This window comes from Arenibacter algicola, from assembly GCF_000733925.1.
Taxonomy (GTDB): Bacteria; Bacteroidota; Bacteroidia; order Flavobacteriales; family Flavobacteriaceae; genus Arenibacter; species Arenibacter algicola.
In genome coordinates, this window is the sequence record NZ_JPOO01000001.1 from 230686 (window position 1) to 288356 (window position 57671).

General features: G+C 39.6%; 44 protein-coding genes (2 of these 44 only partly in view). 20 read left to right on the forward strand and 24 right to left on the reverse strand.

The features are described 5' to 3' along the window. The 4 genes from U735_RS0100975 to U735_RS0100995 form a co-directional block, all read left to right on the forward strand. On the forward strand, positions 1–842 hold the 3' portion of the coding sequence (locus tag U735_RS0100975; RefSeq protein WP_031442038.1) for an IS1595 family transposase. 112 nt of this gene lie to the left of the window's left edge; the window shows 842 of its 954 coding nt (coding positions 113–954); the start codon falls outside the window, past its left edge; the stop codon is at positions 840–842. 70 nt (positions 843–912) lie between these two features. Continuing rightward, positions 913–1404 carry a Panacea domain-containing protein gene (locus U735_RS24340; RefSeq protein ID WP_034247939.1) on the forward strand — a complete coding sequence of 164 codons (492 nt, stop codon included), beginning with the start codon at positions 913–915 and terminating at the stop codon, positions 1402–1404. A gap of 367 nt (positions 1405–1771) precedes the next feature. Continuing rightward, positions 1772–1909, forward strand: a complete 138-nt coding sequence (locus tag U735_RS25430) for a hypothetical protein (protein ID WP_157364989.1) — start codon at positions 1772–1774, stop codon at positions 1907–1909. A gap of 369 nt (positions 1910–2278) precedes the next feature. Beyond that, complete coding sequence (locus U735_RS0100995) at positions 2279–2611, forward strand: single-stranded DNA-binding protein (protein ID WP_031442041.1); 333 nt, start codon at positions 2279–2281, stop codon at positions 2609–2611. A gap of 2097 nt (positions 2612–4708) precedes the next feature. Here U735_RS0100995 and U735_RS0101010 read toward each other — a convergent pair. The 6 genes from U735_RS0101010 to U735_RS0101035 form a co-directional block, all read right to left on the reverse strand. Further along, positions 4709–5224, reverse strand: a complete 516-nt coding sequence (locus U735_RS0101010) for a ferritin (protein ID WP_031442043.1) — start codon at positions 5222–5224, stop codon at positions 4709–4711. 70 nt (positions 5225–5294) lie between these two features. Then, positions 5295–7418, reverse strand: a complete 2124-nt coding sequence (locus U735_RS0101015) for a Tex family protein (RefSeq protein ID WP_031442044.1) — start codon at positions 7416–7418, stop codon at positions 5295–5297. 442 nt (positions 7419–7860) lie between these two features. Next, positions 7861–7962, reverse strand: coding sequence for a GIY-YIG nuclease family protein (locus U735_RS26105; RefSeq protein WP_316932995.1), 102 nt, complete (start codon positions 7960–7962; stop codon positions 7861–7863). A gap of 201 nt (positions 7963–8163) precedes the next feature. Beyond that, positions 8164–10248 (reverse strand): methionine--tRNA ligase, encoded by a 2085-nt coding sequence (metG, locus tag U735_RS0101025; protein WP_031442045.1) that lies wholly within the window; start codon positions 10246–10248, stop codon positions 8164–8166. Positions 10249–10383: 135 nt separating this feature from the next. Beyond that, on the reverse strand, positions 10384–12099 hold the full coding sequence (locus U735_RS0101030; RefSeq protein WP_031442046.1) for a DUF1501 domain-containing protein: 1716 nt from the start codon (positions 12097–12099) through the stop codon (positions 10384–10386). Between the two features lie 11 nt (positions 12100–12110). After that, complete coding sequence (locus tag U735_RS0101035; protein WP_031442047.1) at positions 12111–13619, reverse strand: DUF1800 domain-containing protein; 1509 nt, start codon at positions 13617–13619, stop codon at positions 12111–12113. Positions 13620–13810: 191 nt separating this feature from the next. Here U735_RS0101035 and U735_RS0101040 point away from each other — a divergent pair, with 191 nt between their 5' ends. Together U735_RS0101040 and U735_RS0101045 are read left to right on the forward strand one after the other, a co-directional pair. Continuing rightward, positions 13811–14170: a YraN family protein gene (locus U735_RS0101040; protein WP_031442048.1), complete on the forward strand. Its 360-nt coding sequence runs from the start codon at positions 13811–13813 to the stop codon at positions 14168–14170. Positions 14171–14221: 51 nt separating this feature from the next. Beyond that, entirely contained in the window at positions 14222–14881 is a 660-nt protein-coding gene (locus U735_RS0101045) for an aspartate kinase (RefSeq protein ID WP_031442049.1), read from the forward strand. A gap of 105 nt (positions 14882–14986) precedes the next feature. Here U735_RS0101045 and U735_RS0101050 read toward each other — a convergent pair whose 3' ends face one another. Both U735_RS0101050 and mfd read right to left on the reverse strand, forming a co-directional pair. Then, on the reverse strand, positions 14987–16318 hold the full coding sequence (locus tag U735_RS0101050; protein WP_031442050.1) for a thioredoxin-like domain-containing protein: 1332 nt from the start codon (positions 16316–16318) through the stop codon (positions 14987–14989). Beyond that, a complete protein-coding gene (mfd, locus tag U735_RS0101055; RefSeq protein WP_371514376.1) occupies positions 16319–19717 on the reverse strand; it encodes a transcription-repair coupling factor in 3399 nt (1132 codons plus the stop codon). It abuts the gene before it with no gap. 325 nt (positions 19718–20042) lie between these two features. Between mfd and U735_RS0101060 the strand changes: the two genes are divergently transcribed. The 4 genes from U735_RS0101060 (at position 20043) to U735_RS0101075 (ending at position 23743) form a co-directional block, all read left to right on the forward strand. Next, on the forward strand, positions 20043–20351 hold the full coding sequence (locus U735_RS0101060) for a hypothetical protein (protein ID WP_031442052.1): 309 nt from the start codon (positions 20043–20045) through the stop codon (positions 20349–20351). Next, positions 20341–21105 (forward strand): SDR family NAD(P)-dependent oxidoreductase, encoded by a 765-nt coding sequence (locus U735_RS0101065; protein ID WP_031442053.1) that lies wholly within the window; start codon positions 20341–20343, stop codon positions 21103–21105. Before U735_RS0101060 ends, U735_RS0101065 begins: the two co-directional genes overlap by 11 nt. 58 nt (positions 21106–21163) lie before the next feature. Next, positions 21164–22045, forward strand: coding sequence for an SMP-30/gluconolactonase/LRE family protein (locus tag U735_RS0101070; protein WP_031442054.1), 882 nt, complete (start codon positions 21164–21166; stop codon positions 22043–22045). Between the two features lie 72 nt (positions 22046–22117). Further along, positions 22118–23743: a sodium:solute symporter gene (locus tag U735_RS0101075; RefSeq protein ID WP_031442055.1), complete on the forward strand. Its 1626-nt coding sequence runs from the start codon at positions 22118–22120 to the stop codon at positions 23741–23743. A gap of 31 nt (positions 23744–23774) precedes the next feature. Here the strand turns inward: U735_RS0101075 and U735_RS0101080 are convergent, their stop codons facing one another. Further along, a complete protein-coding gene (locus U735_RS0101080) occupies positions 23775–24659 on the reverse strand; it encodes a dienelactone hydrolase family protein (protein WP_031442056.1) in 885 nt (294 codons plus the stop codon). A 620-nt stretch (positions 24660–25279) separates the two neighbouring features. On the opposite strand from U735_RS0101080, the gene U735_RS24840 reads away from it, so the two are divergent. Both U735_RS24840 and U735_RS0101095 read left to right on the forward strand, forming a co-directional pair. Then, positions 25280–27001, forward strand: a complete 1722-nt coding sequence (locus U735_RS24840; protein WP_051891810.1) for a sensor histidine kinase — start codon at positions 25280–25282, stop codon at positions 26999–27001. Beyond that, a complete protein-coding gene (locus U735_RS0101095) occupies positions 26994–27419 on the forward strand; it encodes a response regulator (protein ID WP_051891811.1) in 426 nt (141 codons plus the stop codon). The genes U735_RS24840 and U735_RS0101095 overlap by 8 nt, the downstream gene beginning before the upstream one ends. A gap of 131 nt (positions 27420–27550) precedes the next feature. Here the strand turns inward: U735_RS0101095 and U735_RS0101100 are convergent, their stop codons facing one another. The 3 genes from U735_RS0101100 to U735_RS0101110 are packed head-to-tail and all read right to left on the reverse strand — an operon-like array spanning position 27551 to position 34344. After that, a complete protein-coding gene (locus U735_RS0101100; RefSeq protein WP_031442059.1) occupies positions 27551–28441 on the reverse strand; it encodes a transglutaminase family protein in 891 nt (296 codons plus the stop codon). Between the two features lies 1 nt (position 28442). Then, positions 28443–31004, reverse strand: coding sequence for a circularly permuted type 2 ATP-grasp protein (locus tag U735_RS0101105; protein ID WP_031442060.1), 2562 nt, complete (start codon positions 31002–31004; stop codon positions 28443–28445). 13 nt (positions 31005–31017) lie between these two features. Further along, entirely contained in the window at positions 31018–34344 is a 3327-nt protein-coding gene (locus U735_RS0101110) for a transglutaminase family protein (RefSeq protein WP_031442061.1), read from the reverse strand. 590 nt (positions 34345–34934) lie between these two features. Here U735_RS0101110 and U735_RS0101115 point away from each other — a divergent pair. Together U735_RS0101115 and bla are read left to right on the forward strand one after the other, a co-directional pair. Next, complete coding sequence (locus tag U735_RS0101115) at positions 34935–35888, forward strand: extracellular catalytic domain type 1 short-chain-length polyhydroxyalkanoate depolymerase (protein ID WP_146032817.1); 954 nt, start codon at positions 34935–34937, stop codon at positions 35886–35888. Positions 35889–36055: 167 nt separating this feature from the next. Beyond that, positions 36056–36862 (forward strand): subclass B1 metallo-beta-lactamase, encoded by an 807-nt coding sequence (gene bla, locus U735_RS0101120; RefSeq protein WP_083260674.1) that lies wholly within the window; start codon positions 36056–36058, stop codon positions 36860–36862. A gap of 4 nt (positions 36863–36866) precedes the next feature. On the opposite strand, the gene U735_RS0101125 is transcribed toward bla, so the two are convergent. Beyond that, on the reverse strand, positions 36867–37175 hold the full coding sequence (locus tag U735_RS0101125) for a winged helix-turn-helix transcriptional regulator (protein ID WP_031442064.1): 309 nt from the start codon (positions 37173–37175) through the stop codon (positions 36867–36869). Positions 37176–37295: 120 nt separating this feature from the next. Here U735_RS0101125 and U735_RS0101130 point away from each other — a divergent pair, with 120 nt between their 5' ends. Beyond that, positions 37296–37808 (forward strand): VOC family protein, encoded by a 513-nt coding sequence (locus U735_RS0101130; protein WP_031442065.1) that lies wholly within the window; start codon positions 37296–37298, stop codon positions 37806–37808. A gap of 292 nt (positions 37809–38100) precedes the next feature. Here the strand turns inward: U735_RS0101130 and U735_RS0101135 are convergent, their stop codons facing one another. Next, complete coding sequence (locus U735_RS0101135) at positions 38101–39225, reverse strand: LytTR family transcriptional regulator (protein ID WP_031442066.1); 1125 nt, start codon at positions 39223–39225, stop codon at positions 38101–38103. Between the two features lie 132 nt (positions 39226–39357). Here U735_RS0101135 and U735_RS25160 point away from each other — a divergent pair, with 132 nt between their 5' ends. From U735_RS25160 to U735_RS0101160, 5 genes are all read left to right on the forward strand, one after another. Then, positions 39358–40947, forward strand: a complete 1590-nt coding sequence (locus tag U735_RS25160) for a hypothetical protein (protein ID WP_084681052.1) — start codon at positions 39358–39360, stop codon at positions 40945–40947. A 140-nt stretch (positions 40948–41087) separates the two neighbouring features. Next, positions 41088–41441, forward strand: coding sequence for a c-type cytochrome (locus U735_RS0101145; RefSeq protein ID WP_031442068.1), 354 nt, complete (start codon positions 41088–41090; stop codon positions 41439–41441). An 11-nt stretch (positions 41442–41452) separates the two neighbouring features. Further along, on the forward strand, positions 41453–41875 hold the full coding sequence (locus U735_RS0101150; RefSeq protein WP_031442069.1) for an OB-fold protein: 423 nt from the start codon (positions 41453–41455) through the stop codon (positions 41873–41875). 4 nt (positions 41876–41879) lie between these two features. After that, positions 41880–42425: a YceI family protein gene (locus tag U735_RS0101155; RefSeq protein WP_031442070.1), complete on the forward strand. Its 546-nt coding sequence runs from the start codon at positions 41880–41882 to the stop codon at positions 42423–42425. 76 nt (positions 42426–42501) lie between these two features. Beyond that, on the forward strand, positions 42502–43386 hold the full coding sequence (locus tag U735_RS0101160) for a DUF5777 family beta-barrel protein (protein WP_031442071.1): 885 nt from the start codon (positions 42502–42504) through the stop codon (positions 43384–43386). A gap of 120 nt (positions 43387–43506) precedes the next feature. Here the strand turns inward: U735_RS0101160 and U735_RS0101165 are convergent, their stop codons facing one another. From U735_RS0101165 to U735_RS0101210, 10 genes are all read right to left on the reverse strand, one after another. Beyond that, entirely contained in the window at positions 43507–43893 is a 387-nt protein-coding gene (locus tag U735_RS0101165) for a hypothetical protein (protein WP_031442072.1), read from the reverse strand. Between the two features lie 395 nt (positions 43894–44288). Next, positions 44289–45356: a PepSY-associated TM helix domain-containing protein gene (locus U735_RS0101170; RefSeq protein ID WP_157364990.1), complete on the reverse strand. Its 1068-nt coding sequence runs from the start codon at positions 45354–45356 to the stop codon at positions 44289–44291. A 59-nt stretch (positions 45357–45415) separates the two neighbouring features. After that, positions 45416–47800, reverse strand: coding sequence for a TonB-dependent receptor (locus tag U735_RS0101175; protein ID WP_031442074.1), 2385 nt, complete (start codon positions 47798–47800; stop codon positions 45416–45418). Between the two features lie 1594 nt (positions 47801–49394). After that, the gene (locus U735_RS0101180; protein WP_031442075.1) at positions 49395–50315 is read right to left on the reverse strand and encodes an endonuclease/exonuclease/phosphatase family protein; all 921 of its coding nucleotides are present in this window, start codon (positions 50313–50315) and stop codon (positions 49395–49397) included. Positions 50316–50317: 2 nt separating this feature from the next. After that, positions 50318–51163: a 5'-nucleotidase, lipoprotein e(P4) family gene (locus tag U735_RS0101185; RefSeq protein WP_084681054.1), complete on the reverse strand. Its 846-nt coding sequence runs from the start codon at positions 51161–51163 to the stop codon at positions 50318–50320. A 68-nt stretch (positions 51164–51231) separates the two neighbouring features. Further along, complete coding sequence (locus U735_RS0101190) at positions 51232–52155, reverse strand: metallophosphoesterase family protein (RefSeq protein WP_232233141.1); 924 nt, start codon at positions 52153–52155, stop codon at positions 51232–51234. Positions 52156–52170: 15 nt separating this feature from the next. Continuing rightward, positions 52171–53397: an alkaline phosphatase family protein gene (locus tag U735_RS0101195; protein ID WP_232233142.1), complete on the reverse strand. Its 1227-nt coding sequence runs from the start codon at positions 53395–53397 to the stop codon at positions 52171–52173. A gap of 190 nt (positions 53398–53587) precedes the next feature. After that, positions 53588–54436, reverse strand: a complete 849-nt coding sequence (locus U735_RS0101200; RefSeq protein ID WP_157364991.1) for a DUF1735 domain-containing protein — start codon at positions 54434–54436, stop codon at positions 53588–53590. Between the two features lie 35 nt (positions 54437–54471). Then, positions 54472–56244 carry a RagB/SusD family nutrient uptake outer membrane protein gene (locus U735_RS0101205; protein WP_031442080.1) on the reverse strand — a complete coding sequence of 591 codons (1773 nt, stop codon included), beginning with the start codon at positions 56242–56244 and terminating at the stop codon, positions 54472–54474. Between the two features lie 24 nt (positions 56245–56268). Beyond that, positions 56269–57671, reverse strand: the final stretch of a protein-coding gene (locus U735_RS0101210; RefSeq protein ID WP_031442081.1) for a SusC/RagA family TonB-linked outer membrane protein. 1843 nt of this gene lie beyond the right edge of the window; 1403 of the gene's 3246 nt are visible here — the last part of the coding sequence; its start codon lies off the right edge, out of view; its stop codon occupies positions 56269–56271.

Sequence of the window (57671 nt, forward strand, 5' to 3'; positions counted from 1 at the left end):
GAAGTCTTAAACCGTACAAGACCACTAGAGGTTGGAAATGTAGCGATAGGGATTGTTACAAGAAGTTTACCGTAAGGGTAGGGACTATCTTTGAGAACTCAAAAATTCCTTTTCGTATTTGGTTCGCTGCAATCTGGTTGTGTACCGAACACAAAAAAGGTATCAGTTCCGTACAATTAGGAATTGATCTAGGGATTACCCAAAAATCGGCATGGTTCGTATTACACCGTATTAGAGAAATGTTGAAGGATAAAGCCCCACAAATGTTAGGGGACGATAAAATGGTAGAAACCGATGCAACTTACATAGGAGGTAAGGAAAGTAATAAGCACCTTAATAAAAGACGTTCGCAAGATGATAAATCGTTGACCAATGAAGGAAAGCCATATAGGGCTAAAAAGACCATTATTGGAATCATTGAGCGTAACGGTAAGGTGGCTTTAAAGTATGTATCGGGTGAAACCACTCAAAATATGGTAGAATTCGTTAAAACTCATGTACCGCAAGATTCAACTATCTATTCAGATGAAGCAGCAGCGTACAAGCAGTTGAAAAGAACCTATAGGCACGATAACGTTAAACACGCTTTAAATATTTATGTAGAGGGTAAAGTTCACACTAATACCATAGAAAACTTTTGGAGCATTTTAAAGCGTGGTATTTATGGCGTGTATCATCAAGTAAGTGATAAGCATGTTAGCCGTTATTTGGATGAATATGCTGCAAGATGGAATAATCGTAGCCTAACTTCTAATGAACGATTCGAGCAGTTCTTAGAGGGGAGTGAGAGTGTTTTGAGTTATAGAAAATTAACAAAAAATTATTTGGAAAATATCCGTTAACTAGGATATTTTCCATAAATTACATAATAAAAAATATTGATATATTTGTATCATTAAATAAAAAATTCATATGTATAATCCGATAACTATTGCTAATTATTTTATATACAAGTCGATAGATGAAGGAATGCCAATTACGCCGATGAAGGTTTTAAAATTGGTATATATTGCTCATGGGTGGCATTTAGGATTAAGAAAAGAACCTTTGTTGACTGAGCAAACTGAAGCATGGAAGTATGGACCTGTTGTAGAATCAGTATATAGGGCATTTAAGATTTTTGGCAAAGGAGATATAGATGGTTTAAAATTCTTTTCTAGGTCAGATAAAACAGAATTTGACGAACTTTTATCAAATCAAGATGATAAATTATTTCTTGATAAAATATGGGATACATATAAGCCATTTTCAGGAACACAATTATCTAATTTGACTCATATGGAAAATACACCGTGGTATATAACTTGGCATGAAAATGGAGGAAGTCTAATGCATGGGGCTATTATTCCTAATAACCTTATTAAAATTCACTACGAAGAAAAGGCCGTTAAAAATAATGCGTAATTTGATATTTTAGATATTGGCCGCAAATAAAGACATTAATAATAGCGAAGACTTAAACTCAATAGGTGAGCCTATTGCTGTTGGAAGTCTTGATAGCACTATTAACGAAAACAAAATTTACGAAGAAAGAACAAAGGGTTCTAAAAACAAACATAGACATATTGTGTTTTTGTGCGCACTTTACTTCATAACTATTTCGGGGATGATTATTTTAGGCGTTAGGCTGTATCATTACATTGCTTCTGATTGTTACCAATGGCTGTCAACTGAACAGATACAGTCACTTGACAAGTTGCTTTTTACAGGCACTATGGGAACCGTTTTAGGTAGGTTCGGAAATAAGTTAATAGAGTAATAAAAATTCATAATGTCGGATCAGAAGAAAGATAAAAAATCCAAAAAAGAACGCTCTAATAACTACGAAGAAAAATTAGTTATCAAGGGCACTTTGGACGATGTGCTGAAAGTATCAGTACCAAAGCCAAAGCAAAAAAAGAAAGAGTAGCCCATCCAGTCCAAAACGACCAGGAGGCTAACGTTCCTATACTTACAAGTATGTACTTTTATTCCGGCAAGATGCCCATGCTCTGTATCGCTGAACTAGTGGCGGTGTAACCATGAAGTACTTATCTTGAATTTTAAAAATGCACGTTCCAAGTGCGAAACTCCACTTTATTTTCTTGTCCCATAATGTATATAGATGCCGTAATATGGGCATATATAATCATGTACAAACGACTACAAACGATAACAAACGAAATTAAATACTTTTCAACCGAATAACATTTGCCTGGGTAGCTAAGTTTGTCCCATCAAAAATCATTAACTGTTTAACCTTTCCCGGAGTGGATTCGGGATTTAAAAATTATGTATTATGAACGCACTTAGAAACAGAGTACAGTTGATTGGGAACTTGGGTAACGATCCAGAAATTATTAATCTAGACGGGGGTGGCAAATTGGCAAAATTCGCCATTGCTACCAATGAGACCTACAAAAATGCCAAGGGGGAAAAAGTAACGGATACCCAATGGCACAATGTTGTGGCCTGGGGAAAGACCGCTGAAATTGTGGAAAACTATCTCAACAAGGGTAAGGAAGTTGCCGTAGAAGGAAAATTGACCACACGGTCTTATGAAACCAAGGAAGGCGAAAAAAGGTACATCACCGAAATTCGCTGTAACGAACTCCTGATGTTGGGGAAATAGGCTGGTCAATTATATTAGGAAGTCTATACCGGATATAGGCATGAAGCAAGAAGTAATCTGTTGGGTCTTTTTTGGGGCCTATTGGGTTACTTCTTTTGCTTTTCTGGAGGGAATTTCCTAGCGATTACTTTTTTCGCGCTTAATTAGTATAAAGTTGCTAGTTAACAATGGTCATTTCGATCGACCGAAGGAAGGAGAAATCACACAAGTAACTGGAATCAAATATCATAGTGGATGTAATATCAAATCCCTCGGAAACTGCCGGACAGGCTTATCCATGGTAAGGAGCCCTTTCTAAGGTCATTGCTTGTCTATTTTGGTCTTAGCCTATGCGTCATCGGTACCTTAAGGGAAAAATTCCAGCTCAAATTTACATTTGCCATATTCTAACAAATTCCCTCCCCTTGGGGGAGGGTTAGGGAGGGGTCCAAGGTAAGGAGCCCTTGCTAAGGTCATTGCTTGTCTATTTTGGTTTTAGCCTATGTCGTCATCGGTACCTTAAAAGATAAATTCCATAAGCTGCCCAATGATTAATCAAATTTATAAGGATGTAACTTTCTGTTTCTGGCTAAAAGCTTAGGGAACTGGAATTTTAAAAGTTATTTGTGCGACTTCTCGTCGTCCTGAAAAAGGACTCTGTCGAAGTGACAAAAAGTCCTCCCCCTAGCCCCCTCCAAAGGAGGGGGGAAAATTCCAGCTCAAATTTATATTTGCCATATTCTAACAAATTCCCTCCCCTTGGGGGAGGGTTAGGGAGGGGTCCCTGGTAAGGAGCCCTTGCTAAGGTCATTGCCTGTCTATTTTGGTTTTAGCCTATGCGTCATCGGTACCTTAAGGGACAAATTCCATAAGCTCCCCAATAATTAATCAAATTTATAAGGATGTAACTTTCTGTTTCTGGCTAAAAGCTTAGGGAACTGGAATTTTAAAAGTTATTTGTGCGACTTCTCAATCGCCCCAAAAAGGGCTCATGTCGAAGTGACAAAAAGTCCTCCCCCTAGCCCCCTCCAAAGGAGGGGGGAAAATTCCAGCTCAAATTTATATTTGCCATATTCTAACAAATTCCCTCCCCTTGGGGGGAGGGTTAGGGAGGGGTCCATGGTAAGGAGCCCTTTCTAAGGTCATTGCTTGTCTATTTTGGTCTTAGCCTATGCGTCATCGGTACCTTAAGGGAAAAATTCCAGCTCAAATTTATATTTGCCATATTCTAACAAATTCCCTCCCCTTGGGGGAGGGTTAGGGAGGGGTCCAAGGGAAGGAGCCCTTGCTAATGTCATTGCTTGCCTATTTTGGTTTTCGCCTACGTCGTCATCGGTACCTTAAGGGACAGATTCCATAAGCTCCCCAATAATTAATCAAATTTATAAGGATGTAACTTTCTGTTTCTGGCTAAAAGCTTAGGGAACTGGAATTTTAAAAGTTATTTGTGCGACTTCTCAATCGCCCCAAAAAGGGCTCATGTCGAAGTGACTGCTAAAGTCATTTCGACCTAAAAGGAGCAAGTTAGGTTCACGAATACCTGACATGAGCTAAATCACACAAGTTGCTCTAATTTTGATGGGCAACACTTCAAAAAGGAAGATTTTGGATTAGTGGATAGTTCGCTATTCTACATTTGTAAGACCATATAGTACCTATCAGAAGAAAATTAAATGCGGAATTTTGGCTAAGAAACATGAATTAAAGTTTAAGCCACTTTCTTCATTAGATCAAAACAAGGACAACGATTGCATCTTTTGGATTCCGACTTTTTGTACTTATCACAGCATTTGGTTTTACATCCGTGCGGAACCATTACTTTTAAAGCCGCTTTTTGCTCCTTTTTTAAAGCTTTTTTTAGCTTTTTTTCAACCTTTTTGTCCTGTTTCTTTTTTTTGCCCACTGGAAATTAGAATAATAACTGGGCAAAAGTATTTATTTTAATTAAATCTAAATAAGATTAAATGTTAAATTATTCGAGGGTTAGCATTTTTAAAGCTGTCGCAGTATGGTAAGTGCATAAAAGAATGAACCCCACCTTATGGCGGGGATTCAGGTTCAATAACTCTTTAGCTGTGCGGGTCCCTTAAAGGGTGCATGCACTTTATTTTAAGCCCATTATTGAGGCGTGATGGCAGCGCTGTTGGCGGTAATTTGCTGTATGTCACGATCAAACAAATACAGCCCGCCTTTGTCATTGCCAATGAGGTTTATCTTGTCCAAAATATTACGGGCCAAGGCTTCTTCTTCGATTTGTTCGGCTACATACCATTGAAGAAAATTATGGGTTGAATAATCCTTTTCCTGTAGGGTTACATGTACCAATTCGTTGATACTATCCGATACAAAAATTTCATGCTCCAATAACTCGTGGAACATTTTCTGAAAACTGCCAAAGTCGGTTTTTGGTGCGTTTAGTGCAGATACATAAGCATGCCCGCCCCTTTCATTGATGTATTTTACCAACTTGAGCATATGTAAACGCTCCTCATCGGATTGGTTGTACATAAATTGTGCAATACCTTCCAATCCTTTGCCTTCGGCCCAAGAGGCCATGGATAAATATACCTGTGAAGATTCCGCCTCTATGCGGACCTGTTCGTTCAATGCTTTTTCTAGTTTTTCGGACAACATATGTTTTAAATTTTACCTAAAGTTACAAATAAAAGACTCTTTTTGCCAGCTCTTAACTTAAGATTTGGAGTTATTTGTGCAAAGCCAATTGGATTCGTTTTCTGGGAATGTCCACTTCTAGTACCTTAACAATAATTTGTTGGTGCAGGCTAACATGTTCGTTCACATCTTTTACAAAACTATCGGACAGGTTGGAGATATGGATTAGTCCACTTTCCTTGATGCCTACATCTACAAAACAACCAAAATTGGTAATATTGTTCACTATTCCTGGCAGTAATTGCCCTTCTCTTAGATCGGAAATGGTCCTGATGTTCTGATTAAAGGTAAATACCTTTGCCTTTTCCCTAACATCCAGACCGGGTTTCTCCAATTCCTTTACAATATCCTGTAGCGTTGGCAATCCCACATTTTCGGTACAGTATTTTTTTAGATCGATTTTTTTTAGAACTTCCTTGTTTCCTATTATTTCGGAAAGGGGAACTCCCTGGTCTTTCACCATCTTTTGCACCAAGGAATAGCTCTCAGGGTGTACTGCGGAATCATCCAAAGGATTTTTTGCCTGCTTGATGCGTAAAAATGCCGCTCCCTGTTCAAAGGCCTTTTCTCCCAAACGTGGTACTTTTTTTATTTCGCTCCTGCTGGTAAAGGCACCATTTTCGTTCCTATAGGCAACAATATTTTCAGCCAGTTTGGGGCCAATTCCGGAAACATAGCTGAGTAAGGGTACGCTGGCCGTATTGATGTTAACGCCTACTGTATTTACACAACTTTCCACCACCGTGTCCAAGGAGTTTTTTAATAGATTCTGGTCTACATCATGCTGATATTGTCCTACCCCGATGGATTTGGCATCTATTTTAACCAATTCTGCCAGGGGATCTGCCAAGCGTCTCCCGATTGATACGGCACCCCTAACGGTAACATCGTAATTGGGAAATTCTTCCCTGGCAATTTTGGAGGCCGAATAAATTGAGGCCCCGGCCTCACTGACCACAAACACCTCAATATTGTTTTTGAATTGAATCCGCTTTATTAATTGCTCCGTTTCCCTAGAGGCGGTACCATTACCTATGGCTATCGCTTCAATCTTATAGGCGTCCGCCAAGGAACTAATTTTCTTTATAGCCCCTGTACTGTCGTTTTGAGGTGCATGGGGGTAAATGGTCTCGTTGTGCTCCAAATCGCCCTGAGCGCTTAGGCAAACAACTTTACAACCCGTTCTAAAGCCGGGATCTATGGCCAAAATCCTTTTTTCCCCCAAAGGTGACCCCAATAAGAGTTGTTTCAGGTTTTTTGAAAATACCTGAATGGCAGACTCATCCGCTTTTTCCTTGGCAGATTTTAGAATTTCATTGGAAAGGGAGGGGAATAGCAATCTCTTATAGGCATCCTGTATGGCCAATTGAAGATGGGGAACTGTGCTATTGTTACTTTTAATGATCCTATACTCCATATTGGAGATGGCTTTCTCATCGTCAATTTCAATTTTAACACGAATAAAGCCTTCATTTTCGGCTCGCAGGATGGCCAGTAGTCGATGTGATGGACACCGATTAAGCGGTTCGCTCCATTCAAAATAGTCCCTAAATTTTTGGGCTTTTTCATCGTCCTTTTTGGTTGCAACAACTTTGGTTGAAATAAGGGCGAATTTTTCCAATTGGGTCCTGATCTGATTTCGAACATCACTGCGTTCATTGATCCATTCCGAAATTATATGTCGGGCTCCTTCCAGGGCATCATCTTCATTGGGAACGGCATCATTGATATATTTTGATGCCTCAAAATCGATTTCATCGGTGCGTTGGGCCAGAATAATTTTGGCCAATGGCTCCAAGCCATTTTTTTTAGCAGTTTCTGCCTTGGTTTTTCGTTTTTTCTTGAAGGGTAGATAGAGGTCCTCCAAGGTGGTGAGGTCCTCGGCATCACTTATTTTTTTGGACAACTCAGGGCTTAGTTCCTCTTGCTCCTCTATGGATTTAAGGATGGCCAATTTGCGTTTTTCCAAAGCTTCAAACTGCGATTTGTACTGTACAATGGCGCCAATTTGTACCTCGTCCAAATTTCCGGTCCGTTCCTTACGGTAACGGGAAATAAAGGGTACAGTACAATCCTCATTTAATAGGGCAACCGTATTTTCTATTCCTTTTATTGGGAGTTGGGTGTTTTTTACAATGTAGGATATAAGATTCATAGGGTAATTTGTTTTAAGGGAGGTCTCGACTTCGCTCGACCGGACATAATATTTTATAAACTTTTTTCAGCTTTGGTTAATTTTTTAAAGGGCATTATTGCTATTTATTTTATCTCTTCCATGGTTTGTTGGTTCGTGCTTACCTTTCGGTATTCAAGTCGTTCATGATTTGTCAGGTCGAGACCCTGCCTGACGGCAAGGCAGGCGGAGTCGAGACCTATTTATCTTCATTTTTCGGTTTAAAAGCGGAATGGGTAGCGTTACGACATTCGGCTAATATTTGTAATAGATTAAATTGACCTTTGGCCAAGGCCAACTTCTTTTTTCCACTCCATATTTTTATTTTTTTTTCAAAATAGACGGCTTGGATGAAATCATTGAATTCTTGTTGAAAAACTAATTTAACAGGCCGTCTTTAATAAGTAAAACAAGACTTGTTTAATCACCTGAGGTGTTCATAAATCCTTCTCTCAAAGGCGTTTGTAATACCAGTGTACGTTATTTCATCCGAACATAATAATGTATATACATAATTGAATTTCATATTGTTACACTTGAGGAGGTCTCGACTGCGCCTGCCTGCGGAAGGCAGGCTCGACCTGACATTAGTATTCAATATAAATATTTCATTACAAAGGCAACATAGTTAGTATGGTTTTACCATCCCAAGTTTACCAGTGAATAGAGTCTGGATTTAGGAGTCCAGGCGTACTCTAAGTTTGTCAGGTTACAGCGGAGTCCGGACTTAATTTATAGTTTCCCCATTCTCTACCCCGTCTTCATCCGGATTCACAAATACCAGTTTGCCATTTGCATTTTCCGTCATAAGAATCATGCCTTCACTTTCCACGCCACGTAAGGCCCTAGGAGCCAAATTCGCTAGAACAGTTACCTTTTTTCCAATGATGTTCTCTGGCGAAAAACTTTCAGCAATTCCGGATACTATGGTTCTTATATCCAGTCCGGTATCCACTTTTAAGACCAAAAGTTTTTTTGCCTTCGGCATTTTCTCGGCTTCGATAATGGTACCTACACGCATGTCCAGTTTGGTAAAATCATCAAAAGTAATGGTGTCTTTTTGTGGGTCTACTTCTTTGTTCATGTTTTCATTTTCTTTTTTGGTAGCTTCCAATTTGTCCAATTGGGCCTGTATGGTTTCGTCCTCCACTTTGCTGAACAATAATTGGGCTTCATTGATCTGATGTTCTGCTGGGAGCAATACTTCTTTTTCCGATATGTCTTTCCATTCAAGGGAATCCTCAGTTGAGCTTTGGGAGATATTGAGGATTTTTTTAAGCTTGGCGGCGGTAAAAGGCAGGAAGGGTTCACTTAATACCGCTAAAGCAGATGCTATTTGAAGGGCAACAAACATGATCGTCTTTACCCTTTCCTCATCCTGTTTAATTACTTTCCAGGGTTCCTCATCGGCCAAATATTTATTGCCAAGTCGCGCCAAATTCATTACCTCCTGTCCCGCTTCGCGGAAACGGTATCTTTCTATGGAACTGGCAATGATCTCGGGATATTTTTTAAGCTCGTCCAGGGTCTCCTTATCTACTTGGCTATAAGTGCCTGGAGTGGGCACAATTCCATTGTAATACTTGTTGGTAAGCACTACTACCCGGTTGATGAAGTTCCCGTAAATGGCCACCAATTCATTGTTGTTCCTAGCCTGAAAGTCCTTCCAGGTGAAATCGTTGTCCTTGGTTTCGGGGGCATTGGCGGTCAAGGTATATCTAAGTACATCCTGCATATTGGGAAATTCTTCCAAATACTCATGCAGCCATACCGCCCAATTCTTGGAAGTGGAGAGTTTGTTGCCTTCCAGGTTTAAAAATTCGTTGGCGGGCACGTTTTCTGGCAAAATAAAATCGCCATGTGCCTTTAGCATACTAGGGAATATAATACAGTGGAATACTATATTGTCCTTGCCGATAAAATGTACCATTTTAGTGTCCTTGGACTTCCAATAGGGTTCCCAGTCCTTACCTTCCCTGGCTGCCCATTCTTTGGTAGACGAAATATAGCCTATTGGAGCATCAAACCAAACATACAATACCTTGCCTTCCCCACCTTCTACTGGCACCGGGATTCCCCAGTCAAGATCACGGGTCACCGCCCTTGGCTTTAATCCGTCATCGATCCAAGATTTACATTGACCGTATACATTGGGTTTCCAGTCATTTTTATGGCCTTCCAATATCCAGGTCTTTAGGAAATCTTCGTACCGATCCAAAGGTAAAAACCAATGCTTGGTTTCTTTTAGGGAGGGTACCGCCCCGGAAATGGTCGATTTTGGATTAATTAGGTCAGTGGCATTTAAGGTGGAACCACAATTTTCGCACTGATCCCCATAAGCCTCTTCATGGCCACATCTAGGGCAAGTACCAATTACAAAACGATCGGCCAAAAATTGCTTTGCCTCTTCGTCATATAATTGTTCGGTAGTCTCCTCTATAAAATCTCCTTGTTCATATAGCTTCACAAAGAAATCTGAGGCCGTTTTATGGTGGACTTCCGCGGATGTTCTTGAATAGTTGTTGAAAGTAATGCCAAAATCCTGAAAGGATTGCTTAATAATACCGTGGTATTTGTCGATTATGTTTTGTGGACTTACACCTTCTTTTTTGGCTTTCATGGAAATGGCGACCCCGTGTTCGTCGCTTCCGCAAACGAAGGCCACATCATTTCCATTTAATCTCAAGTATCTGGCATAGATATCCGCCGGCACATAAACTCCCGCCAAATGGCCAATATGTATAGGTCCGTTGGTATAAGGAAGGGCTGCGGTTATGGTATATCTTGCTGGCTTTTGAAGGTTCTGCGACATTATTTTTGGATTAGGCTGCAAAAATAAAGATTTTTACTTGCAGCTGGCGTATTCCTTCAAAAAATAAGCCTTCGTTACCCTGAAAAGAATTCAGAATTTACGAAGGCCTTCTCGCATAGTAAGTAGGGGGTGACTTTAAGCTACCATTATGGATTTACTAAGTTTTTTATCCTGAACTTGTATTCTATAGATATATTTTCCTGACGCCAAATAGGTAGACAGTCTCTCCCTAACATTGATTTCAATGGAACCCTCCAACATTATTTCATTATATACCGTTCCTAAATGCTGGCCCATGATGTTGAACAATTGGATGTCCACATGACCGCTAAAAGGCATTTCAAGGTAAATATGGGGTGTTGAATCTGTTGGGTAAAAAGGTTTGTGAACGATGGCATCCAGCAATTCAGGATTTGGATTTTCCCCAGTTGGATCTGTCGGCGTTGGAGGAGTGGGCTGGCCATCACTGTAAACAATATCAGGGAAATCTACTCCACTACAATTAAAGCCAAGGTTTACGGGGGTATATTTATATCCGTCCATGATATGTTGTTCCACAAGGGGAATATCTACACATAGCCATTCTGCCAGTACGGTGGCATACAGGTTTCTGAAGTCCATGGTGTATTCCAGGTTACCTCTGCCATTGGGCTCGTCCAAAGAAGGATGGTCACCCACAAAGGCACTGCCATTTAATCCAGAACCGAAAAACAGGGTTGGAGCAGCTTTACCATGATCGGTTCCATTGGAGCCGTTTTCGAATATCCTTCTTCCAAATTCGGAAAAAGTCATGCTCAATACCTTGTCATCCTGCTGGGTAAAGGCCAGGTCATCATAAAAATTATCAACGGCAATAGACAGTTGTGTCATTAGGCGTTCGTGTACCAAAGGTTGATTTCCATGGGTGTCAAAACCTCCCATGCTAATCATATAGACCTTGGTGCCAAGGTTTCCTTTGATCAATCTGGCCAATAATGCCAATTGTCTGGCAAAACCATTATCTTGATACTCTATTTGATTTGAACCGCGCATATAGGCATCGTGTATTGTGCCTGCATACTCATTGGTTACGTTGGATACACCTCTCAGAAATTTGATTTGATCGCTATACATGCAATTGTCGAATAGCTCATCATTTATGGGATATTGCAAACCTGTTTCCGCAATTTGTTCCAACTGATCAATATTGTTGGTTACAAAGGCGTAATTGGTCTCTTCTCCTTCAAAAACCAAACTGCCGTAGTTTCCAACTTGAATGGCGGCAGGACCCTCTGGTCGGCTACCGGGAAAATCCGATAAATAATCAGGGTATAGGTATTCGAAATGTCTACCCATCCAACCGGTATCCCTTCCACTGAAACCTGTAGTGCTAAGGTCGGTATTGGCAAAAATATCAGAACCTGTAAAGTGGGATAGGCTTTGGCCTTCATAACCTACGCCATGAACGGCTTTAAATTGGCCTTCGCCCCACATGGGTTCCAAAGATTTCATATAGGTAGGTACTCCAAATTCGTCCGTTAGCCTAAGTATTTTACTTTCCGGAAGATAAATATTGGGACGTGCATTGGCATATATGTCGTATTGTTCAATGGGGATAATGGTGCTAAGGCCGTCATTACCACCAGACAAACGAATTAAAATTAAAATATTATCTGTTTCCGCCATGGCTATTGCCGAGGTCAGGGGTGATGGAGCCGATGCAGTTAGGAAATTACTGCCCAGCATCATGGATCCAGAACCGGCAATACCTAAGGCTTGCAGAAAGGAACGTCGACTCCATGTCTTATGTTCCAAATCGTGACCATCATGGTCTTTGCCTTTATGGGGTGATTTGTGATGAGTATCGCACATAATGGTCGGTTTTATTTAAGTTGAAATTCGGGTTGTCTTGTAAGGTGTCTTATAAGCAGGTGAACTTGTGAGGGAACCTCTTGGCTTACGCTTAAAATCCATAACGATTGTCCGCCAGGAATATAATCCGGGCCATAATAATCTTCCGGTACATCTTCTATTTTAAATGCCGACATGGCGTTGTCAAAATCCTGTTGGGTAAACATTCCCTTGGGCGTAATTTTATCCACAATGGCCCGTACAACAATTTCGGGGTTACTTGTATTGCTATTGGCGGGTCCAACGGCATCCATGGCAAATGTCCTGAATTGTTCAGGGTTGTCCTGGTAAAAACCATCTACAATGGCCTCCATGGTAAGCCAACGGCCAATCATAAAATTGGTATTGATCCAGTCCCTGTTTCGCTGCCATCCGGCAACATCAAAAGGATCAAAAAGATCTTGCCCCAGCATGCCACTATAATTTATGGCACTTCCAATTGTGGTATTGTCATATTCAAAGCCGGTTTCTTTAGTGATATTCAGGTATAAATCGAACGGACTTTTAATGATAACGCCAATGGCTTCATCGTCAAAAAAATGTTGACTTTTAAAGAGTTGGCTTAATACTGGTGCCAATTCAAAATTATTGCTGATAAAGGTTGCTGTTAAGCCATCGATAATGGTCTTTGCATTGTTGGCTGCATCTGTAGCATCCGGGTGAACGAAAAATTCATATAATTTTTTACAGATGAAATAGCCTATTTCGTTGGCTCTTTCCTCAAAAAGAATATCAATAACGTCATTATATCCCCAATTTCCAGTACGGCCAAAAATTGTTTTGCTCTCGGAATTGAATTTGGAAGCATCAAATACTACCTGCTCACAGCCTAGTTCTCCCCTTTCAACATATCCGGAAAGCGCTTTTGCGGTTTCAATGATATCCTGTTCGGTATATCCATTTCCTTCGCCTAAGGTAAATAGCTCATATAGCTCACGGGCATAATTCTCATTAGGGTTGTTACCATTGTTGTACACGCCGTCCAAATAGTATAGCATAGCACTGGTAAGGCCAATTTCGCTGACAAAGGTCTTGAAATTACCAATGGCATTGCGCTGTAGACAGTTGATATAATGATAAAGGAAGGAATTACAATTGTATACGTCCAGTTCTGTTACAAAATGATTGCTCCAAAAGAAACTAAGACGATCTCGAAGATTATTGTCAAGCAAGGAATTGGTATAGGCCAATTTGAATTCTTCTTGTTGCGACCTCATTAATTGTCCACGCTGGTCGTCATCTTCAGGATAATTGCTATTGTTCCAATCTGCCCAGGTCGGGGCAGCCAAGGGGGGCATATTTTGGGCTTCGAGAATAAGGGAATCAACCAAATTGCCGGCTGTTTGGCCAGTAGCTTGATTAATCGTTTGGACGGAGGCGCTAAAACCCAATCTTCTATATAAATGTTGAGCCCTTTGTCCATCCAGGGGGGTGGTATAGGGGGCCAAACTAGAAGTATTACAGTTTATGAAAAATTCCATAATTTATTCCGCATTTGATAGGTTACTAGTAAGGGGTCATTGCATAACGCATATTTTAATAAGAAATTATTGGTCTTACAAAATATTCGTTATACTGCAAAACAAATTACGTGGTTTGTAGAAATTTGGACGACAGTATGTTAGGTTTTTCGATAAAATGCACGTTTTTTGATAAATAGAATTGAAATGGCATGGCTAAGCATAACGAATTTGGGAAAAAGGGAGAGCAATTGGCGGTCGATTATTTAACTGAGAATGGCTATAAGGTAATTCATAGAAATTATAGGTATTTGAAAGCCGAGATCGATATAATTGCTAGAAAAGGGGATATTTTGGCCATTGTAGAGGTTAAATCGCGCAGTTCTGACTATATGCAACCTATAGCCGACACGGTAACAGAGAAGAAAATAAAACTCTTGGTCTTGGCGGCCGACCATTATATTATTAGCAAGGATCTTGATGTGGAGGCCAGGTTCGATATTATTACCATACATAAAAGTGGGACAAAATTTTCTATAGAACATTTGGAAAATGCGTTTTATCACTTTTAATTATTTGTTTTATTTGTAACAATTTGTTATTTTTACCAAAAGTTTAAGAAAATGAAGACTATTTCATCGGTCGTGGAAGACTACATTAAAAAGAAACCATTTTTGCAAAGTGCTTTAGCTCAGGGTATTATTAACTTAACATCGCTTTCTAGGATAGTAAAACCGGAAATAGAAAGTGAGTTGGGGAAGGATATTCGCAACGGTGCTATTGTAATGGCCTTAAAACGTCTTTCCGATGATTTAGAGTTCCGTGCTACCCATAAAATTATTAAAGTTTTAAAAAATATCGGGGAAATCACGGTAAGGTCATCATTGACCGATTTTACCTTTTTGGTATCCGAATCCATTTTGGAAAATCAGACTGTTTTGTTAAATGAGGTAAATAGGAATAAGGATGTTTTCTATACCTCGTCAAGGGGGGTCAACGAACTTAATATCGTTGTCAGCAATATTTTGGACGAGGCAGTGGAAGAGTTGTTCAAGAACGAGAAGTGTACCCAAAAAGCAGAAAACCTTTCCTCGATTACCGTAAAATTACCGGCGGAAAACGTTTCTGTCCCTGGAATCTATTACTTTATTTTTCAACGTTTGGCTTGGGAAGGAATCGTCCTTTATGAAGTAATATCTACCACCAATGAATTTACTATCATCGTAAATGATGAACAGGTAGATGTGGCCTTTAAGACAATTAAGGATCTCAAAACCTTGTAATGTGGTAATGTAAAAATGGATCAACTAATCAATGTAGCAATTGGTTAGTTATAGATTATTTCCATTTTATAATTGTGAAATCACAATGACTCCAATGGCAGTGTGTTAATCGTGGTGTTTTAAAAATTTCAAAACCTCTTCGTAATCCCCCGGCCTGGCAACAATACGTTTTTCGTTGTCCAAAACATAATAGGTGGGGGTTTGTTGAATATCATATATGTCGGCATACGGACTTTCCCATTTTCCCAAAGCAATACCATGAACAAAGTTTGATAGCTTTGCCGATTCCTTTTTCCAGGTTACATCATCATCCTCCAGGCCAATGGCCAGCACCTTTGTATTGGGAATATCCTTTAAGGCCTTGTGAAATTCAGGAAGTTGCTGTAGGCAATGCGAACAGGTGCTGCTCCAAAAAACAATTACATAATTTTTTGCTCCGGAAAGACCACTAAGCCTTTTGGTAATACTGCCCTCATTCCAGATAATTTCTGGGGCTACTGCTCCCAATCGAAGTCGATTTTGGATTTCGATCTTTTTTATGAGTTCGGATTTATTGGTTTCTGTTGCCAGGGATTTTAGATAATTATCATAGATAAAATCGGCCACTTTATTTAAATTATCATTGGACGCCCGAGTCCATAGACTGTTAAATAACTGCACCTGGTTGGTAGCGCTTACATCTTCCAGTACCTGGGCCAATTCCTTCACATTGTCCATTATTACCGGCTCTTTTTCATTATTGGCAATTTGATGATTTGGCAGGGCCGTAAATACGTAATTAACTACTTTGTCCTTTAAAAAGTCTGATCCCTGTAGTACCTGATCGTTAAAGTCCAAGGCATCAAAATAATGTTCCCTTTTATGTTTCATATAAGTTTCGGCATCCTCATACCCTGAAGAAATGTAGGGCCTGTTTGCAGATATAAAATGTGCGCTGAGCATCCCTTGAGATTGGGTCTCGAATGATTTTTGCACCGCAGCCAATTTTTGGTTCAGGTTTATAAGCAGGTTACGGTCTTTCTTTTGTTCCGCATAAAACTGGGTTATTTGTTTCTCCAACCCATGAATTTCATTAAAGTACCGGGCGTATAGTAGGTTTTCTGTTGAGGATATAAAAGACAAGCCTTTTTGGGAATCGAAGGAGAGTACAATATCTTCCTTGCCGTTATAGATAAAATCAAAATAAAACTCCTCCTGTGGCACTGCATATACCAGTCTATACATACCCGTCTGGGCATTGGCGGGCATATCTAAGGAGAAAGCTCCGTTTTTAACAGCGGTATCGGCTATATAATTCTGATGGTCCGGATTTAATTTGTAGGCAATTAACCATTTATAATCGTCGGCAGGGGATAAATTTCCCGAAACACTGTGTTGGGCCTCCGATAATAAAGTGAAACAAAGGGTTAATAGGAAAAATGCGTTTTTTGGATTCATCTATATAGGGGCGTTTTTTGGGACTGTTATTCCTGTTTTGGGAATAAGTGAATTGAATGGTTGAATTGATTTATAGGCTTTGTCTATAGTGTTGATATTTTCAAAGACCAACAATAAGCGCAAACCATTACGGGTCTGCTTTTCTTTTAGTTTGGCAAGGTTGGGATGGGCCTGTACAAATTGCAACACGGCGGTAAAGGAACTGCTTTGGTAAAAATCAGATTGCTGGTCCGCTATAAAATAGCCGATCATCTTGCCTTTCTTCATCACTATTTTCTCCAGGCCGATACTATTGGCGATCCATTTGATGCGGACCGAGTTTAATAAATCCTCAGCCTGGGTAGGGAGCTCCCCAAATCTGTCTACCAATTCCGTCTCAAATTTTTGTAAACCTTCCTCATCGGAAACCTGGTTCAGTTCGGTATAGAGATTTAAACGTTCGGTAATATTGTTGATATAATCATCAGGGAACAACAATTCAAAATCGGAATCTATTTGGGTTTCCTTGACAAAGATTTTTTGTTTGCCGCCTACTTCCTCATAGAGTTCCTTGAATTCGTTTTCCTTTAGTTCATCTATGGCCTCGGCCAATATTTTTTGATAGGCATCAAAACCAATTTCATTGATAAATCCGCTTTGCTCTCCTCCCAACAGATCCCCTGCACCCCTAATTTCCAGATCTTTCATGGCGATATTGAAACCGCTGCCCAAATCCGTAAATTGTTCCAAGGCCTGAATTCTTTTTCTGGCATCGTTGGTCATGACGTCATATGGTGGGGTAATAAAGTAACAGAAAGCCTTTTTATTGCTTCGGCCTACACGTCCCCTCATTTGATGCAGATCGCTTAGTCCAAAATTATTGGCATTGTTGATGAAAATGGTGTTGGCGTTGGTAACATCCAGACCACTTTCTACAATGGTGGTAGAAATTAATACATCAAACTCCCCATTCATAAAGGCCAACATAAGGGTTTCCAATTTTTTGCCTTCCATTTGTCCGTGGCCGATGCCAATTTTGGCATCCGGCACCAGCCTTTGGATCATACCGGCAACTTCCTTAATATTTTCAATTCTATTGTGGATAAAGAAGACCTGTCCGCCCCGCTGGATTTCGTAAGTAATGGCATCGCGAATGGTCTCTTCGCTGAAACGGATTACCTCACTTTCTATAGGGTATCTATTGGGCGGTGCCGTATTGATGACCGAAAGGTCCCTTGCCGCCATTAAACTAAATTGAAGTGTTCTTGGGATAGGTGTGGCGGTAAGCGTTAGTACATCTACGTTTTCTTTTATGGATTTTAATTTGTCCTTGACCGATACCCCAAATTTTTGCTCTTCATCCACAACCAATAAGCCCAGATCCTTGAACTTCACATTTTTGTTCACCAATTGATGGGTGCCTATAATAATATCCACCTTACCGGCAGCCAGATTTTCCAAGGTCTCCTTTTTCTCCTTGGCGGTCCTAAAACGGTTTACGTAATCTACGGTAACCGGCATATCTTTCAAACGCTCCGAAAAGGTACGGTGGTGTTGAAAAGCCAAAATGGTGGTAGGGACCAACACTGCTACCTGCTTGCCATTGTCCACAGCTTTAAAAGCCGCCCTAATTGCCACCTCCGTTTTGCCAAAACCTACATCCCCACAAACGAGTCGGTCCATAGGTCTTTCGCTTTCCATGTCCTTCTTGATGTCCTCGGTAGACTTGCTTTGGTCCGGAGTATCTTCATAAATAAAGGAAGCCTCCAGTTCGTGCTGTAAGTAGCTATCCGGACCGTATTGAAATCCTTTTTCCAGCCTTCGCTTGGCATAAAGTTGGATAAGATCGAAGGCAATTTTTTTAACACGCGACTTGGCCTTGTCCTTGATTTTTTTCCATGCCCCTGAACCCAGCTTGTATATTTTTGGGGGAGCGCCGTCCTTTCCATTGAATTTCGAGATTTTGTGCAGTGAATGTATGCTGACATAAAGTATGTCCCTTTCCCCGTACATTAGCTTTATAGCTTCTTGTTTCTTGCCTTCAACGTCTATCTTTTGTAAGCCCCCAAATTTCCCGATACCGTGGTCTATGTGGGTAACATAGTCTCCAATTTCCAATTTGTTCAGATCCTTTAGGGTAATGGCCTGTTTTTTGGCGTAGCCATTTTTTAAGTGGAATTTTAGATAGCGCTCAAAGATTTGATGGTCCGTGTAACAGGCTATCTTTAGATCATGGTCCAAAAAGCCTTGGTATAGGGGAAGTACAACGGTTTTATAATGGACTTCCTTTCCCACTTCATCAAAAATATCGTGAAACCTTTTAGCCTGTTGGTCTGTGGCGCAAAAGAGATAATTGGTAAACCCGTTTTTGTAGTTATCGTTAAGGTTTTCAATTAATAAATCGAATTTTTTAATGAAGGATGGTTGTGGTTTTGTATTGAAAACTATGGTTTCCGGATCACTCGAAGTTGTAGTGCTTCCATCGATCTCTACAAGGCCAAAATCGGCCAGCTGATGTTTCAATAAATCGGAATTGGTAAACAATTCCTGTGGTTTCGCATGCTTTATTTCCTTGGACAGTTCGGTAAATGCCTCTTCTGCTTTTTCAAAAAATGAATCTAACCTAGCGTAGAGCAAACTCAGGTTCTTGCTAAAGATTAGGGTGTTTGGGGATATGTACTTTAGAAAGCTTTCCCGGTTTTCGTCTAGGAACTTGTTTTCCACATTGGGGATGATGGTAATCTTTTTGACCTTTTGTGTAGACAATTGCGTTTCCACATCAAAGGTCCTGATACTGTCTACCTCGTCCCCAAAGAATTCAATCCTGTACGGTTCATCGTGGGAAAAGGAAAATACGTCCATGATGCCGCCCCGAACCGAGAATTCTCCTGGTTCCGTAACAAAATCGACCCTTTTAAATTTGTATTCGAACAGTACCTCATTTAGAAAGTCCAGGGAAAGGGTATCGTCCAGTTTAATTTTTAGGGTGTTTTTCTCCAGTTCCTTTCGGGTCACCACTTTTTCGAAAAGCGCATCGGCGTAGGTAACGATGATGGCGGGTTTTTTTCTGGAGTTGATGCGGTTCAGGACTTCTGCCCGCAAAAGCACATTGGCATTGTCGGTTTCCTCAATCTGGTAGGGCCTTCTGTAACTACCTGGATAAAATAGGACATCATTATCTCCTAAGAGTTGTTCCAGGTCATTTAAATAATAGGCGGCTTCCTCCTTGTCGTTCAAAATAAACAAAAATGGAGCTTCGGATTTATGAAATATTTCTGCAATAACAAAGGACAGGGCAGACCCTGTTAGGCCTTTTATATTTGTTTTAGGGCTTGAGGTCGCAGCGGCATTTTCTTGGAAATTGGCAATAGTAGCCCTCAGTTTTCCCAGTTGGGGAGACTGTGCGAACAGTTGTAACATTGAAGATTTTGTCAACCGTAAATTTTTATGCAAATATAACCCTTGATTGTTATGCCCCCAAAATATAGGAGTTATTTTATGTGCCTATAGAATTATCAGAGTATTTATTATAAATGATTTTTGCTAAAATCGGTTAGTTGGTATCAAAACAACAAATTCCTTAAAAAATGAAGTTTTTAATTCGGAAAAGTTCACGATATTGAAGCCTGCAAAGAGAATATGGTCATATACTGCATAAAATAGCAAGAATGTGAAATATTCTTTTTTCACCTTATAATCCGGTTGAATCCCATCTTAGTGGATTTACAAAAAAATTATTTAACCAATGGAAAACGAGGACAAGAAAGAGCTGCGCAGCAGCGACTGGATTGGACGTACAGTTAAAGACGGATTTGTCTATAGAGCCTGGATGAAGAACCAAGGAATACTCCAATTGGAATTCAATAACAAACCCGTAATTGGCATTTTTAATACCTGGTCCAAGCTTATGTCCTGCAATGGTCGCTTTAGGGAATTGGCGGCATCCGCAAAAAAGAGGATTTGGGAGCGGATATGGATTTTCTACGGGGAAAATCGGGGAGCGAGGTTGTTAGGGTTTCCCATTAATCGAACACCTATCTATTATGGATTTTAAGGATAAAGTTGCTATTGTGACAGGGGCCGGGCAGGGTATAGGCCTGGAAATCTGTAAACAATTGGTTGCCCATGGGGCCAATGTTATTTTGAATGATTTGGATGTCGTTCTCGCTGAGGAGGCAGTGGCAAAAATGGACCGGAAGAAAGGAAAATGTATTGCTTTCCCTGGAGATTCAGGGGATATATCGGTCATAAACCAAATGGTGGACAAGGCCGTTGAAGAATTTGGAAAATTGGATATAGTAGTGGCCAATGCAGGGATTACCCTCTTTGGGGAATTCCTTAGCTATCCGTCGGAATCTTTTTTTGAGGTGATGAAAGTCAATTTGGGTGGCAGTTTCTTTTTGGCCCAGGCAGCGGCCAATCAAATGAAAAAGCAAGGTTTGGGCGGTTCTATACTTTTTATGTCGTCCGTAACCGGTCATCAGGCTCATGAAAACTTAGCGGCCTATGGGATGAGCAAGGCGGCATTGGAAATGTTGGCCAAGAACTTGGTCATAGAGCTATCGCCCTATAAAATAAATGTCAATACCGTGGCCCCAGGGGCTACCTTGACAGAAAGGACCTTGAAGGATAAAGACTATTTTGGGACCTGGGAAAATATTACGCCCATGGGCAGACCTGCATCTGTAAATGATATAGCGCAGGCAGTTTTGTTCTTGATCTCCGATAACGCCAAACACATAACGGGACAGAGTTTGGTGATCGATGGGGGTTGGACATCGGTAAGTCCGTCTCCTTATAAAAAATAATGGTCACCTTGAATATTCTTAATACTATAACAATCAATTATAATAGATTTTAAAAAATATGAATCCAGAAGTAGTTAGTGGAATTATATGCGAATTGGGCGAAGGTCCACTTTGGGATGACTCCAAAAAAAAGATATGTTGGGTAGATATTTTAAATGGAAATATCCATGAATGGTCTTCAATAACCTATACTTTGAATACCATTTCGGTTGGCCAAATGATCGGGGCTATGGCACTTTCCGATAAGGGAAATTACATCGCAGCCGTAAAAGACGGATTTGTGTTCATTAACCGGAAAACAGGGGAAGTCGATATGATAAAGAACCCAGAAACACATATGCCGGAAAACAGGTTTAATGATGGGAAATGTGATCCTGTAGGTCGATTTTGGGCAGGGACCATGCCCATCGCAGAAGATAAATCTTCTGGCAGCCTTTATGTGCTGGATGCTTCATTAAATGTTGGGAAAAAGGAATCCAATATTAGCGTTTCCAACGGTCTGGCCTGGAGCCTGGATCACAAAACTATGTACTTTATAGATTCCCCCACCCGCAAAGTAGTGGCTTATGATTACAATAAGGAAAGTGGGGAATTGGCCAACAAAAGAACGGTCATTACCATTGCCGAGGAGGACGGCTTTCCGGATGGAATGACAATAGATAACGAGGGAATGTTATGGATAGCGCATTGGGGAGGGTGGCAGGTAGCCCGCTACGACCCTGGTACGGGAAAAAAATTATTGTCCATTTCCATGCCGGTTTCCCAAGTTACCTCCTGTGCCTTTGGTGGGGAAACCATGGAAGATCTATATATAACTTCAGCTAGGAAGGGGCTCAGTGAATTGGAACTGGAGAAGCAACCCTTGGCTGGGTCCTTATTTGTAGTCAGGAATTGTGGCCATAAAGGACTCCCTGCCTTTCAGTTTAAGAGTATAACTTAAAACAAGTTCCTGTCTTGGCTATCTAAAAAAATCTCAAATAATATAAACCAACGAAAACCAAATTAAGTTAGAATGAAAGGATTGGACGCATTGGATTGGGTGGTGATCAGCGCCTATTTTGTGATATTGCTGGGGGTTGCCTGGTGGGTAATAAAACAAAAACAAAAGAATACGGAGGACTACTTTTTGGCCGGACGGAACATTGGGTGGTTTATGGTAGGAGCTTCCATTTTTGCCTCCAACATTGGGTCCGAGCATGTAGTGGGATTGGCCGGGAATGGTGCCGGGGATAAAATGCCACTGTTGATTTATGAGCTCCACGCCTGGATCGTTTTAATGTTGGGGTGGGTGTTTTTGCCTTTCTATGCCAGAAGTGGCGTTTTTACCATGCCGGAGTTTCTGGAAAAACGTTTCGATGCCCGCTCTAGATGGGTACTATCCATTGTGTCCTTAATTGCCTATGTACTTACCAAAGTTTCCGTGACCATCTATGCAGGTGGGGTGGTGGTATCTGCCCTTTTGGGGATACCATTTTGGATCGGTGCTGTGGCAACCGTGGCACTTACCGGACTATACACTATTTTGGGCGGGATGCGTGCGGTGGTCTATACAGAGACCATACAGGCCATTGTTTTGGTAGTAGGAGCCGGAATCTTAAGTGTTATGGGACTTGAAGCTGTAGGCGGTTGGGGAGAGCTGAAGGAAACCATTGGTGTGGATTATTTTAATATGTGGCGACCCAATTCGGACCCGGATTATCCTTGGTTGCCGTTATTCCTTACGAGTACCATTGTGGGAATCTGGTATTGGTGTACAGATCAGGTAATTGTGCAACGGGTGCTTACTGCCAAAAGTATTAAAGCAGGTAGAAGGGGAAGTATTTTTGGGGCGCTTCTAAAACTTATGCCCGTTTTTCTTTTTCTAATTCCGGGAGTAGTGGCCTTGGGGCTTAAACTTCAGGGAAAACTGGATTGGAACAGTCCGGATGAAGCTTTTCCAGTCCTAATGAGTAACCTTTTGCCTTCCGGCCTTCGCGGATTGGTAGCGGCAGGATTGCTGGCTGCACTGATGAGTTCCTTGGCTTCTGTATTTAATTCCTGTTCCACTTTGTTTACTCTGGATATTTATAATAAATTAAAACCTGAAAAACCTGAGGAGGAATTGGTAAAAACGGGGAGGACCGCCACTTTTTTTGTAGTGGGTCTGGGCCTGTTGTGGATACCCGTTATAACACGGCTTTCTGATGGATTATACGAATACCTACAGAATGTGCAGGCCTATATTTCTCCACCGATTACGGCGGTATTTCTTTTGGGTATTTTTTATAAACGCATTAATGCAAATGGGGCCATAGCTACCTTGGTGGGGGGATTGATCATAGGGTTTTCCAAATTGACGCTGGAAATAATGAAATCCAGTTTTTCCGAGGGAAGTTTTCTTTTTAACCTAGCGGATGTTAATTGGTTGGTGTTCGCGGCTTATTTCTTTGCCTTGTGTATAGCCATTGCAGTTATTGTGAGTATGTTTTATCCGGCCCCTACGGCAGCACAATTGTCCGGACTAACCTTTGGAACGGTTACGGAAAAACAAAAAGAGGAAAACAAGTCGAGCTATACTATTTGGGACATACTGGCATCGGTTTTGGTAGTGCTAATTGTGCTGTATATCATGATATCATTTAGTACGCTTTCACTGTAATGACTGTTGGAACTGTTTTTATAGTTTTATCTTAAGCGAGTTTTTCCCTAAAAAAATCGATGGTCCGTCCCCAGGCCAATTCAGCGGCTTCCCGATCATACCTCGGGGTGGTGTCATTGTGAAAACCGTGGTTTGCCTTTGGGTAGATATAGGCTTTGTATTCCTTGCCATGCTTTTTTAAGGCTTCCTCATAGGCGGGCCATCCTTCATTGACGCGAGTATCCAATTCACCAAAATGAAGCAGTAATGGGGCGTTTATTTTATCGATATCTTCAGTTGGCTGACCCCCGTAAAAAGGAACGGAAGCTCCTAGACCAGGAACCTTTACCGCCATCATATTGGAAATCCATCCTCCAAAACAAAAGCCTACCACGCCAACCTTGCCGGAGCATTCCGGGTGTACTTTCAAATATTCAAAGGCAGCAATAAAATCTTCCAACATCTCATCGCGATTTCTCTTGCTTTGCAGCTCACGGCCATCGTCGTCATTACCGGGATAACCGCCCAGGGGTGTCAAGGCATCTGGGGCCAAAGAGATGAATCCTGCCATACCGGCCCTGCGTCCTACATCTTCAATGTGCGGATTCAATCCACGGTTTTCGTGGACCACGATTATTCCTGGAAGTTTTGCCTTGGTATCGGCCGGTCTAGAAAGCAGGCCCTTTATGGAACCGCCTCCTTTGGGGGAATCGTAGTGAATATATTCCGATTTTAATTTTGGATCATTGGGCTTTATTTGGATTTTTTTCACGTAATCAGGAGAAATAAAGCTAAGTAGTGAAGCTACCGTTAACCCACCAACGGCATAGGTGGACAATTTATCCATAAACAGCCTTCTGCTTACCCTGTTGTGTGCATAGTCATCATAAAGGTCAAAAACCTCTTGTTTAATGTCTTCTTTTTTCAATGGTCTCATGGGTATTAATTTATGGTTGAACGTGCGTTTTACTCTTTAGGTTCCATCAGATCCGGTTCAATAACTCCCTTGTCACCAAATTAACGGAAGTATCCGGGAGGTCCCTTTTGAAAGGATTTTCTTGATCTTCATTGCCTTATTAAATGTTTATAATAGCATAGAAGCCTTAAATGTCAGTACCTATTAAAAGTATGAAAATAGTTTTAACTTTTAAAGGTAATTATGAAGTAGGACTAATTTTCGTATTTCTTTATTGTAAAAATAATGGGACTTTAGAAATCAATTCATATATATTATCCTATAGGCTTCATTAAAAAATGAATTTGGATATGTCAGGTTTAATCGAGACTTAGAAGGCTATTTTTTTTATAAGATTAAAATTTAAAATGATTGATGAGATTTAATTTTACTTATATTTGATTTCCAGTAAATTGCTAAACTGGTCCAATAAAACTTTCCCCCGAATATATTGCTTGTGCATTGGCCGGTGTTTGAATTCCAACACTGGGTTTAACCATTTAATAGCTTGAAATTTGCTTAAAAGATTACTATTAAAGTTTGTTAAATACTACCTCCCAATTCTCATTTTGAGCGTTTTGGCTGTTTTATGGTTATATAAAATGGAGCACAAAAAGCTGATTTCCTTGCAGCAAGATGAACTCTCCAATAAAAAACAACTTATCGTAGAACTTTTAAAACCCATGATAGCCAATCTCTATTATTGGGAACAATATGGTTTTAGTGAGAGCGACTTTGATCCGGACAAGAATGCGCATTTAGACAAGAAAATTGGTGATTTTGTTATTGGAATGGACAGTTATAGTCAATTCAGGCTTATCAATTTGTCAGGAAAGGAGGTTTATAGACTCAATAGACAGGACAATGGCAAAATAATAAAGAGTGTAGCCCTTCAGGATAAGGCAAATAGGGATTACTATCAGGCGTCCACTGATCTCAAGAAAAGTCAAATTTATTTGTCCCCCTTAAATCTGAATCAGGAAAATGGGATATTGGAATTTCCATATAAGCCAATGATTCGAGGGGTTGCCCCTATATTTGATGCCCTCGGCAACAAATTGGGCATAGTTGTCATTAATTTTAGTGCAGAAAGGTTCCTGGAAATACTAAAAAAGGATAATCATTATTCCTTTATATTATTGGATCGTTTTGGCAATTACCTTGTAAGTAAGGACAGCATAAAGGAGTTTGCCCATTTAATTCCAAAGAGTAGAAATATTACCTTTTATGAGGAATATCCTGAGTTGGTGGATTCATTGAGGACTAAAGAAACTACTTCTTTGTTGCAGAACGGGGATTTGTGGATAAAAACCGAATTGGATTTTAAAACCGAACTTGCACAAACTCCTCTAGTTCAGCATAGATTTGCGGACATTGAAACCGATAATAAATGGGTACTTTTAAAACATCTGGATTCACATACTTTAAATGCTAGGCTGAAAAGCGAGATTTTTTCAATATTCCTTATCAATTTAGTGGCAATAGCTGTTATTTTATGTCTGTCATATCTTGAGGCGAAAAGTGATACTTCCAAAAAGAAGTATATGCAGGCCCTTGAAGTAATTAACAAGGAGCTGGAAAGCAAAAGCACGGAGTTGGAAAATAAAAACAACGCTTTGGCAGCTATACAGAATAAGTTAGAGTTACGGAATGCCCAACTTATGGATTATAACAATATTGTTGCCCATAACTTAAGAGCTCCTACTACAAGTGTTTCTGCTTTGGTTTCCATGTTAAAGGAAGCCAAGGATTATGAAGAGGCCGAAAGTTATTTTCCTAAATTGCAAAAAGTAACCCATGCTATTAATATCCTGGTAGATGATCTTCTCGTTTACGTTAGGATTCTGAACGATGACGACCAGGTTAAATTGGAAAATATAGCGTTGGGGCCTTTATTAGAGGCTACCTTGGATCTGTATGTTGAAACTTTGGACAAAGAAACCATAGAAGTGAAGACAGATTTTACGGCATGGAACGAAATAAAGTTTTCAAAAATCTATTTACAAAGTGTAATGCAAAATCTAATATCCAATGCCATAAAATATAGGGATCCCAACAAAAGGTCCGTCATTGTTATCCGTACCTTATGGGAGAACGACAAGAAAGTTTTGGTAGTGGAGGACAATGGCGTAGGGGTTGATCTAAATCGCTATGGCAATGATATTTTTAAATTATATAAAAGATTTCATCGTGGACTATCCGGCAAAGGTATGGGGTTGTTTCTGGTGAAAACACAATTGGAATCATTGAATGCCAATATTGAAGTAAACAGTGAATTGGGAAAGGGAACCACATTTAAAATAATATTTGACAGCTATGAATAACTTAAGTTTTTTTCTAATCGATGACGATGAGATTTTTCAGTTTATAATGAAGAATACCATTGCTGAAATAAGTCCAGACATAAAGATTAAGTTTTTTTCCGATGGTGAAAAGGGAATGGATTTCCTTAAACAGAATCTCGGCGCTGCCACCAATCTTCCTGATATTATCCTTTTGGACGTAAACATGCCTTTTATGGATGGATGGGAGTTTCTCAAGGAATATAAATCACTTCAAACCCAAATAAAAAAGGATGTTAATATATACCTGCTAACATCCTCCAACAATCCCCATGATATAGCCATGGCCAAAGAAATTAGTGAACTTTCTGGTTACCTGGTAAAGCCGATATCAAAGGAGGGAATCAAAAACCTGATTAGTCATTTTCCAACCACCAAGTGGTATCATAACGAATTTTAGATTATGATTTTCTTTATAGTCTGGTCCAATGTTGGTTTAACTGTAAGTGTAATAACAAAAGCTCCACGACCGGTCTATTGGTTGTAAATCCTAATGTCCGTTTTTGAAACAGCCGGCAATGCACATGTACTTTATATTGCAGCCGCTATATCTACAGCCACTTTAAGCCTGCTTTTGCCGCTGCCGTACACTACACCTTTTAAAGGCGGTACGTCGTAGTAATCCCGGCCCCAGCCTACCACAATATGTTGATCCATGGGTATAAGATTGTTTGTTGGGTCAAAATCTACCCAACCAAAACCGGGTATAAAAATCGCGAACCAGGCATGGGAGGCATCCGCTCCTACCAATTTTTCTTTGCCTTTAGGGGGTACGGTTTCTATGTAACCGCTAACATACCTTGCAGGTAGTCCTACAGACCGGATGCAGGCAATGGCTATTTGGGCAAAGTCCTGACAAACCCCTTTTTTTTCCTTCATGACTTCCGCTACAGGAGTGGAAATACTGGTAAACCCTGGTACAAACTGAAAATCGGTATAAATACGTTGCATCAGTTCATAGGCGGCATCAAAAACTGAACGATTTCTTTTAAAGGAAACCTCGGCATAGTCCCGTATACTGTCATCGGCACGTCTAATAAAAATAGATTCCAAGATATATTGCCTGGCATCCAATATAGCAGGGTCCGTACTTTTTAAAGCTAAAAGGGTTTGGTCTAAGGTAATGCTCCTACATGCTTCGGAAAAAAAGGAATCTTGGAACTGGGCATAATCCCGCACTATTTTGCTTTTTGTAGTTACTTTTAACTCTATATGTTCTGTTTGTATGGAAAAACGGGTAATATAGTTGCCAAAAAAATCTATGCGCTCCGAAATTTCTGCGGGTTGAGGTGTTATCTGTATTTTATAGTCCAATAACTGTTGACCTTTGGATTCCCGCGGTCGTAGCGTAGCAATATTATGACAATAAATCACCGGAGCATTGTATTCGTACTTGGTAGTATGTTTAACGTTAAAAATCATATCAAAAAGGAAAGGATTGGGTAACCAATTGATTTTGTTTGTCCGTATGATTAAAATAGGTACTGCTTATGGATTGGGATGTTTTGTATAACAGTTCCGAGAGTGTTTCCAATAATTCATCAAGTTCTTTCCTAAAAAAGTCGGTTTCGGATTTAGTCTTGACTAAATTGGAAGATTCCGCCAATCGCAATTTGGAGAAAGCGTCAAATATATATTTTTGATAATTGCTTAAATTATTATCCTTTCGGGAATGTGGTAAACGCGCAATGTCTTTTTGGATTCTGTTCAACATAAATGTTAACGACCTTGGGTATTCCAAGTCCAATACCACTAGGTCCAATAAGTGCTCCAATTGAATGTGGGATCTATAGCTATATCTGTAAATATTAAGGCTTTCATGGCTGGTCAACAAATACTCCAGGAGGTCATATTCTACCTGTTCCTCATATTTAATGGTGAGCAGGGAGCGACATTTTGTAATGGTCAACATGCTCTGTTCCAATTGTAGGCCTATAAAATACAGTAGTAACCCTTGTTGCACTAAAATACTTTCTTCTATAAGGCCCATAAAAGCGATTAAACGGGTAATGAGTTGGTTGAGTACTTTTAAGATTTTATTTATGGAACGGTCCTGGCTTTCTTCAAAGGACTGCCATATTTTTTGAATATTTTCAAACACCCGCCACATATCCGAAGACCACAAATTCCGGATGGAATAATAGGAGTTGCCAAACATGGCAAGGTTGTGCGCTAAACTCCCGGGCCTGTCTTTGTCCAGTATTACGGATAACATTTCCTGCATAGGGTCTTCCATGGCCATTTTGCCTTTGGAGCTTTTCTCTGCGAAGCCGGGATAGGTGCCCGTTAAGTGGGTAACCGCTTTGAACAGGACTTGGAGTTTAACAGAATCTGGTTTTTCATTTTTGTTTTGTACCAAGGCCATTTGTCTCATGACCATGCGTAAGAAACGGGCATTGACCAAAGTACGGCCTACATAACGTCCTGCCCAATATAAGTTTTCAGCCGTAAGACTGGGCAGATCGTTTAAGCCGGATGCGGCCAAGGAACTCCGTTTTTGCCAGTGCCTGGATAAATCTTCCTTGACCGGGCTGTCTTCCAATACCCAAAAATCCTTACTGGTGCCACCCCTTTGGTTGGAAACCCTAATAGTTTCCCTGTCCGGAGCTACACGTACCAGTCCACCGGGCATTACACTGTAGTCTTTATTTGATGCTATACAGAAGGTACGGGTCACCAAATTTCTAGACTCTATAGTTCCATCAACTAAATTTGGAGCCGTAGAAAAGCTTATTTTCTCCTGTGCTACAAAACGATAGGGAGTTAGTTCAATTTCCTTTTTTAGGTCATTTAACTGCTGAGTGGTCATAAACTCAGCAAAATGTATACTTTCCCTATTGGTCCTGTCAATTCTTTTGATCACCAATTGGGATAGGTTATTTAATACAAATTTTCTTTCCCGTTCCTGTCCGCACCACCAAGATGCAATTTGTGGCAGGATCAGATCCTCGTTAAGAAGATATTTGGCTATAGCGGGCATAAAAGGGATTAGGCCTGGGTTTTCTATTACCCCGCTACCTACAGGGTTAATAATGGAAACATTTTTTCTACGCACTACATCCAATAATCCTGCTACTCCTAGCTGCGAATCTTCCCTAAGCTCCAAGGGATCGGTAAATGCGTCATCTACCCGCCGTAAAATAACGTCTATCTGTTTAAGTCCCTGTAAGGATTTCATCCATACAAACCCGTCCCTTACCACCAGGTCGTTCCCTTGAACCAAAGGGTAGCCCAGGAAGGAGGAGAGATAGGCATGCTCAAAATAGGTTTCATTATGGGATCCCGGGGTCAATATGGCTATATTGGGATTATCTTTTTTTAATGGGGATGCATCAACAAGCATCTGGTTAAAATCCTTGAAGAAACCAGAGAGGCGCTTCACATTCATTTTGGCATACATCTCTGGGAGAATTCTACTGGTAGTAGACCTATTTTCCAAGGCGTATCCCATTCCTGAAGGTGCTTCTGCACGGTCGTTCACTACCCAGAGCCTTCCATCAGTTCCGCGGGAAAGGTCGGCGGCATAAATGGAAAGAAATTTTTCCGTGCTGTATTCAATGCCGCTACATTGTCTTAAAAAACCACGATGTCCGTGAATTACTTCATGAGGCACAATGCCATTTTTTATCAGATTGCCTTCGCCGTAAATATCCTTTAAGACCAAATTTAAAAGCCGTGCACGTTGTTTTAAACCGTTCTCTACAGTTTGCCATTCGGACTGGCGGAGTAAAAAAGGCACCACGTTCAAGTTCCATGGGCGGTGCAATCCCTGTGGGTCATTGTAAACATTGTAGGTGACCCCATTTTCTGAAAGTAGCCAATCCATATCCCTTTGGCGTGCCATCAATCCGTCATAACCCAATTTATCAAATTCCGTAAGGAGTTTGTTCCAATAGGGTTTTACACCATTTTGTGGTGTAAACATTTCGTCATTCTTATATTCGGTAATATAATTACTTAACCAGCTGGTACTTGTTATTGGCATAATAATTTATGAATTACTTCTTCCTCAAATCCAGCACATGTGGATATTCAGGATTTATAGGGACCTCTTTGTATACAAATGTATTGGAAGCAGACTTAGGTTCTACCATTCTACCCGAAAAATTTGTTGTAGGGCCCATTTCCATCGGTGTTGCCTCACCCTGTGAGTGTCCAAAATCCCAAAATCTATTAATTCTTCTGGATTCTGCCTCATAACTGTTTACGGGGTAAGTGTCATAGGAACGTCCTCCGGGATGGGCTACAAAATAGGTGCATCCACCAATGGATTTTTTGTTCCACATATCTACAATATCAAATATCAAAGGTACGTCTACAGCAATGGTAGGGTGAAGCGCAGACCAGGGGTCCCATGCTTTATAACGGACTCCTGCCACATATTCGCCCTTGATACCTGTAGGGCTCAGGGCTATTTTTACTCCGTTACAGGTTAGGCTGTAACGCTCTTCGGTAAAGTTTTTTACTTTTATCTGCACCCTTTCCAAAGAAGAATCTACATACCTTGCTGTTCCTCTACCGGACATTTCTTCGCCCAGTACATTCCAAGGTTCTATGGCCATACGAAGTTCTATCTGCATGGAATTGATCTCTACCATACCGTATAAGGGAAACCTGAATTCAAAAAATGGGTCGAACCAATCCAGTTTAAAGGGATAGCCAGCATCATTTAATTGGCCAACAATATCCCTAATATCTTCTTTTACGTAATGTTCCAACAAGAATTTATCGTGCAATTCAGTACCCCAACGCACCAGATCATGTTTGTAAGGCTTCTTCCAAAACCAAGAGACCAAGGTGCGCACAAGTAGCATTTGCATAAGGCTCATCTGTGCGTGGGGCGGCATATCAAAAGCTCTTAACTCCAAGATACCCAATCTGCCCGAGGAAGAATCCGGGGAATATAACTTATCGATACAGAACTCGGCCCTGTGGGTATTTCCGGTAATATCGGTCAATAAATGTCGAAATAACCTGTCCGTTAACCAAAAAGGTACCTCCTTATCCTCGGGAATTTGGGAAAAAGCAATTTCCAATTCATAAAGATTTTCCAATCGCGCCTCGTCTACACGCGGAGCCTGACTGGTAGGGCCTATAAACGCACCGGAGAACAAATAGGAAAGTCCAGGGTGGTGTTGCCAAAATGTAAGTAGGCTGCGCAGAAGTTGCGGATTTCTAAGCAAAGGGCTATCTGCAGGAGTGGCCCCTCCCAAGGTAACATGGTTGCCGCCGCCTGTACCCGTATGCTTGCCGTCCAACATAAATTTCTCGGTCCCTAAACGGGATTTTTTTGCTTCCTCATACAACTTCAAGGTATTGTCCGTAAGCTCTTGCCAATTATTGGCAGGATGCACATTTACCTCTATTACACCAGGGTCCGGAGTAATTTTTAGTACTTCCAAACGGTTGTCCCTGGGGGGCTCATAACCCTCCAATACTACCGGAATTTCCAGCTCCTTAGCCGTTGCCTCTATACTAGCTATTAAATCCAGGAAGTCTTCCGCGCTATTCAAGGGGGGTAGGAAAAGGAATAATTTATCATCACGTACCTCTGCGCATAAGGCAGTACGTACAAATGGTTGTTTTTTGGCAGATGATTTTGATGTCTTGGACTCTATTCTATCCTGTAATTCTTTTCCGTAAGCTTTTAATACGGGCTTCTCCTCGAACAGCTCAGGTTCTGCAGTAGGTTCTGATGGTACTTCCGGTTCTTTGGGCAAAGATTCTAAGGGAAGCCGTAATCCAATAGGGGAATTTCCTGGGGTTAAAAACAGATGTCTGCTCCTAAATTCCCAAGAATTGGTAATCCAATGGCCATCGCTTTTGGCCAATGGCAATACGTGGCCTACAGTTTTACCAATACCCTGTTCCAACACTTCTCCCAATTTTCTTCTTAGAGCCGTGTCTTTTTTATTGTAATCTTTTGGCTCCACATCTACCGGAAGTTTCCCTTCTTCCCACAGAAAATAGAATGCATCTTCATATGCCGGAATTATACTGTCATTGGGACAGGCCAAATATTTGGTCAATGTCTTTAAGAAAGTAACTGATATATCCTTTGGGAGGGTGTAAGTCTTCATAAAGGAAGCCAGCCATTTTGGATCTTTCCATATAGATTCGCCATCCTTGCGCCAATGTATTCCAATAAGCCAACGTGGCAAGGGTTCTCCTGGGTACCATTTTCCCTGGGCATGGTGCAACATTCCTCCTTTGCCAAAGGCATCCAATAGCCTTAGGGAAAGGGAGCTAGCCAATTCGCGTTTGTGTTCCCCGTCGGCCGCTGTGTTCCATTCTTCCGCTTCCATATCATCTATGGAAACAAAGGTGGGTTCTCCGCCCATAGTCAATCTTACGTCATTCGATTGTAGTTCCTCCTCTACGGCAAAGCCTAAATTATAAATGGCCTTCCACTGATCTTCGGTATAGGGTTTGGTTACGCGGGGCGACTCAAAAATCCGGGTTACGGAGTTGTCGAACTCAAATTCCGTTTCACAGGGATCCGTTAATCCATACACTGGTGCGGCACTTTCAAAGGATGGCGTGCAGGCCAGGGGGATATGGCCTTCCCCTGCCAAAAGCCCAGAGGTGGCATCCAGCCCTATCCAACCCGCGCCGGGCAAATAAACCTCTGCCCAGGCGTGCAAATCCGTAAAGTCTTCTTCAGGGCCGGAAGGGCCGTCCAAGGATTTTTCATCCGATTTTAGCTGTACCAGGTACCCTGAAACAAAACGAGCCGCCAATCCCAAATGACGAAGCGTCTGTACCAAAAGCCAAGCAAAATCCCTGCAGGAACCTAACTTCCTGTCCAAGGTTTCCTCACAACTCTGTACACCAGGCTCCATACGGATAGTGTAGTTGAGGTAGGTGTATAATTTTTGATTAAGGCCTATAAGAAAATCAATGCTCCGCACTGGTGTTAAATCCAACTTTTCCAACCAATCCAGGAGCAACGGACCCTTCTCCGTTACTTCCAAATAGGGCAGAAGTTCTTTTTTTAGATCTTCTGAATAGGTGAACGGAAAATTCTCGACGGATTCCTCTACAAAAAAATCAAAGGGATTAATGGTCTTTAAGTCCGCTATAATTTCTACCTCTACTGATAGCTCTGAGGTTTTTTCCGGAAAAACAATGCGGGCCAAGTAATTTCCAAAAGGGTCTTGCTGCCAATTGAAAAAATGATTTTCAGGCTTAATTTTTATAGAATATGCCTCTATGGGCGTTCTGCTATGTGGTGCGGGCCTTAGCCTGAAAATATGCGGTGAAAGATTTACCCTTCGATCATATTTATAAACGGTTTTATGGGAAATAGCTACTTTTAATGCCATGGGACAATGATATTTTCAATATGCCCTAAGATAAGCACTAAAATCAGGAATCCCTTCCATTAAATGCATATAGGTCAAAATTTTATCCATAAAAAATTAATCGACATTCCTTTTTGCTAGATTGATAATCTTGGGTGGGTTTTAGATTGTTTTGTTTGTTAAGTGTGGTTCCCCGTAAAGCCTCAAGGAGGATTAGGGAACAAAAATGACTACAGTTCTTCCTGCTATCCAATCAAAACAAGTTTAAGTCCTTTTTTGAATTTGATATGATGTCATCGTAAAATATTATCTCGGAATATTTTGGGGAAACGCGGAAGGAAATTGTGAGGAGGAATTTAGAGTAGCCTAAAGTTGTACAGCAAAAACAATGTATATTCTGATGGTGGTTTTGGATAGAGCTCCTGCCGCTATTCTGTTTTAATTGATTAAATTACTTCCTTAAAGTACCACAAAGTAATTTATTGGCCATAGGGGTAAACAATTGCATTGACACTATTTGATATTGTACAATTTGCTTTTGGAGGTGGGGTTATACTTTGGCGGATATATTGGTTGAAAACGTTTGTGTTTGGGATATAATTTTGAATTTGATGGACAAATTATTACTTATCTGCTTAGCTTTTGCCATAAACCTTGGGAGCCTTGTGTGGCACTTGAATGTTGATTCTGAAAATCCAGGTTCGGATATTACACGCCAAAGCATTATATGGCAGGATCGAGAGCGAACATATTGGTTGCACCTTCCTCCTAAAGATAGAATGGACGGTCTGTTGCCGCTTCTTTTCCATCTCCATGGGGGAGGTGGAACTGGCAAGGGCACCGCCAAACTTACTTATGGACGCTTTAATGAGATAGCGGACAGGGAAGGATTTATTGTAGTCTATCCCGACGCCATTGCAAAAAACTGGAATGATGGGCGTACGGAACATCTTAAACCGGAAAATATTGGGGTAGACGATGTAGGATTTATTGAAGCTATTGTAGAACGTTTGAAGTCGCAATACCAAATTGATCCCGACCGTATATTTACAACTGGGATGTCTAATGGAGGGTTTATGAGTACCCGACTGTTATGTGATCTTGCCGAATTGTTTAGGGGTGGGGCCATATTGACCGCCTCAATCTCGGAGGGCTATTTTTCCCAATGCGCCCCTTCACAGCCTGTAGGGGTATTGGTGATGAATGGTACCGCGGACCCTATAGTTCCTTATACAGGAGGTGAAATTAGGTTGTTTGGGAAAAATCGGGGCAGTATTTTATCGCATGAGGATTTTGTTGCATTTTGGAAAGAAAAAAACGGTTGTTTAGAGGAGCTGCAGGGAGAGCATATCCCAAATACTAAACCATGGGATGGTACCCAGGTAGAGATTAGAAATTTTCGCAACTGCCATCCACGTGGCGCTCTAAAGGCGTATGAAATACAGGGTGGGGGACACACTTGGCCTGGAGGTAGGCAATATCTGGGCAGAAGACTAATTGTTAATACAAGTAGGGAAATTAATGCCTGTGATGTAATATGGGACTTTTTTAGTTCCTTAAACTGAGGCACTGAAAATAATGGCTACACAACACATGCCGCTGTTTTATCCAATTGGTGTAAATTACTTAAACCGAGTTTCGAAAATCTGGCAATAAAGAAAGATTGCATTAAGAATATTAGCATTGGGTAGCCTATATTTGCTCTATTAGTGTGTTCCGATATATCTCAGTTATGGCCAAATTCATAATAGTCGTCTTTTCATTTTTAGGCTTATTGTTCGTTTCATGTAATGATGCCACAAACAAACGAAACCAAACCGATCAGTTAGTTGTCGGCCAAACCGTTAAAACTTCATTGGCGGACAGTGCTATTGTTTATAAAACAGACAATTTAATTGTACATCGGCTATCGAACCATATCTACCAACATATTTCATTTTTAAATACAAACGATTTCGGCAGGGTGGCCTGTAATGGGATGTTGATCGTAAATGATAAGGAGGCGCTTGTCCTTGACACGCCAACGGATGATGAAAGTTCTCTGGAATTGATAAACTATGTGACCAAAAACCTTAATAGTAAAATACAAGTAGTGGTACCGACGCATTTTCACGGGGATTGCGTAAGGGGTTTGGAAACATTCTTTGAATATAATATTCCAGCGTACGCATCCCATAGTACCATAGAATTGTTGGGTGCCAATGGCAAAGTTTTCTCCAAACCTATGATCGGTTTCACCGATAGTCTTGTTTTAGATATTGGGAACGAAAAGGCATATGTAGAATATTTTGGGGAGGGCCATACCAAGGATAATGTTGTAGGTTACTTCCCCTTGGACAATGCCATCTTCGGTGGATGTCTTATAAAGGAAGTAGATGCTAGTAAAGGCAATCTGGAGGACGCCAATATAATGGCTTGGTCCAATACGGTGAGAAAATTAAAGCAAAAATACCCCACGGCCAAAATTGTAATACCGGGCCACGGAATCGCCGGAGGAACCGAATTATTGGATTATACCATAAAATTGTTTCAACAATAATTTTTTAGTCCTCGTAGAAGGCAGCTCCCCATTGATCCATACTTCTTAAAATGTCCTCTAGGGACTTCCCCTTATTGGTCAGTCTATACTCCACCTTGGGAGGAACAACTGGAAAAACCTTCCTGGCAATTAGTCCGTCCTGCTCCAATTCCCGGACGGTCTGGGTAAACATTTTATTGGATACTCCTGAAATTTTCTTCTGCAAAACTCCGGATCTTAAAGGGCCATCCAAGAGATGAAACAGTATCAATGGCTTCCACTTTGTGCCAATTAGGTTTAGGGTATAATGTAAGGGACAATTATTTTTGATCATTTAGGAGATGTAAGTATTTGATAATCATTAAAATACTCTTTTAGGTAACTATATAACTTTTGGGTAAGTTATTGCCACTTGGGCAAATATAGATTAATTTTGGGGTCTAATATAGAATACATGAAAACTAATAAAACTTATCCAAAATCATTTTCACACATTGGCATTACAGTTCCAAATATTAGGGAAGCCGCAAAATTTTATTCAGAGGTTATGGGGTGGTATATTATTATGGAGCCCTCCACAGTAAAAAAGGAGAGGGAAACGGCTATAGGTCAAATGTGTATCGATGTTTTTGGGGAAGACTGGCAGGAATTTGAAATTGCACATTTGGCAACCTCGGACGGTATAGGGATTGAGTTGTTTTCTTTTCCGCATGGGATCAAGGAAGCGCCAGAGTTTAGTCCTTTTAATACGGGTCTTTTTCATTTTTGTATACAGGACCCAAATATTGAGGAGCTTGTGGCAAAGATTGTGGCGCATGGAGGGAAGCAAAGAATGCCCATTAGAGAATATTATCCCAATGACAAGCCCTATAAAATGTGTTATGTTCAGGACCCGTTCGGGATAGTGTTTGAAGTCTATACCCATAGTTATGAGCTTACCTATTCTTCCGGGGCCTACGCCAAATAAGGAACGGTGGGTAAAATAATTGATCCCTGGTCGGCTTGTAAAGAAGTTGCTTAAAACGAAAAACCCCGTAAACCGTAAGATTCACGGGGTTTTCTTTGTACTCGAGGTGGGAGTGACTTAAAATAGGTCTAATGCCATAATTTAAGGTATTCCCAATGATGCGATTTGGAGTGCGACCGAATGCCTCACCTTTAACATAAGTTTAATATTTTCTGATAATATGGGGTCAAGACGAGTAGCAAATAACACTGAATATTTACGGGGTGGTATTTTAAGTTTAATTATACTTTAATTAGTAGTTAAGCCATTTTTTAAATTCAGCAACTTTGTTCTTACTAATAACTATAGTTTTACTTGATGCAGGGTTTAACTTTATCTTAAGCTGATTGTTGCCATATCTAAAGATTTCATAAATTCCCTTTACCGAAATAATAAACTGCCTATTGGCCCTAAAAAAATACAAAGAATCCAAACTGCCGATCAATTCATCTAAGCTGGAATTGCTTGAGTGTTTTTGACCATCTAAGCATGTAATTGTGGTCAATGAATTTTCTGTATTAATAAAGGCAATTTCATCTACTCTAACCGAAATAAGCTTGTCTTTGGAATAGGTTAACAAACGATTCTTTATTTTGCCGTTATCGTCGTCTTCCATATTTTTTTCGTCTTTTTCATCTGTTTTGTTCAATTGATTTTTTAGGTGGTACAGATCTGAATTCAATTTTGATAAGTTTAACACCTCTTCTGCCAATTTTTCATTTTTCAATTCCAAAGCCTTTTCATAATAACTACCTAAAATACGAACCATTAGCAAGGCTAAAAGAGAAATTACAGAACTAGAAAGTAAATATATTAGTAAGAAATTTAATCTCAGACCTTTTAATCGTTCCTCAATTATATCTAGATTGGCATGTGCAGCCATTATCCAATCGGAGTCTTTTACGGGATAGAGATAAATAATTTGAGAATTAGTATATCCAATGGAAGTGTCATTCTTTGGATTATTCTGTTTTTTATTGCTGATAAGATCGTAAAACTCTTCTGGATTTATTTCACTGTCCAGGGCTCTAGTGTAAGAGACATCTGGGTTATTTTTATTACCTATTTTTTGTGGATCTGGATGGCAAATTTCAACACCTGACCAGTCCAACATACATACAAACCCGGATTCTAGATGAGTTCCTTCTATATTTTTTTGGAAGTTATTAATCACAGTTTGGCGATCTATCCCATTATCCAATTGTGTAGATATCAATCCTGCCAATTCCTTTGCCTCTCGCTTACTGGATTCTATTTGAATTAAAAGTATTTGGCTTGTGCTTTCATTAAGCATATACCTCATGGCAAAATAACCTAGTACGAACACTATAATTGAAATGGCAAGTAACGTAAATAAATAGAGATTGTCTTTTTTCAAAAGAAGGGTGAACTTTTAAAGTTAATTTTTCCGTTTCAAACTCAGTATTTTCCTCTTCACATAATTTTATTTGAAATTGAGGAAGGTGGAGGTTAATTTACTTCCTAAATTAATCTTAACACATCACAAATTATGAAAAAAATACATTCCTTATGGTTCATCCTTAGCATAATGTGTATTGGATGTAGTAATAATAATGATGAAGACCCTGATCCAATTGAACCGGAACCAACTGTTAATACTGTGAGGTTGGCCAATAATTCTTCATTCGGCAAAATATTGACGGATTCCAATGGCGCTACCCTTTACTTTTTTTCCAGAGACACCAAAGAAACTTCAGAATGTTCAGGCGGATGCTTGGGAGTTTGGCCAGTATTCTATACAGAAAAAATAACGGTGGATGCTGGTTTGCAATTGTCAGACTTTGCAACCATTACTCGTGTAGACGGGTCCAAGCAAACAACCTATAAAGGTTGGCCACTTTACTATTATTCAGAGGATACTATAGTGGGCGACACTAAAGGAGACGCATTTAACAATGTATGGTTTGTTGCCAAACCAGATTATTCCCTCATGTATGTACAATCACAATTGGTTGGGCATGATGGAAAAAATTATCTGGATGATTATACGGAAGGTGATGGGGATACCTTTTACCTTACCGATATTGAGGGGAGAACATTATATATTTTTATAAACGATGCCAAGGACACCAATAGTTTCACAAATCCCGATTTTTCTAATGATGCGGTTTGGCCTGTAGCTGAAATTTCAATAGAGAATGTTCCCAGTATTTTGGAAAAGACCGATTTCGGTTCGATCGACGTATTTGGAAAAACTCAGATTACCTATAAAGGATGGCCATTATACTACTTTGGTCAGGATATTGAACGTGGAGACAATAAGGGAATTAGTTTTCCTGCCCCTGGAATTTGGCCAATTGCCAATGTTGATACACCAGCGGCTCCGGAACCACAACCAGTTGAAAATTCGGTTAAATTAGCTGATAATGCCACTTTTGGCAAAATATTGACCGATTCTAATGGAGCAACACTTTATTTCTTTTCTAGGGATACTCAAGGCACTTCAGTTTGTCTAGGTGGATGTTTGGAAGTATGGCCAATCTTTTATGCGGAGGATCTATCACTGGATGCTGGATTGGATGAGATGGACTTTGCTACCATTGATCGCACGGACGGTTCAAAGCAGACTACTTACAAAGGATGGCCATTATATTACTATGCCAGTGATGCTGTAGCTGGGGATACCAATGGAGATGCCTTTAATAATGTCTGGTATGTAGCCAAGCCAGACTATTCCCTTATGTATGCCCGTGCTCAATTGATTGGACATGACGGAAAAAATTATTTGGAGGACTATTCGGAAGGAGAGGGGCTTACTTCGTACATAACCGACGACCATGGCAATACCCTATACATTTTTATAAACGATACCAAGGATATGAATAGTTATACAAATCCTGATTTTTCCAACAATTCGGTCTGGCCCATTGCGGAAATAGATTTGGCCAGTATCCCAAGTATTTTAGAAGTTGGTGACTTTGGGTCAATTGAAGTATATGGAAGAACACAGATCACTTATAAAGGTTGGCCTTTATATTACTTTGGGCAGGACAGTTCACGTGGTGATAATAAAGGAGTAAGTTTTCCCGCTGCGGGCGTATGGCCTATCGCTAACGTAAATACAACCCTTGCACCATAATGTACCAGTTTTATGCTTAGGAAAAGGTTATACCACTTGAAATAACCCATAATAAGTTTGGAGGATTTGTGCAATGTTCATTCATGAATAACAATTGTCTAATTGTAAGCATGTCTATCAAAAAAACTTAACTTAAACAGATGAAAAAAATACTATCTATAAGAATTATTATCTTCTTGGCAGCTGCCCAAGCATCATGCGAATACAATTATGAGGAAGAAACCGTGGATGGGAGTGTAAATAATTGTGATATAGAAGTTTCATATAAAGATTATATAAGACCGTTAATTGATAATAATTGTATGCCTTGCCACAATGGTGATGGAAGTGAACCTTTTGCCCCTGATTTAAGAACATTCAATGGTGTAAAGGGTATAGCAGAGCTTGTTAAAGAGGTGACTTTGAGCAGAAGAATGCCAAAAACAGGTAGTCTTACCAATGAGCAGATAGCGGCCATAGGTTGCTGGGTAGATCAAGGTGCGCTGAACAATTAAAGTTGAGAAGGATGACAGGCAGAAAATTTAATATAATCATTAGTTTGTTCATACTGGCCATTATAGGTTTGGTTGTTTCTTTTTTATATTATAATAAACCTCATACTAATATTGAAAAATCGAAATCTGATTACAGTTTAACGGCTATACAGCTTATTAAGGAATATAAGGAACAAGGGATAGAGGCAGAAAAGAAGTATGCTGAGCGCATTATCCAAGTACAAGGGCAAATAAAAAACATTTCTACCCTTAAAGGTAATAGTGTAATAACACTTCAGTCATCTGATTCCGAATCAAGTGTAATCTGCCATATGTTGCCCGAGGAAAATGCAAAAGTTTTAGAATTGAACAGCGGCCAAGAGATTAAAGTGAAGGGTAAGTGTACAGGGTTTTTACTGGATGTTATTATGGTTAGATGTATCTTAGTTGAGTAAGAATATGAAGGAAATTTATATAATAATAATCAATTTATTGCTCTTAAATTGTGTATCGGCCCAAGGAAAATTCCTTACTAAAGATGGTTATGTTTCATTTTTTTCCCATTCGGTTGTGGAAGATATAAAAGCGGATAATAATCAGGTCTTAAGTATTGTGGATAGTGAAACCGGGGAGATTGCGATTCAGCTCCTTATGAGATCATTTATGTTTAAAAAAGCATTGATGCAGGAGCATTTTAATGAGAATTATGTGGAATCATACAAGTATCCGAAAGCAACTTTTTCCGGCAAAATTATGAAATTCAATGAGTTGGAAGAGTTGGAGGGGGAAACGCAAATTGTGGGAATTCTTACTGTTCATGGTCGTGAAAAGGAAATTAGCGCAAGGGTCAATGTCGAAATTAATAAAGATGAGATTATACTGATCGGGGACTTTTATGTGGAAGTTGCAGACTTCGATATAAAAATTCCGGCAATTGTGGCAAACAACATTGCTAAAACCATTAAAGTTAATTTTGAACTTCGACATAAACCATATAAGATGTGATTAAAATCAATCTTAAAATTGAAATCAATTAGTTGCGAATTACATTTCGCCAATAACAAAACATAAATTTGAAAAGATGAAAAAAGCCTTATCATATATATTAATTATGCTTTGTGCCTATAATGGCGTTGCCCAGGATTTGGGGGATATTCTTGACCAACAAACTTCGGATACGACCTTTTTGGTTGCAAGTACTTTTAATGGTACAAGGTTGTTGAATGGTCATTCTGTGGAAACCAGAAAGGAAGGTGTACTGGAATTTTTGATATCCCATCGTTTTGGTCGTATTAACTCCGGGTTCGAGCAGTTATTTGGATTGGATGACTCTAATATAAGGTTTGGTCTTGAATATGCAATTAACGACAGGCTAACTATGGCATTTGGAAGGAGTTCTTTTGAAAAAACATTTGATGTCTATGGGAAATATAGATTATTACAACAAAAAACCGGACAAAACCCATTTCCTTTTGGTCTCACAGTTTTTGGAAGTGCCACACAAAAAACTATAAAAGACTATGAGCCAGGTGATAAGCCTTCTTTTAGTGATCGATTGACTTATACCGGACAGCTTTTGATAGCGCGGAAATTCAGCCCCAGCCTTTCTGTTCAATTGGCCCCAACTTTTGTCCATTTCAATACCGTTCCAGAATCTGTTGATCCCAATGATATTATTTCAATTGGCATAGGGACGCGTGTAAAGATTAGTAAAAGGGTTTCTCTCAACGGCGAGTACTTTTACAATGTAAATCCATTTGAGTCTGTTAATGTTAAAAATTCACTGGCATTTGGTGTAGATATTGAAACCGGGGGCCATATTTTCCAGCTTATTCTAACCAATTCTGTTTCTATGATAGAAAAGGGCTTTCTTGCAGAGACTGGAGGAGATTTTTTTAAGGGTGATATTCATTTTGGATTTAATATATCCCGAGCATTTCAGATAAAAAAAACGGATAGGCCTTAAATAGATTAAAAATTATTTAGGTTGCCAAAATCTCCAGCAATTGTGCTAAATATTTATGAATGCAATAGCCCTTTTATGACAAGGGCTATTGTTTGTCTAAAAAACTTGGTAAAATGTACCTTACGCACATGATACAGATACTGAATGTGTGTGTCCGTCTCCAGAAGTAGAGTCAACTGTTATTGAACTGTTACTTTTTAATGAGTTAAAATTCGCAGCAGTGATGGTTACTTCATGATTATGACCTGAACTTCCTTGAATAGAATAGATCTTCTGTGCACCGGCCTGTACATCAGCAGTTGATACAGTTATGCTATGCCCGTGATTAGCGGCAATTGTGCTTTTGGTTCCGTTAGCCAAACAGTTACCTTGTGGATCTGGATTAGGATTAGGGTCAGGATTAGTATCCGAATCATTATCAGAGCTAGAACAGCCGATCAGTGAATAGGCAGGCAAAGCAATAAGCATGGCCCCCATTGTTTTTTGAATAAAAGCTTTTCTGTCCATCTTTTTATTTTTCTAAATAAGATACAAAAAATAAGCCAATTGAAAGGTTGTTATTGAAGGAAATTGGACTGTTTCGGGAGGTTTTTATTTTAGGAAACCTATTATTTTAAAATGTAATCTGGATCTCCCAAATCTTACCATAACTTAACTGCGCATGGACCCTGATTCGATTTTATAGCGTTCGGGTGGATAAGCGTTAAATAAAATCGAATTAGGGCGCGGCCAAATGGACAAAAGAGGTAATCAATTCAAATTTAATCTATGATTTATCCGATAATATAGATCTATTCATTTTATCGATTTGTAATTTTATTGAGTAGAATGTGAGTACAAAATGTGCTTGAATTTTAAAGGACTAAGTAATTAATAAAAATTTACTCCCGAGGTATCTTCAATCACCTTTTTGTTTTTAGGAGATACAACTTTAGACCAGTTATAAAGAGAGTTATTGGAATTAGACCAGAAATAAAAACTAGGATCCTTCCCCATAACCCTCCAATTTCCCCTATATGAACGGGATAGAATTGTGCTGCAATGCGGTTGCTGTTGGGATCTGTTTGAAAATCCGTCAGACTAGTAATAGATCCTTTTTGATCAATTTTCAGTTCCTTGGTTTTTCTTTGCCCTTCCATTTGGAATCTATCCTGAATATATCTAAAATGATATCCTTCCTGTTTGTTTTTGGGAAGAATGACAGTACGAAGATCATAGTCTTTATCAGGATTGAGTAGATATTCTTTATGGCTAATTGGACTTCCAATTTTAAGTTCGTTTTGCACTGACTTCGGTTTTGCTGAATCATTGAATATGCTTAGTGCCGTTTTGTAGTAGGTATTATAGGTAAAATAAGCACCAGTAAAGGCTATGACCATAAGTGGGACAAAAAAGCTAGCTCCAATTGCCTTATGAAGGTCATAATTTAATTTCTTTTTCTTAGCTGTCCATTTTATTTTGAATCCCTTGATTAAATTAGTCCTATAGGTTTTCCACCACAAATAGGCACCAGAACTTAACAATAACAGGAAAAATAAAAGAGTACTGCTTCCAGTAATATACTTTCCAATTTTAGGAATTCCCAAGGTGCGGTGAAAGTTCAATAAATTTTCAAAAAATTCAATGGAACTCGATTTTTTGCCCAAAAGCGAGCCAGAAATGGGATGATAATAATTGGTCTCACCATTTGTGTATTCCAGGGAAATAGTCTTTTGCTCCCGATAGGGCAAGTTTATTTTGGTCAGACTATCCTTATGTTGTTCAACTAAATTGTAAGCCGTCTTGTAGAGATTATTTTCATCAAAAGGTTTAATAGGCTCGATGGTCAATAACTCTGGGTTGAGCATAGCGCTTAGTTCAGGTTGCCAAATATATAGAGAACCTGTCAACCCGGAGATAGAAGCGATTAGGCCGCATGTTAGACCCAGCCACAGATGTAAATTCCTGATAAACCTGTTAAAAGTAATCAAAGAAGCTATTGTTTAATTAGGCCCCATATATGATGATAGTCGAACATGGGGCCTATGGTTTAAAAATTGTACCTAAGTCCCAGTTTTGCGTTGGCTCCTTCTCCAACCCCCGTAAAGGTTTTTAAAGGGGCGGCCCACTGAGATCGGGCAGGTAGATAGTATTCGTTCAATATATTGTTGACCCCTAATGAAAGGGATAGGTTCGATTTTAATTGATAGGCCATAGAAAGGTTCAGTAAAGTATAGCCACTCACAGGGAATTGTGTATGTCTATAGGCCCAAGTATCGTTAGTATCGATAAAGGGATCAAATCGGTTTCTATCACCCAGATTGGTCATTCTAAGCGATGTGTTTAATTTTTCTGTGGGCTGCCAGTTAATATATGTGGTCCATTTTGGAGCGGCTATAACATCACCTCCCAAATAGGTTAAGTTATTCTCATCACCAACACTATGGGTTAGGCCCTCTACGTAGGAATATGAAGTTCCTATTTGCCATTTCTTGTCCCAACTAAAATAATCTACGGATACCTCACCTCCATAAATTCGTTGTGGTTGTTTAGAGGGTACAAAGGAATTGATCTCATCCACAAATACAACACCTGCGCCCAAGTTGGAGGTGCTGTAATAGCCGACGGCCTCTAGTTGAAAGTTATTGAACTTGGATATAAAGCCAAATTCATAGTTATTGGTAACCGCTGGTTCCAACTGTATATCATTTATGTTATTGGCCACAGCAGACCTCAATATAGAGCCTAGGTCGGCAATGGAAAAACCTTGGGAGTAACTTATATAAGGTGTAAATTCCTGATGCTCTATATACCGGGCACCTATGTTGAAGGCCAGATTGTTGAACTTAAGTTTACCACCTTCCACAGCTACAGATGGACTGAAATTGCCATCGCTTTTGGCTGAATAGGGAAGGGTGTTGTAATCTACGATATCCATATTCATATCGTCATATCGCAAACCTGCTTTAAGAACCCATTGGTTCTTAAGTTTTATGGTAGATTGCGCGTAGGGCGCCCAACTCATCAAATCGATATTTGGAACCCATAGCCTTCCATCCAAAAGCCCTTGATTGGTTTTGTCCTTTAAAAGGTCTACGCCGTAGGTCAAAGTTATATTTGTTGGGCCATATGAACCAAAACTGGTATTGAAGTTGGGTCTGATGCCATATTTTTTGGCATTTATTACGGATTGTCCACCGTTTTCGAATTTGTCGGAATAGAAGAATACGTTCTCGGTGTTTTGATAATATAGGTCTGTTTCAAAATTGGTAGTTCCCTGGAATATATTGTTGAGACTATATTTTAATTGTCCATTGACCAAGGTCGTCCCAGTAGGTTCTTCACCAACAATGGTCCCCTTTACGCCATAACCAGGAACAAGCGTATAATCCCCATTCTCATTAAAGACTTCTACCTCCGCTGCCACCGGAATGAAGGGGCTATCTTGAGCGGAATGGTAGATATTACCACTAAGGGTAAGTTTTTGTTGTTCTGTTAGTAAATATTCCAGTTTTCCAAATGTGCTATAAATATCGGTGTTGTCAAAACCATATGTAGGGAGAATGGGAACTCCATCTGCATCGTATTTATTACCCGTCTGTTCCAAACTGCCGCTGATGTAGTAACTGAATCTATTCAAGTTGCCCTTTAGGGACTGATGTATGCCCCAGCCTAAGGCATCATTTGTTTTAGCCAAATTGGCGGAGCCCCAGATATTGGTAGTGCCTTCAATTTTTTTATTGGAAGCTGGATTCTTGGTGATATAATTGATAAAACCGCCATTGCCCCCATTTCCGAAGATGGATGTGGCTCCTTTGATTACTTCTACACGGCTAATATCATTGGGATTTACGGATTTTATTCCCAGTTGCCCATTTCTCAATGGGGTAGATTGGGGAATGCCATCGACCATAACCAATAGTGATCGCCCTCTGAGGGTTTGACCCCAATTGGAAAAGGTACCTGTAGAGGCGGCAAGACCCGGGACGGTAAATTCCAGTATTTCGCTGATGTTGGAGGTAGATTGAGCAAACTCCTCCAATTTGGCAAGGCCTACAACGGTAACGGATGCCGGAATTTCAGAAAGATATTCGGAATGCCTGCTGGCGGAAACCACTACTTCATCCAAATCGTTCAGATCTTCTTGTAAAACTAAATCATAATTCCAGGTGGAGTTCGGTGCTATAGTGATTTTTTTAGATTGAGTTTGATATCCAAGCATTCTCACGATAACCGTCCATGATCCTTCCTCAATGTCTCCAATTATATAATCACCATTTAAGTCGGTCATGTTGCCCTTGTTCAATTCGGAAATATAAACGGTTGCACCTATAAGTGGTTGATTGGCTTCATCTGTAATTTTGCCTTTGATGCTAGCTTGCGGGAACGCGTAAAAAGAGAGTAATAAGGCTACGGCCCAGGTCATAATTTTCATTCTATTCTTATTTAGATTAATTTAAAACAAGGAGCAAATATAGAATCCAAATTAATAGCGTCAAATTATTTTTAACTTTTATTTGTCTAAAGGGGTTTTAAAATTTTATGTGTGTAAAATTGTTTTAATTACAACCGAAATGTTAAAAGTCGGAATTACGGCACAGCTATGGCATTCTAAATTTATGCTGGTTTAATGGATCTAATACTGATAGCATTTTTATTAGGTATTAAAAGCCTACTTTGTAATCTGCGACCGAAATAAAGCGTTCGCCCTATATCAGATACATAGTTCAATTGTTCATGGTTACTGCTGATAAATATTAATAATTCTGTTAGTTCCTTTAATCGCGCTATTGAATAATAATGAGTGGTATTTTGTTAAAGCAGGATATTGAATTGGGATTTTTAATGTAAAAATTTGCAATAATAGGGGAGGTTCGGGTTGACTTACATTAAAAATAGTACAGTGTCGCTAATTAATATTTCAATTTGGCGTTAAAAATAGGGCATAATAAACCGTAACACCGCCTTGGCGTGTTACCCTCTTGCTTTACATTTTTCACTCAACTACGTTCGTTTCAAAACGTAAACATCTAAAAGGAACACCTACATTTCATAAAAGATCACAAACTAAAACTATCATATTATTCCATTGCCCTTCCCTCCTAAATTTTTCACTTTTTCGATACACTTCTCCCAACCGATATAGACTTAAAGAGGGTTTAAAAAGTAACGAGGAACGAGCCCGGTTAAGCAATCCGATTAAGACAAAATCGGACAACTTTGGTATCGGAAATGGAAAGTATAAGAATAAACTTCCCCATTGTACATAGACATATATTACCAAAAACCTAAATTACCATTTGATGTCTTTTGATTGATTTTGACAAGAGCACTAACCACATAACCAAATCCAGTACAAGCAATGGGACAAGTGTTGGACAAGTTGTGTACCCATACCATCCCAAAACAAGGACAAGCACTGGACAAGTAGTGGTACCATATATAAACTATATAAAACATTAATAAACAAAATAAAACTTATATAAATGGTTGGGCCTTTTTTTTAAAAACGCCCACTGCCCCAATATTGAATTTTCATTTAAATCTTATATATAAACATAGACTTTTTTGGGATTTTAAGCATGATTTTAACGCTTTTCACCAGCGGTGAATAGTAGAGTTCATTTACCTCGAAATTAAGTCGCTACATGGCTTTAAAATACATAATTAACTGACTGTCAGTATGTTAATAGCATTTGTTGGCATTTGCCTTCATTTGGTATAATATTAAATTTTTATAAAAAATAGGCAGTTGAAAAAAAAAAGAAAAAAACCTGTTGAAAAACTGAAGCGGACTTAAGCCGTTTTCTTTTTCAAAAACGGCTTGTGTCCAAGCTATTTTACGATGCGCTTTGGCCGGAATGTAATGGAGGACAATGGGCGGAAGTTATTTTTAGAATAATTACCTGTATTTAGAATTACTTCAGGCGTATAAAGGGAGGTCTTGAAAAATTTTCACTTTACAGGTTACCAAACTTATACTATTCCAAACCTCTGTGAATTATAAAAACTTAATAACAGTCCAATTTTTATTTAATTTCAAAAGTGGTCAAAACGAATCCATGATCTGAAGGATATTTGATAGTCTTGCCATTAATAAATAACTGATCACCAAAAAACACTTTATAAGTTTCAGATTTAATCGCCTCTAGGTTTGAGCCTTTATAAAAAATATAGTCAATTCTATGCTCGTCATTCTTTCCCTTGGTATGCCATGTAATGCCGGGATAACGGACAGGGTCCGGATTTAAGGCCCTAAAAGTGTCTACCAAGCCAATGTCTTCCAGGATTTTTGTAGTATACCATGGCACCACCAACCCATGGTGCATATCTACAGTCTCCACCCCCCAATCCAAATGGGAAGGAGCATTTAAATCTCCTCCAAAAATCATGGGTACAAATTCCGCATTGGCTGCATATTTCCGGAGATAAGGGAGTACCTTTCGTTGCATTTCATATTTTGCCCCAGTTTTTTCCCATTCCAAAAGTTCTTCCGCCGTTTTGCCAAGCTTTTCAGGTTCATCTTCCCATGGCAGATAATGAAACCAATTTGAAAAAAATCTAATTTTCCGATTATTTATAAGAATTTCACGTCCTCCAAGATAAAAGGGATAGTCAGTGTCTATCCACTCTCCGAAGGGAAATTTTGAAAATATGGAAAGATTTGTACCTTTGTCATCCAAGGCAGTTCCCTCAGGAGCTATTAAATGAAAATTATACCCTAGGGAGTCCGCAATTATCTTCCCCGAACCATAAGTTTCTATCATCAATATAACATCTGGGTCTACTTCCCGAATTATCTCAACAACATTTTGCACCCCGTTTTCAATGTCATTGCCTCCATGTAATATATTCCAGGCCATTACCTTGAAAATGACCGACGATTTCTGGGAATAGCAACCAGAACATATAAAAACCAAAGTAAAAAAGAAACATAAACTCCGCCTCATTATTAGTATTTTTTCAATGAACTCATAATGATTTTTTCTTTTTCCCTTGGTGGCAAGTTATATTGGTAGTTGTAAATAGCACCGTCCCAATCTCCGTACATAGAATTAGGAAGAACAATAAAATTGTTGCCGAACATTTTGGCATTATTCCTAACTTGAAGATTACGTTCTTCCATTGGCTTTTTGTCGAAAACGGCACTGAAATCACTAAGATTATCCCCAATGAATAAAAGAATATCATATTCCTCTGAGACAAGTTTTCTACGTATTTCTTTACCCGATGTTGTCGTTTTCATGGTAAGATGGTCATTTGTTGCATCAGGGAAGCCATAGCGCTGCAAATCCGTTAATGTGGCTACCCTTTCTTCTTCAAGTCTATTAGTAATATAAAAAATTGATACTCCCTTATCCTTAGCATAACGCAGAAAAGACAACGCTCCAGGAATGGTGTCGCACTCAATCCTATTGGTCCATTCCATCCATGAAGAATCACTGTATTCCGCTCCTTTTAAAGACTGATGCACTTGATAAGGACTATTGTCCAGTAGAGTTTCGTCAATATCAGTTACTATTGCAAACGGTTTGGGCGATGTCTTTGGTAAAAGGTGATCCAATCGTAAGCGGGCCAAATTATATGCTTGGTGGCACAAGGCTCTATACTCTCCAGCCTTTTGTTGCCAAGCAGCAGCCCATGCCGGGCCTTGTAATACCATTGGGGCTCCAGTGTCTGTATTTTCAACTTTTTGTTGCACCTTACAAGAGGATAGGCAACTTAAAAGTAAAGTAAAGAACAAAAAATAAAATATAAGTAAGAATTTACGAACATTGAAATATGTATGAGTACACATATGTTTGAGGTTTAGAAGATATTATAGCTTATAATTTTCAAGCGTTTTTTACATAAATGGTTTGTAGCCTAATATGAGTGGGGGTAATAGATATTGGATAATGTTCCGTCATCAAAGAAATCTATTATTGTGTATCCTGGAGGGGTTTCATGATACCAACCCTTGGCTGCCGAATCCTTGTCACCATCGCCCCACCAAAAACCACTCACTGAGCCATTACAGTAATAGTGAACATCATTGTAAACGGCAGTATCCACTAAATGCATATGGCCGCTAATACAATGTATCTTTTTATCTCGATGCTTGTGGAACAACTTGGTAATGTATTTACTGTCTGTGTGACAACCGCCATAAGGTATGGTACTGACCCCCAAAATTGGATAATGGCTCATGACCAAAATGGCAGCCCCTTCGTTCATTCTATCCAGTTCATTTTCCAACCATTTACGTTGCTCCTCATCCAATGACCCTGCATTGTCATTATTGCTATCCAAAACAATAAAATGCCAACCAGCCTTCTCAAAACTATAATAGCGCGAAGGCATATTTAGTTGCTTTACCACATATTCTTTTCCGTACATGGCGTCTGTCTTGTCCGGGGCTGCCCACCACATATCGTGGTTGCCAAGGCAACTATACAGATCATAGTCCTTAAAATTATTTCTTAATTCCCCCCAAATACTCCATTGGTCTAAAACCTCTTCCCTAGTAATATGATCATAATCTGCTGCCATAATGGTATCCCCTCCATTTAACAAAAAATCTACCCTCTGCTTCAATACATCATTGAGACATTTTCTAAATCGTTCTGGGGCATTATTACCAGAGGTAATATGTATATCGGTAATATGGGCAACGCGAAGCACAGGTTTTTCTTTACCCTTACGTTCTTTTTCGTTCGCTATGGCAACACCTCCGAACATAGCTGCCCCCGTTGCCAAACCAATATTCTTTATTAACTGCCTTCTCTTTATATCATGCTTTTTTTTCATGTGCTGGTCTTATGGTTATTCTTTTATTACCCATGTATTAATAGAATTGTTTTTGCCTTCCAAGACAATCTTGTAGAAATTGGAAGGAATTGTAGATATATCCAGAGTTGCTTTTTCCGATTTAGTTTTAACCTTGGTTAGTAAAAGATATTCATCCTTGCCGCCCTCAGCATAATCATTGCTAAAGGAAACCCAAATTTTGAGTTTTCCCTTATTCTGCATCGCCTCCCAGGTAAGTTCAATTTTATCTCCATTAAGCTTGCCTTTGGCATTGGCAATAGAAATAGGACCTGTTATAGGCACCCCATCAATTTCCCACAATTGCTCTTTTTTAGGGTGAATATCAAAAGTTCGCATGATCGTTGGCATGATATCAATAATTCCAGGATTTTTTTTATAGAAATAAGGGTTTAGCTCCTTAGCGTTGGTAACAATCCATGTTAGTCGCTCCCTTTCACTTTGTCCTCCATGTCCTTTGCCCGTTTCCTTATTTCGGCCATGATCTGTGGTAATAAAAATTTGCCAAATTTCATTATGGTATTGTTCCCTGAATTGAATGGATTTCCACAGACGTTCTATTTGATTGTCCATTATTTTGACCGCATTGTAGAACTGTTCACTATCCCCATATTTATGGCCCATGTCGTCCGTATACTCCAAATATACCCAAGACAAGTCTGGCCCCTTATCCCTTATATATATTGAAGCCTCTTGAACAACATGTTCATCTATTTTATTGATGAATAAACGACCTTCATCATGAGGAAAATTGATGGTGTCCTTTTCAAAGCCATCAAAGTGATAATCGAGTTTTATACTCCCCGTTTCTATAAGCCCTTCCCCTATTAATTTAGTACGATTGTCTTCCCAAGAAGAAAACACCGCAGTTTTCAGCTCTGGACTGTACACTTTTGCCATTCTAAAAATGGTCCAATAATTATAGTTAGGGTCTTTAATTCCATTCCCCCACACATTGTGTTTGTTTGCCCAAGTTCCTGTTAGCAAACTATTATATCCTACGGCCGATATGGTAGGTGTTTGCGAATACCCATTCACTTGACCCCCTACATAGGCCCGTGTGTACCCTCCTACCTGGGAAATGGCGTCCAAATGTGGGGTTGGAATCTTTTCAATCACATCGGCAGATATTCCATCAACAATTACAAAAAGAACTTTTGGCAAGGCTTCTGTTTGGCCATAACCTATCAAACTAAAACAAATCAATACTATAAAATTCTGCACTATTTTAACCATATCCTACTTATAAATAAATTAAAACTATTTGATTTACTCATTTTTTGTTAGGTAAGTTGAAAAGTTAACTATCCTTTATTACAACCGAAAAAATTGATTCAATATTTAGAAATAAAGATGTGGTTTCCGAGAAAACCACATCTTCGAAAAACTAGATACTAACTCAATCAACTTAATTCTATGGAATAGAGAAACTATTATGTGAGGTATACCAAAACACCCATGAACCTCCAGATTCATAATACACATCGATGGAAACTTTAATTTCCCCGGCACAAATATTGTAGGTTCCTTGTCCATTTTGCCTGAATTCATACACATATCCATCATTATCAGTCCCTGCGGCATAGTTATCAAAACTAACTGCACCTGCAGTGCCTCCTTCAACGGTCGGTGTTAGGGCTATACCAATTTCGGCATTTGGAAATGCCCCATAATCAATTAGATTTCCTGTCAAAGTTAGTATATTGCCCGCCACTGTTCCTGATACTGTATGATTTCCTGCCGAGTTTATTAAATTCGGAGAATTGAAAATACTAATAGTATCACTACATTCATCATCAGTAATATTTAAGGTTGCTGACTTGTTGGATTGATTTACAACACCTACACCTATATCGATATTGGGATTGCTGACACTTTCAATGTTGATATCCAGACTCCTTTCCTGTTCGCTATTTAACAAGTTGTCTACGATATGAATAAATAGCGGTTCAGATTTAATCTCTCCCGCCTTAAAGGTGACGGTGGTATTTTCCACGTCATAATCTATACCGGGCTGGGCATTGTTGGGAGTGATTTTTAAAGTAACTGTAAAATCTGTCTCCAACACGCTTCCGTCATATCTCAAGTAAATAGGATATGCTTCATCGTTGTTGTCCGTGGAATAGGTTTCTGGCACCGTAATGTCAGAAGCTATAAAGGAAACAAACTTGTATTTTTCAAAGTCATAGTGATTTACGTCCTCCTCGCATCCTAAACTGACTAGGGTTAGTATTATCAATATCAGGGAATATTTAGTTTTCATTGGTTCGTTATTAATATTTGAATTTGAATATTTAATTACCATCCCATTATTTGGGTAAGTTTCGGATTAAGTGCCACTTGATGGGCTGGGATTGGCCGGTAGTAGTATTTGGGTTCCACAAAATTTGGCTGATCCACGGAAGTAACCATATTTCCTGAGGTGCCATTGGTCAAGAATAAACTGGCACTACTGTCTCCAAAGAAACCAGCTTTGTAATAAATTAGATCTACACCCAAGGAATTGGTTTCTTTTGGGGAAGGAATATCGTCATTACTGGCAATAATATTGATATCCTCAACTCCATCTCCTGTCATATCATATTTTCCTAGGCCAGGGAAATATAAACCTTGCGGAACTTCTTCCAGTATTTTTCCAGCATGCCACCGCATGAGATCGTCGAATCGGAATGCTTCAGCCGCAAATTCCACTCGTCTTTCCCTTCTAATTTCCAAAATCACCCCTTTATTTGTGCCAGATACGTAAGGAAAATCACCTTCCATAGAAGGATCTATACTGGCATTGGCCGTATTTAAATCCAAATTGGGCAGTCCGGCTCTTTGCCTTAACAAATTGACACTTATATCCAAATCATTTTGTTCAATATCTCCCATTTCTGCCTTTGCTTCGGCATAGATCAACAATGCTTCTGCATATCTGTATACAGCAATATCCACACCTGCACTTTCTACACTATTGTTGTATCCTTTTAGTTGGTGATATCCGGTAAAATTTTTGTTCAATTCCAATATATAGGGATTGATGCTTCCTGCCGACACCCAACCCGGATAAACAAAAGTTTGGGTTAGCCGCGGATCTCTATTTTGAAATTCTTCAACAAATGTGAAGGTATCATACCCAATCTGTTCGTTAAACCGAGTACCATCGGCCATTAAGTAAGAGTCCATTAATGCTTTGGAAGCGCTTTGCTCATAATTCCCGAAAACCGTTCCATTGCCACTAGTTTTCTTTTTGTCCACATCGTATACGTTTACCAAAATGGCCTCAGAATTACCAGACAAATCTTCAGAGGAGAATAGAGCAGCGTAATCCTGATCTGGATTTCCCGTATAATAGATCCCAAAATTCCCGGAATCAATTAATTCCTTGGTGGCATTAATAGCCATTTCCAGAAACACATTTGCAGTTCCCTGTAAATTAAGTTCAGGATGATATTTTCTATAAGTGCCTTCATATAGTGCAATACGAGCCTGTAACATAAGGGCCGACCATTTATCTATGTTCCCATAAGAAACGTTTTCACGGATATGCTGGGAGGCGTATTGGATATCACTAATAATGCTGTCCATGACCATTGCTCTCGGATCCCTCGGTTTAAACAGGGATTCATCCTCTGGATCCAAGGTTTTGGAATACCAAGGAACATCGGAGTATCTTTTTACTTTATTAAAGTAAAATTCGGCTCTATAATATTTCCCTAACCCTTCAAAATGCATTTTAGCCTCCTCTTCTATATCGGCCTTAATATAATTTTCAAGAAAAAAGTTGATACTCCTTAATCGATCCCATGACCAACCAGCACCTAAATTCTCCGCACTGGGACTACCAATTGTTATATTCTTTATCTCAACAGCACCCGTAGTGGCCATGTCATCAGTACCCTGATCGCTTAAAAACATTCCGTATCCAGGAAGGGAATGCAGGCCATTAATATATAATTGTAGGTCCGATTCCGAATTAAAGAAATTGTCCTTTGCCAAAGACGATTCTGGATTTGTATCCAAAAAATCATCATTGCACCCTATAAGGGCTAATAGAAACACTAATATTATTGTGAATGTATTTTTCATAGTATAATTGTTTTGTTCAAACATTTAAAAAGTAAGGTTCATGCCTACGGATAACTTGCGATGAAAAGGATATGCAAAACCTCTATTGCCGGTTGCCTCTGGATCTATATGCTTTTTTATTGAGGACCATTCATATATATTTTCACCGGTTACGAAAAATCTCAATTTGGAAATGTGCATTTTATCCAGCAATCTATGCGGAAGGGCATAACCAATAGTGATGTTTTTAAACCTCAGGTATGAAGCACTTTTCAAATATTTTGTCTGAGGAATATCAAGACCGGCCCCATAATTGGAATCTGCCAACCAACTTTGTAAAACAGGATACTCGGCATCGGTGTTGGCATCGGCCAAACCAGCATCTATATATGATTGTGAGTGTTGGGCCATTAAGGCATCACTATCGGCAGAACCCCTGTAAAAATCTAAGAGATGGGGGTACACATTGGCATAGGGTTGTTGATAAGGACCCCAGAAAAGATAGTTGGTGGGATAGTAATCCATTTTTCCGACACCCTGCAGGAATCCGCTAATATCAAATCCTTTCCATGACATATTCAGATTAAAACCAATTTGGTAACGAGGCCTGGAATTGCCTATCAATTTTAAGTCCTTAGGGTCATTGGCAGATTCCCCGCGTAATATTTTACCATCCCCATCTTGGTCAACGTATTTTGGCCATCCTGGCACAATGGATAGCGCGCCCCATGGAACAATAGCCGATTCGTCCAGGGCAGCTATCTCTTCCTCGTTCTTAAAGAAGCCATCATTTTCCAAGCCCCAGATTTCACCAACTTTTGCACCTTCACGCCATTGTGAAAATAGTTGCCCATCATTATCAAATCTAGTTATGGTAGTTTCATTGTCCGAAAGGATTATAGAACTGCCAAAATCAAAAGCACTTCCTCCCAACATAAAATTATTCTTATATCCAAGGGTGAATTCCCAACCATAGGTTTGGAGGTCCGCTGCATTAGCACTGGGTGGGTCCGTACCCAATACACCAGGCAATTCTTGACTTGGTGTTAGCATGCCTATGGTATTTCTAACATAATTATCTAAAGAAAGGTTGAGGGAGTTGTCAAAGAATCCCAAATCGACCCCAAAATTGGTAGTCACCACTTTTTCCCAAGTGTATGTATTGGGGTTAATCCCCAATCCTGGAGCATAAACTGCCTTTGGGTATTCTCCGTCTATCAAATAACCGGATTGCCCAGTGGACATAGTATTGATATGTCCATAATTACTGACATTTTGGTTACCAAGTGACCCATTTGAAATCCGAAATTTTAAATGGTTTATCACATCACTTAGCTCTTCACCAAACCCTTTACTGGCTATCCACGCCAAAGAAACTGAAGGAAAGAAACCATATCTATCTTCTTTTGGAAATCTTGAGGAACCATCATATCTTCCATTTAGTTCCA

Excerpts from the sequence above, each read along its gene's own strand:
- U735_RS0101105 (WP_031442060.1), bottom strand. The coding sequence starts at position 31,004 with ATGCCAATAACAAGTACCAGCTGGTTAAGTAATTATATTACCGAATAT.
- U735_RS0101165 (WP_031442072.1), bottom strand. The coding sequence starts at position 43,893 with ATGGACAGAAAAGCTTTTATTCAAAAAACAATGGGGGCCATGCTTATT.
- U735_RS0101080 (WP_031442056.1), bottom strand. The coding sequence starts at position 24,659 with ATGAGACCATTGAAAAAAGAAGACATTAAACAAGAGGTTTTTGACCTT.
- U735_RS0101050 (WP_031442050.1), bottom strand. The coding sequence starts at position 16,318 with ATGAATCCAAAAAACGCATTTTTCCTATTAACCCTTTGTTTCACTTTA.
- U735_RS0101045 (WP_031442049.1), top strand. The coding sequence starts at position 14,222 with ATGAAGACTATTTCATCGGTCGTGGAAGACTACATTAAAAAGAAACCA.
- bla (WP_083260674.1), top strand. The coding sequence starts at position 36,056 with ATGGCCAAATTCATAATAGTCGTCTTTTCATTTTTAGGCTTATTGTTC.
- U735_RS0101115 (WP_146032817.1), top strand. The coding sequence starts at position 34,935 with ATGGACAAATTATTACTTATCTGCTTAGCTTTTGCCATAAACCTTGGG.
- U735_RS0101065 (WP_031442053.1), top strand. The coding sequence starts at position 20,341 with ATGGATTTTAAGGATAAAGTTGCTATTGTGACAGGGGCCGGGCAGGGT.
- U735_RS0101035 (WP_031442047.1), bottom strand. The coding sequence starts at position 13,619 with ATGGAATTTTTCATAAACTGTAATACTTCTAGTTTGGCCCCCTATACC.
- U735_RS25160 (WP_084681052.1), top strand. The coding sequence starts at position 39,358 with ATGAAAAAAATACATTCCTTATGGTTCATCCTTAGCATAATGTGTATT.
- metG (WP_031442045.1), bottom strand. The coding sequence starts at position 10,248 with ATGTCGCAGAACCTTCAAAAGCCAGCAAGATATACCATAACCGCAGCC.
- U735_RS0101145 (WP_031442068.1), top strand. The coding sequence starts at position 41,088 with ATGAAAAAAATACTATCTATAAGAATTATTATCTTCTTGGCAGCTGCC.
- U735_RS0101180 (WP_031442075.1), bottom strand. The coding sequence starts at position 50,315 with ATGAGGCGGAGTTTATGTTTCTTTTTTACTTTGGTTTTTATATGTTCT.
- U735_RS0101015 (WP_031442044.1), bottom strand. The coding sequence starts at position 7,418 with ATGAATCTTATATCCTACATTGTAAAAAACACCCAACTCCCAATAAAA.
- U735_RS0101040 (WP_031442048.1), top strand. The coding sequence starts at position 13,811 with ATGGCTAAGCATAACGAATTTGGGAAAAAGGGAGAGCAATTGGCGGTC.
- U735_RS0101100 (WP_031442059.1), bottom strand. The coding sequence starts at position 28,441 with ATGATTTTTAACGTTAAACATACTACCAAGTACGAATACAATGCTCCG.
- U735_RS0101095 (WP_051891811.1), top strand. The coding sequence starts at position 26,994 with ATGAATAACTTAAGTTTTTTTCTAATCGATGACGATGAGATTTTTCAG.
- U735_RS0101060 (WP_031442052.1), top strand. The coding sequence starts at position 20,043 with ATGGAAAACGAGGACAAGAAAGAGCTGCGCAGCAGCGACTGGATTGGA.
- U735_RS0101205 (WP_031442080.1), bottom strand. The coding sequence starts at position 56,244 with ATGAAAAATACATTCACAATAATATTAGTGTTTCTATTAGCCCTTATA.
- U735_RS25430 (WP_157364989.1), top strand. The coding sequence starts at position 1,772 with ATGTCGGATCAGAAGAAAGATAAAAAATCCAAAAAAGAACGCTCTAAT.
- U735_RS0101075 (WP_031442055.1), top strand. The coding sequence starts at position 22,118 with ATGAAAGGATTGGACGCATTGGATTGGGTGGTGATCAGCGCCTATTTT.
- U735_RS0100995 (WP_031442041.1), top strand. The coding sequence starts at position 2,279 with ATGAACGCACTTAGAAACAGAGTACAGTTGATTGGGAACTTGGGTAAC.
- U735_RS0101190 (WP_232233141.1), bottom strand. The coding sequence starts at position 52,155 with ATGAAAAAAAAGCATGATATAAAGAGAAGGCAGTTAATAAAGAATATT.
- U735_RS0101185 (WP_084681054.1), bottom strand. The coding sequence starts at position 51,163 with ATGTGTACTCATACATATTTCAATGTTCGTAAATTCTTACTTATATTT.
- U735_RS0101030 (WP_031442046.1), bottom strand. The coding sequence starts at position 12,099 with ATGTGCGATACTCATCACAAATCACCCCATAAAGGCAAAGACCATGAT.
- U735_RS0101175 (WP_031442074.1), bottom strand. The coding sequence starts at position 47,800 with ATGAAAATTATGACCTGGGCCGTAGCCTTATTACTCTCTTTTTACGCG.
- U735_RS0101155 (WP_031442070.1), top strand. The coding sequence starts at position 41,880 with ATGAAGGAAATTTATATAATAATAATCAATTTATTGCTCTTAAATTGT.
- U735_RS0101125 (WP_031442064.1), bottom strand. The coding sequence starts at position 37,175 with ATGATCAAAAATAATTGTCCCTTACATTATACCCTAAACCTAATTGGC.
- U735_RS0101070 (WP_031442054.1), top strand. The coding sequence starts at position 21,164 with ATGAATCCAGAAGTAGTTAGTGGAATTATATGCGAATTGGGCGAAGGT.
- U735_RS24840 (WP_051891810.1), top strand. The coding sequence starts at position 25,280 with ATGGAGCACAAAAAGCTGATTTCCTTGCAGCAAGATGAACTCTCCAAT.
- U735_RS0101010 (WP_031442043.1), bottom strand. The coding sequence starts at position 5,224 with ATGTTGTCCGAAAAACTAGAAAAAGCATTGAACGAACAGGTCCGCATA.
- U735_RS26105 (WP_316932995.1), bottom strand. The coding sequence starts at position 7,962 with ATGAAATTCAATTATGTATATACATTATTATGTTCGGATGAAATAACG.
- U735_RS0101110 (WP_031442061.1), bottom strand. The coding sequence starts at position 34,344 with ATGGCATTAAAAGTAGCTATTTCCCATAAAACCGTTTATAAATATGAT.
- U735_RS24340 (WP_034247939.1), top strand. The coding sequence starts at position 913 with ATGTATAATCCGATAACTATTGCTAATTATTTTATATACAAGTCGATA.
- U735_RS0101160 (WP_031442071.1), top strand. The coding sequence starts at position 42,502 with ATGAAAAAAGCCTTATCATATATATTAATTATGCTTTGTGCCTATAAT.
- mfd (WP_371514376.1), bottom strand. The coding sequence starts at position 19,717 with ATGTTACAACTGTTCGCACAGTCTCCCCAACTGGGAAAACTGAGGGCT.
- U735_RS0101200 (WP_157364991.1), bottom strand. The coding sequence starts at position 54,436 with ATGAAAACTAAATATTCCCTGATATTGATAATACTAACCCTAGTCAGT.
- U735_RS0101130 (WP_031442065.1), top strand. The coding sequence starts at position 37,296 with ATGAAAACTAATAAAACTTATCCAAAATCATTTTCACACATTGGCATT.
- U735_RS0101150 (WP_031442069.1), top strand. The coding sequence starts at position 41,453 with ATGACAGGCAGAAAATTTAATATAATCATTAGTTTGTTCATACTGGCC.